At 72.2% G+C, this 56,700-nt stretch carries 53 protein-coding genes and 1 pseudogene (1 of these 54 only partly in view); 23 read left to right on the top strand and 31 right to left on the bottom strand.

Annotated features, from left to right (window positions below; genetic code table 11):
* Positions 1–906, top strand: a pseudogene (locus tag ABZ374_RS36685) (peptidase M28); the annotation flags it as partial.
* Between the two features lie 97 nt (positions 907–1,003).
* On the opposite strand, the gene ABZ374_RS36690 reads toward ABZ374_RS36685, so the two are convergent.
* The gene (locus ABZ374_RS36690; protein ID WP_360319721.1) at positions 1,004–1,471 is read right to left on the bottom strand and encodes a MarR family transcriptional regulator; all 468 of its coding nucleotides are present in this window, start codon (positions 1,469–1,471) and stop codon (positions 1,004–1,006) included.
* Positions 1,472–1,568: 97 nt separating this feature from the next.
* Between ABZ374_RS36690 and ABZ374_RS36695 the strand changes: the two genes are divergently transcribed.
* From ABZ374_RS36695 to ABZ374_RS36710, 4 genes are all read left to right on the top strand, one after another.
* The gene (locus tag ABZ374_RS36695; protein WP_360319723.1) at positions 1,569–2,135 is read left to right on the top strand and encodes a DoxX family protein; all 567 of its coding nucleotides are present in this window, start codon (positions 1,569–1,571) and stop codon (positions 2,133–2,135) included.
* 243 nt (positions 2,136–2,378) lie between these two features.
* Positions 2,379–2,654, top strand: a complete 276-nt coding sequence (locus tag ABZ374_RS36700; RefSeq protein ID WP_360319725.1) for a cation transporter — start codon at positions 2,379–2,381, stop codon at positions 2,652–2,654.
* Positions 2,655–2,743: 89 nt separating this feature from the next.
* A complete protein-coding gene (locus ABZ374_RS36705) occupies positions 2,744–3,742 on the top strand; it encodes a hypothetical protein (RefSeq protein ID WP_360319727.1) in 999 nt (332 codons plus the stop codon).
* Between the two features lie 121 nt (positions 3,743–3,863).
* Complete coding sequence (locus ABZ374_RS36710; protein WP_360319729.1) at positions 3,864–6,209, top strand: heavy metal translocating P-type ATPase; 2,346 nt, start codon at positions 3,864–3,866, stop codon at positions 6,207–6,209.
* 116 nt (positions 6,210–6,325) lie between these two features.
* Here ABZ374_RS36710 and ABZ374_RS36715 read toward each other — a convergent pair whose 3' ends face one another.
* Positions 6,326–7,114, bottom strand: coding sequence for a VOC family protein (locus ABZ374_RS36715; protein WP_360319731.1), 789 nt, complete (start codon positions 7,112–7,114; stop codon positions 6,326–6,328).
* Between the two features lie 130 nt (positions 7,115–7,244).
* A complete protein-coding gene (locus ABZ374_RS36720; protein WP_360319733.1) occupies positions 7,245–8,888 on the bottom strand; it encodes an AMP-binding protein in 1,644 nt (547 codons plus the stop codon).
* Positions 8,889–9,042: 154 nt separating this feature from the next.
* Between ABZ374_RS36720 and ABZ374_RS36725 the strand changes: the two genes are divergently transcribed.
* From ABZ374_RS36725 to ABZ374_RS36740, 4 genes are all read left to right on the top strand, one after another.
* Positions 9,043–10,440, top strand: a complete 1,398-nt coding sequence (locus ABZ374_RS36725; RefSeq protein WP_360319735.1) for a salicylate synthase — start codon at positions 9,043–9,045, stop codon at positions 10,438–10,440.
* Between the two features lie 251 nt (positions 10,441–10,691).
* Positions 10,692–11,477 (top strand): hypothetical protein, encoded by a 786-nt coding sequence (locus tag ABZ374_RS36730; protein WP_360319737.1) that lies wholly within the window; start codon positions 10,692–10,694, stop codon positions 11,475–11,477.
* A gap of 217 nt (positions 11,478–11,694) precedes the next feature.
* Positions 11,695–12,564 carry a hypothetical protein gene (locus ABZ374_RS36735; RefSeq protein ID WP_360319739.1) on the top strand — a complete coding sequence of 290 codons (870 nt, stop codon included), beginning with the start codon at positions 11,695–11,697 and terminating at the stop codon, positions 12,562–12,564.
* A 160-nt stretch (positions 12,565–12,724) separates the two neighbouring features.
* Positions 12,725–13,534 (top strand): SAM-dependent methyltransferase, encoded by an 810-nt coding sequence (locus tag ABZ374_RS36740; RefSeq protein WP_360319841.1) that lies wholly within the window; start codon positions 12,725–12,727, stop codon positions 13,532–13,534.
* A 158-nt stretch (positions 13,535–13,692) separates the two neighbouring features.
* Here ABZ374_RS36740 and ABZ374_RS36745 read toward each other — a convergent pair whose 3' ends face one another.
* A complete protein-coding gene (locus ABZ374_RS36745) occupies positions 13,693–14,019 on the bottom strand; it encodes a chaplin (RefSeq protein ID WP_360319741.1) in 327 nt (108 codons plus the stop codon).
* 245 nt (positions 14,020–14,264) lie between these two features.
* On the opposite strand from ABZ374_RS36745, the gene ABZ374_RS36750 reads away from it, so the two are divergent.
* Entirely contained in the window at positions 14,265–15,743 is a 1,479-nt protein-coding gene (locus tag ABZ374_RS36750) for a multicopper oxidase family protein (RefSeq protein WP_360319743.1), read from the top strand.
* 46 nt (positions 15,744–15,789) lie between these two features.
* On the opposite strand, the gene ABZ374_RS36755 is transcribed toward ABZ374_RS36750, so the two are convergent.
* The 11 genes from ABZ374_RS36755 to ABZ374_RS36805 all read right to left on the bottom strand — a co-directional run bounded on the left by ABZ374_RS36755 (position 15,790) and on the right by ABZ374_RS36805 (position 26,229).
* Positions 15,790–16,827 carry a right-handed parallel beta-helix repeat-containing protein gene (locus ABZ374_RS36755; RefSeq protein ID WP_360319745.1) on the bottom strand — a complete coding sequence of 346 codons (1,038 nt, stop codon included), beginning with the start codon at positions 16,825–16,827 and terminating at the stop codon, positions 15,790–15,792.
* A gap of 66 nt (positions 16,828–16,893) precedes the next feature.
* Entirely contained in the window at positions 16,894–18,285 is a 1,392-nt protein-coding gene (locus ABZ374_RS36760) for an acetyl-CoA carboxylase biotin carboxylase subunit (protein ID WP_360319747.1), read from the bottom strand.
* Positions 18,286–18,305: 20 nt separating this feature from the next.
* Complete coding sequence (gene accB, locus ABZ374_RS36765; RefSeq protein WP_360319749.1) at positions 18,306–18,956, bottom strand: acetyl-CoA carboxylase biotin carboxyl carrier protein; 651 nt, start codon at positions 18,954–18,956, stop codon at positions 18,306–18,308.
* A complete protein-coding gene (gene accD / locus ABZ374_RS36770) occupies positions 18,956–20,689 on the bottom strand; it encodes an acetyl-CoA carboxylase, carboxyltransferase subunit beta (protein WP_360319751.1) in 1,734 nt (577 codons plus the stop codon). Before accD ends, accB begins: the two co-directional genes overlap by 1 nt.
* Positions 20,690–20,782: 93 nt before the next feature.
* Positions 20,783–21,115 carry a TcmI family type II polyketide cyclase gene (locus tag ABZ374_RS36775; protein WP_360319753.1) on the bottom strand — a complete coding sequence of 111 codons (333 nt, stop codon included), beginning with the start codon at positions 21,113–21,115 and terminating at the stop codon, positions 20,783–20,785.
* A 107-nt stretch (positions 21,116–21,222) separates the two neighbouring features.
* A complete protein-coding gene (locus tag ABZ374_RS36780) occupies positions 21,223–21,705 on the bottom strand; it encodes an SRPBCC family protein (RefSeq protein ID WP_360319755.1) in 483 nt (160 codons plus the stop codon).
* Between the two features lies 1 nt (position 21,706).
* Positions 21,707–21,961 carry an acyl carrier protein gene (locus ABZ374_RS36785; protein ID WP_360319757.1) on the bottom strand — a complete coding sequence of 85 codons (255 nt, stop codon included), beginning with the start codon at positions 21,959–21,961 and terminating at the stop codon, positions 21,707–21,709.
* 50 nt (positions 21,962–22,011) lie between these two features.
* Positions 22,012–23,256 carry a beta-ketoacyl synthase N-terminal-like domain-containing protein gene (locus tag ABZ374_RS36790; protein ID WP_360319759.1) on the bottom strand — a complete coding sequence of 415 codons (1,245 nt, stop codon included), beginning with the start codon at positions 23,254–23,256 and terminating at the stop codon, positions 22,012–22,014.
* On the bottom strand, positions 23,253–24,521 hold the full coding sequence (locus ABZ374_RS36795) for a beta-ketoacyl-[acyl-carrier-protein] synthase family protein (RefSeq protein WP_360319761.1): 1,269 nt from the start codon (positions 24,519–24,521) through the stop codon (positions 23,253–23,255). The genes ABZ374_RS36790 and ABZ374_RS36795 overlap by 4 nt, the downstream gene beginning before the upstream one ends.
* On the bottom strand, positions 24,518–24,934 hold the full coding sequence (locus ABZ374_RS36800) for a cupin domain-containing protein (RefSeq protein WP_360319763.1): 417 nt from the start codon (positions 24,932–24,934) through the stop codon (positions 24,518–24,520). The genes ABZ374_RS36795 and ABZ374_RS36800 overlap by 4 nt, the downstream gene beginning before the upstream one ends.
* 50 nt (positions 24,935–24,984) lie before the next feature.
* Positions 24,985–26,229 carry a SchA/CurD-like domain-containing protein gene (locus ABZ374_RS36805; protein ID WP_360319765.1) on the bottom strand — a complete coding sequence of 415 codons (1,245 nt, stop codon included), beginning with the start codon at positions 26,227–26,229 and terminating at the stop codon, positions 24,985–24,987.
* Between the two features lie 264 nt (positions 26,230–26,493).
* On the opposite strand from ABZ374_RS36805, the gene ABZ374_RS36810 reads away from it, so the two are divergent.
* Positions 26,494–28,215 carry an FAD-dependent monooxygenase gene (locus ABZ374_RS36810; protein WP_360319767.1) on the top strand — a complete coding sequence of 574 codons (1,722 nt, stop codon included), beginning with the start codon at positions 26,494–26,496 and terminating at the stop codon, positions 28,213–28,215.
* Positions 28,216–28,281: 66 nt separating this feature from the next.
* Here ABZ374_RS36810 and ABZ374_RS36815 read toward each other — a convergent pair whose 3' ends face one another.
* From ABZ374_RS36815 to ABZ374_RS36830, 4 genes are all read right to left on the bottom strand, one after another.
* Positions 28,282–28,986 carry a class F sortase gene (locus ABZ374_RS36815; RefSeq protein WP_360319769.1) on the bottom strand — a complete coding sequence of 235 codons (705 nt, stop codon included), beginning with the start codon at positions 28,984–28,986 and terminating at the stop codon, positions 28,282–28,284.
* 134 nt (positions 28,987–29,120) lie between these two features.
* Entirely contained in the window at positions 29,121–29,573 is a 453-nt protein-coding gene (locus tag ABZ374_RS36820) for a hypothetical protein (RefSeq protein ID WP_360319771.1), read from the bottom strand.
* A 259-nt stretch (positions 29,574–29,832) separates the two neighbouring features.
* The gene (locus ABZ374_RS36825; RefSeq protein ID WP_360319773.1) at positions 29,833–30,867 is read right to left on the bottom strand and encodes a methyltransferase; all 1,035 of its coding nucleotides are present in this window, start codon (positions 30,865–30,867) and stop codon (positions 29,833–29,835) included.
* A 260-nt stretch (positions 30,868–31,127) separates the two neighbouring features.
* A complete protein-coding gene (locus ABZ374_RS36830) occupies positions 31,128–32,288 on the bottom strand; it encodes a helix-turn-helix domain-containing protein (RefSeq protein ID WP_360319775.1) in 1,161 nt (386 codons plus the stop codon).
* A gap of 92 nt (positions 32,289–32,380) precedes the next feature.
* Here ABZ374_RS36830 and ABZ374_RS36835 point away from each other — a divergent pair, with 92 nt between their 5' ends.
* Positions 32,381–33,571: a M20 family metallopeptidase gene (locus ABZ374_RS36835; protein WP_360319777.1), complete on the top strand. Its 1,191-nt coding sequence runs from the start codon at positions 32,381–32,383 to the stop codon at positions 33,569–33,571.
* A gap of 66 nt (positions 33,572–33,637) precedes the next feature.
* On the opposite strand, the gene aroC is transcribed toward ABZ374_RS36835, so the two are convergent.
* The 11 genes from aroC to ABZ374_RS36890 all read right to left on the bottom strand — a co-directional run bounded on the left by aroC (position 33,638) and on the right by ABZ374_RS36890 (position 45,284).
* Positions 33,638–34,870, bottom strand: a complete 1,233-nt coding sequence (aroC, locus tag ABZ374_RS36840; protein ID WP_360319779.1) for a chorismate synthase — start codon at positions 34,868–34,870, stop codon at positions 33,638–33,640.
* A gap of 228 nt (positions 34,871–35,098) precedes the next feature.
* On the bottom strand, positions 35,099–35,869 hold the full coding sequence (locus tag ABZ374_RS36845; RefSeq protein WP_360319781.1) for a sulfite exporter TauE/SafE family protein: 771 nt from the start codon (positions 35,867–35,869) through the stop codon (positions 35,099–35,101).
* Positions 35,866–36,909, bottom strand: coding sequence for a zinc-binding dehydrogenase (locus ABZ374_RS36850; protein WP_360319783.1), 1,044 nt, complete (start codon positions 36,907–36,909; stop codon positions 35,866–35,868). Before ABZ374_RS36850 ends, ABZ374_RS36845 begins: the two co-directional genes overlap by 4 nt.
* Positions 36,906–37,814: an ABC transporter permease gene (locus ABZ374_RS36855; protein ID WP_360319785.1), complete on the bottom strand. Its 909-nt coding sequence runs from the start codon at positions 37,812–37,814 to the stop codon at positions 36,906–36,908. The genes ABZ374_RS36850 and ABZ374_RS36855 overlap by 4 nt, the downstream gene beginning before the upstream one ends.
* A 15-nt stretch (positions 37,815–37,829) precedes the next feature.
* A complete protein-coding gene (locus ABZ374_RS36860) occupies positions 37,830–38,954 on the bottom strand; it encodes an ABC transporter permease (protein ID WP_360319787.1) in 1,125 nt (374 codons plus the stop codon).
* A complete protein-coding gene (locus tag ABZ374_RS36865; protein ID WP_360319789.1) occupies positions 38,951–40,648 on the bottom strand; it encodes an ABC transporter ATP-binding protein in 1,698 nt (565 codons plus the stop codon). Before ABZ374_RS36865 ends, ABZ374_RS36860 begins: the two co-directional genes overlap by 4 nt.
* Positions 40,623–41,702: a BMP family ABC transporter substrate-binding protein gene (locus tag ABZ374_RS36870; RefSeq protein WP_360319791.1), complete on the bottom strand. Its 1,080-nt coding sequence runs from the start codon at positions 41,700–41,702 to the stop codon at positions 40,623–40,625. The genes ABZ374_RS36865 and ABZ374_RS36870 overlap by 26 nt, the downstream gene beginning before the upstream one ends.
* A 294-nt stretch (positions 41,703–41,996) precedes the next feature.
* A complete protein-coding gene (locus ABZ374_RS36875) occupies positions 41,997–42,362 on the bottom strand; it encodes a cupin domain-containing protein (RefSeq protein ID WP_360319793.1) in 366 nt (121 codons plus the stop codon).
* Positions 42,363–42,449: 87 nt separating this feature from the next.
* On the bottom strand, positions 42,450–43,181 hold the full coding sequence (locus ABZ374_RS36880) for an FCD domain-containing protein (protein WP_360319795.1): 732 nt from the start codon (positions 43,179–43,181) through the stop codon (positions 42,450–42,452).
* Positions 43,181–43,666, bottom strand: a complete 486-nt coding sequence (locus ABZ374_RS36885) for a VOC family protein (protein ID WP_360319797.1) — start codon at positions 43,664–43,666, stop codon at positions 43,181–43,183. Before ABZ374_RS36885 ends, ABZ374_RS36880 begins: the two co-directional genes overlap by 1 nt.
* A gap of 103 nt (positions 43,667–43,769) precedes the next feature.
* Positions 43,770–45,284 (bottom strand): aldehyde dehydrogenase family protein, encoded by a 1,515-nt coding sequence (locus ABZ374_RS36890; RefSeq protein ID WP_360319799.1) that lies wholly within the window; start codon positions 45,282–45,284, stop codon positions 43,770–43,772.
* 235 nt (positions 45,285–45,519) lie between these two features.
* Here ABZ374_RS36890 and ABZ374_RS36895 point away from each other — a divergent pair, with 235 nt between their 5' ends.
* The 7 genes from ABZ374_RS36895 to ABZ374_RS36925 all read left to right on the top strand — a co-directional run bounded on the left by ABZ374_RS36895 (position 45,520) and on the right by ABZ374_RS36925 (position 52,562).
* Positions 45,520–46,917, top strand: coding sequence for an amidohydrolase family protein (locus ABZ374_RS36895; protein WP_360319801.1), 1,398 nt, complete (start codon positions 45,520–45,522; stop codon positions 46,915–46,917).
* A 72-nt stretch (positions 46,918–46,989) separates the two neighbouring features.
* Positions 46,990–48,009: an alcohol dehydrogenase catalytic domain-containing protein gene (locus ABZ374_RS36900; RefSeq protein ID WP_360319803.1), complete on the top strand. Its 1,020-nt coding sequence runs from the start codon at positions 46,990–46,992 to the stop codon at positions 48,007–48,009.
* Positions 48,010–48,011: 2 nt separating this feature from the next.
* The gene (locus ABZ374_RS36905) at positions 48,012–49,469 is read left to right on the top strand and encodes an FGGY-family carbohydrate kinase (protein WP_360319843.1); all 1,458 of its coding nucleotides are present in this window, start codon (positions 48,012–48,014) and stop codon (positions 49,467–49,469) included.
* Positions 49,454–49,843 carry a VOC family protein gene (locus ABZ374_RS36910; RefSeq protein ID WP_360319805.1) on the top strand — a complete coding sequence of 130 codons (390 nt, stop codon included), beginning with the start codon at positions 49,454–49,456 and terminating at the stop codon, positions 49,841–49,843. Before ABZ374_RS36905 ends, ABZ374_RS36910 begins: the two co-directional genes overlap by 16 nt.
* A gap of 135 nt (positions 49,844–49,978) precedes the next feature.
* Positions 49,979–50,365: a VOC family protein gene (locus ABZ374_RS36915; protein ID WP_360319807.1), complete on the top strand. Its 387-nt coding sequence runs from the start codon at positions 49,979–49,981 to the stop codon at positions 50,363–50,365.
* A 143-nt stretch (positions 50,366–50,508) separates the two neighbouring features.
* Positions 50,509–51,411 (top strand): helix-turn-helix transcriptional regulator, encoded by a 903-nt coding sequence (locus ABZ374_RS36920; protein ID WP_360319809.1) that lies wholly within the window; start codon positions 50,509–50,511, stop codon positions 51,409–51,411.
* Between the two features lie 152 nt (positions 51,412–51,563).
* Positions 51,564–52,562, top strand: a complete 999-nt coding sequence (locus ABZ374_RS36925) for a hypothetical protein (RefSeq protein ID WP_360319811.1) — start codon at positions 51,564–51,566, stop codon at positions 52,560–52,562.
* 119 nt (positions 52,563–52,681) lie between these two features.
* Here ABZ374_RS36925 and ABZ374_RS36930 read toward each other — a convergent pair whose 3' ends face one another.
* Positions 52,682–53,695, bottom strand: coding sequence for an aldo/keto reductase (locus ABZ374_RS36930; RefSeq protein ID WP_360319813.1), 1,014 nt, complete (start codon positions 53,693–53,695; stop codon positions 52,682–52,684).
* A gap of 185 nt (positions 53,696–53,880) precedes the next feature.
* On the opposite strand from ABZ374_RS36930, the gene ABZ374_RS36935 reads away from it, so the two are divergent.
* From ABZ374_RS36935 to ABZ374_RS36950, 4 genes are all read left to right on the top strand, one after another.
* Positions 53,881–55,080: an aromatic ring-hydroxylating dioxygenase subunit alpha gene (locus tag ABZ374_RS36935; RefSeq protein ID WP_360319815.1), complete on the top strand. Its 1,200-nt coding sequence runs from the start codon at positions 53,881–53,883 to the stop codon at positions 55,078–55,080.
* Between the two features lie 86 nt (positions 55,081–55,166).
* Positions 55,167–55,628 carry a VOC family protein gene (locus tag ABZ374_RS36940; protein ID WP_360319817.1) on the top strand — a complete coding sequence of 154 codons (462 nt, stop codon included), beginning with the start codon at positions 55,167–55,169 and terminating at the stop codon, positions 55,626–55,628.
* Positions 55,625–56,053 carry a nuclear transport factor 2 family protein gene (locus ABZ374_RS36945; RefSeq protein ID WP_360319819.1) on the top strand — a complete coding sequence of 143 codons (429 nt, stop codon included), beginning with the start codon at positions 55,625–55,627 and terminating at the stop codon, positions 56,051–56,053. The genes ABZ374_RS36940 and ABZ374_RS36945 overlap by 4 nt, the downstream gene beginning before the upstream one ends.
* A gap of 21 nt (positions 56,054–56,074) precedes the next feature.
* Positions 56,075–56,700: the 5' portion of a hypothetical protein gene (locus tag ABZ374_RS36950; RefSeq protein ID WP_360319821.1), read on the top strand. The gene runs 157 nt beyond the window's last position; 626 of the gene's 783 nt are visible here — the first part of the coding sequence; it begins with the start codon at positions 56,075–56,077; its stop codon lies beyond the right edge, outside the window.

Here is a 56,700-nt window from a genome sequence, read left to right on the forward strand (position 1 = left end):
GCACAGGCCACCAAGTGGGGCGGCCAGGCCAACGCCTCGTACGACTCCTGCTACCACTCCGCGTGCGACACCACCGCCAACATCAGCGCCACGGTCCTGGACCGCAGCGCCGACGGTGTCGCCTACACCATCTGGAAGACCGCGGTCGGCGGCACCACCCCCGGCCCGGACTTCTCGATCTCGGTCGCGCCCGGCGCGGGTAACGTCCCCTCCACCGGCGGCACCGTCTCCACGACGGTGAACACCTCCACCGTGAGCGGCGCGGCGCAGACCGTGGCGCTCAGCTCCAGTGGCGCGCCGAACGGCGTCGGGGTGACCTTCAACCCGACGTCCGTCCAGTCCGGGGCGTCCTCGACCGCCACCATCACGGTCGCGGCCAACACCACTCCCGGCACCTACCAGATCTCCGTCATCGGCACCGGTTCGGTCACCCACACGACCACGTACACCCTGACCGTGGGCAACTCCAACCCGGGCAACGCGCTCCAGAACGGCGGCTTCGAGCAGGGCACCGCCAACTGGACGCAGAGCGCCAACGACATCACCAACAGCACCCAGGCCACCCCGCACAGCGGTGGCTGGTACGCCTGGATGATGGGTTACGGCAGCACCGCCACCGAAACCCTGAGCCAGTCCAACATCTCGGTCCCGGCCAACGGCCAACTCCGCGTGTGGGTCAAGATCACCACCGAGGAAGTCGGCAACACGGTCTACGACACACTCAACGTCCAGGTCAACGGCACGACCCTGGCCACCTACTCCAACGCCAACGCCACCGGCACCTACGTACAGAAGACCATCGACCTGAGCTCCTACGCGGGCCAGACGGTGACTCTCCAGTTCGCCGGCGCCGAGGACGAGTCCGCCACGACCACCTTCTTCGTGGACGACGTCAGCATCTCCTGACCCGTCCCCGATCGGGCGACCGACGATCGGCGCCCCGCTCCCGACGCATCGTCCGGGAGCGGGGCGCCTCGTCGTTCGGGCTCGGCACGGGTGCCAATCAGGGCCGGTCGTGCGCCCGCAGCCGGCGGCCGACCGTGCCCAACGCCTCGGCCAGGACCGCGAGTTGCTCGCGGTCCAGGACGTCGATCAATACTTCGCGAACCCGCTCGACATGCGCCGGGGCGGCGCCGCGCAACCGCTGCTCGCCCTGTTCGGTGAGCACCGCGTAGACGCCGCGCGGCTGTTCGGGGCACGCGCGTCGGCGCACCAGTCCCAGCTTCTCCAGTTGGGCGACCTGGTAGGTGATCCCGCTCTTGGACGTGATCAGTTCCTCGGCCAGTTCGGCCATCCGCAGTTCGCCGCCCGGCGCCGCGGACAGGTGCACGAGGATCTCGTACTGCGGATGCGAGAGACCGGCCTCGTCCTTGAGCTGTCGCTCCAGCGCTCGGTCCACGCGGTGGCCGGCCTCGACGAAGCTCTGCCACGCGGCCATCTCGAGGTCGTCCAGCCAACGCGGTTCGCTCATGCGCCCCAGCCTACTGAGCTTGTCGAAGCCGAAGTCGGCCTGTAGCGTCGAAGTGGTTCAAATTTGAACTGCCCTCGCATCGACAGGAGACACCCGCATGGCCTCCCCCGCCGAGACGACCCTCCGCAGCCCCGACCGGCCCACCGGCCCCGCGTCGCCGACCGCGCCCGGCCCGTCCCTGCACGGCTACGACCTGGGGCTGGTCCTGCTGCGAGTGGTGGTCGGCCTGACCATGGCCGCACACGGCAGCCAGAAGTTGTTCGGCTGGTTCGACGGCGCCGGCCTGGACGACACCGGCCAGTTCTTCACCATGAGCGGCTACCCGTCCGGCAAGGCGATGGCCACGGTGGCCGGCCTGACCGAGACCTTCGGCGGCCTGGCCCTGGTGATCGGCCTGTGCACACCCCTGGCCGCCGCCGCGATCGTGGGCACCATGATCAACGCCGTCGCGGTCAAGTGGGACGGCGGCTTCTTCGCGCCCAACGGCGTGGAGTACGAACTGTTGCTGACCTCGGCCGCCGCCGCACTCGCGCTGACCGGCCCCGGTCGACTTGCCGTCGACCGCTTCCTGCCGGTTCTGCGGGCCCACCGCCTCGCCTATGGCATCGCCGCCGTCGCGATCGGAGTGGTCACCGCCGGCGTCATCCTGATGCTGCGCGACTGACCCGACCCGGGGTGCGCGCACCCCACCCCGCGGCGAACCGCCGCCGGCCCCGACCCGGACTCCCGGGCCGGGGCCGAGCCATGTGCGGCCCGTGCACCGCGAGCCGCCGGACCTCGGCGGCAATCAGCACTCCCGATCGACTCGAACGGGCTTGACTACATACCTAGGGGGGGTATGTTGTAACCGTACTCGCCGACCGGGCCACCTCCGGTGCGGCGAAACCGAGCATCAGGAGGCTTCGCCATGAGCACGTCCACTTCCGCCGTCGCCACCACCTACACCGTCACCGGCATGACCTGTGGCCACTGCGTCTCGTCGGTGCGGGCCCAAGTCGGCCTGCTCGACGGCGTCACCGACGTCGCGGTCGACCTCGCGAGCGGCCGGGTCACCGTGACCTCCGACACCGCCCTGGCCGAGACCGCCGTCGCGGCGGCGATCGACGAGGCCGGCTACGCCCTCGTCCCGACCCCGGACGAGGCGCCGGCGGCGGGCGCGAGCTGCTGCGGCACCTGCCACTGACCACCTCGGGAGGGCGGCGGTCGGCCCCGACGCCCTCCCGGCGGCCCCACCGCCGGCCGACACCCCGACGCATCGATCACGGAGAGACCATGAACACGGCAGTCAAGGTCGGCGCGTTCGGCGCCGGCATCGTCCTGGCCTTCGGCGCCGCGTTCGGCGTGGGCCACGCGGTCGGCCCGGTCGGCTCCGACCCGGCGCCCGCACACGGCGGGCACGGCGGCGCCGCCGGCCCGTCGACCGGCACCGGCGCTCCCACCGGCCCGACCGGTGCCGTGCCCGCCGCCGCACCCGCCGCCGAGATGCCCGGTGGCCTACAGGTCGCCGAACGCGGCTACACCCTGGTACCGCCCGCCGAACCGCTGCCGGCCGGCACCTCGACCGAATTCCGCTTCCGCGTGCTCGGCCCGGACGGGCAACCATGGACCCGCTACGACCGTGCCCACGACAAGGACCTGCACCTGATCGTGGCCCGGCGCGACCTGTCCGGCTTCCAACACGTACACCCCGTGCTCGGCGCGGACGGGACCTGGAGCGTGCCGCTGACCTTCGCGAACGCCGGCACCTACCGGATGTTCGCCGACTTCACCCCCACCGGCGACCCGGCCGGGCCGCTCACCCTCGGCGCCGACGTGATCGTCGCCGGCGCCTACGAACCGGCCGCGCTGCCGGCCCCGACCCGCACCGCGACCGTCGACGGCTACACCGTGACCCTGACCGGCGACCTGTCCGCGGCCCAGTCGGGCCTGCTGACCCTGAACGTGAGCCGGGACGGCCGCCCGGTCACCGACCTCCAGCCCTACCTCGGCGCGTACGGCCACCTGGTCGCACTCCGCCAGGGCGACCTCGGCTACCTGCACGTCCACCCGCAGGGCGCGCCCGGCGACGGCAAGACCCCCGCGGGACCCGGCATCGCCTTCCACGCCCAGGCGCCCAGCGCGGGCAACTACCGCCTGTACCTGGACTTCCGGCACGGCGACACGGTCCGCACCGCGGAGTTCACCGTCGCCGTCGGCGCCCCGAACACACCCGCGGCGCAGGCCGCCACACCGCCCGCCGGCACCCCGGAACACGGCGAGCACGGACACTAGCAACACCCGTCAAGATCGAAACAAAGGCCGACCGCTGTCCTCTTGATACCCCCCTAGGGTATAGTTCAATGTGATCGTGGGACGGCCACACCAGTACGAGCGAGATGCGAAGGAGCAGGCGATGGGTTCGACCACCGAGACCTCGGCGCCACCGAACAGCGGGGAGATCGAACTCTCGATCGGCGGCATGACCTGCGCCTCGTGCGCGATGCGCATCGAGAAGCGGCTCAACAAGCTCGACGGTGTGACCGCGACGGTCAACTACGCCACCGAGAAGGCCAAGGTCAGCTACGCCGCCGACATCGCCCCCGCCGACCTGGTCGCCCAGGTCGAGGCCGCCGGCTACACCGCCGAGCTCCCCGCCCCGCCCGAGACCGCCGGAGCCGCCGGCGAGCCGGCGCCGGGCGCGGACGCGGACGGGGGTCGGGTGCGCGCTCTGCGCGACCGGCTGCTCATCTCGGCCGTGCTGACCGTGCCGGTGATCGCGATGGCGATGGTGCCCGCCCTTCAGTTCACCAACTGGCAGTGGCTCTCCCTCGCCCTGGCCTGGCCGGTCGTCGCGTACGGCGCCTGGCCGTTCCACAAGGCCGCGTGGACCAACCTGCGGCACGGCACCTCGACCATGGACACCCTCGTGTCGATGGGCACCCTCGCCGCGCTCGCCTGGTCCGTCTACGCCCTCTTCTGGGGCTCCGCCGGCGAGCCCGGCATGACCCACGCGTTCTCCTTCGCCATCGAACGCGGCGACGGAGCGGGCAACATCTACCTCGAAGCCGCCGCCGGCGTGACCACCTTCATCCTGGCCGGCCGCTACTTCGAGGCCCGCGCCAAGCGCCGCTCCGGCGCCGCGCTCAAGGCCCTGCTCGAACTCGGCGCCCGCGACGTGGCGGTGCTGCGGGACGGTCGCGAGGAGCGCATCCCGGTCGAGCAGTTGGCCGTCGGGGACCTGTTCGTGGTCCGCCCCGGCGAGAAGATCGCCACCGACGGCGTGATCGAGCAGGGCACCTCCGCCGTGGACGCCTCGATGCTGACCGGCGAGTCGGTCCCCGTCGAGGTCGGCCCCGGCGACACCGTCACCGGCGCCACCGTCAACGCCGGCGGCCGACTGGTGGTCCGGGCCACCCGGATCGGCGCCGACACCCAGCTCGCCCGGATGGCCCGCCTGGTCGAGGACGCCCAGAACGGCAAGGCCCAGGTGCAGCGCCTGGCCGACAAGGTCTCCGGCATCTTCGTACCCATCGTGATCGCGCTGGCCGCCGCCACCCTCGGCTTCTGGTGGGGCACCGGACAGGGCATCGCCGGCGCGTTCACCGCCGCCGTCGCCGTGCTGATCATCGCCTGCCCGTGCGCCCTGGGCCTGGCCACGCCCACCGCGCTGATGGTCGGCACCGGGCGCGGCGCACAACTGGGCATCCTGATCAAGGGCCCCGAGGTGCTGGAATCCACCCGCCGCGTCGACACGATCGTCCTGGACAAGACCGGCACCGTCACCACCGGCCGGATGACCCTGCTCGACACCCACCTGGCCGTCGGCGAGGACGCGGACGAGGTGCTGCGGCTCGCGGGTGCCCTGGAGAACGCCTCCGAGCACCCGATCGCCCAGGCGATCGCCGCCGGCGCCGCCGAGCGGGTCGGCGACCTGCCCGACCCCGAGGACTTCGCCAACGTCGAGGGGCTCGGCGTGCAGGGCATCGTCGAGGGCCACGCCGTGCTGGTCGGCCGCACCCGGCTGCTGGCCGAATGGGCCCTGGAGTTGCCGGTCGAGCTGGAACGGGCGATGGCCGACGCCGAGGCCCTGGGGCGTACCGCCGTCGCGGTGGCCTGGGACGGCCGGGCCCGCGCCGTCCTGGTGGTCGCGGACGCGGTCAAGCCCACCTCCGCCGAGGCCATCCGGCGCTTCCGCGAGCTGGGGCTCACCCCGATCCTGCTCACCGGCGACAACGCCACGGTGGCACACACCGTCGCCGCACAGGTCGGCATCGACCCGGAGCACGTGCACGCCGAGGTGATGCCCAAGGACAAGGTCGACGTGGTCACCCGGCTCCAGGCCGAGGGCCGGATCGTGGCGATGGTCGGCGACGGCGTCAACGACGCGGCGGCCCTGGCCACCGCCGATCTGGGCCTGGCCATGGGCACCGGCACCGACGTCGCGATCGAGGCGTCCGACCTGACCCTGGTCCGCGGCGACCTGCGCGCCGCCGCCGATGCGATCCGGCTGGCCCGCAAGACCCTGGGCACGATCAAGTCCAACCTGTTCTGGGCCTTCGCTTACAACGTCGCCGCCCTGCCGCTCGCCGCGGCCGGACTGCTCAACCCGATGCTCGCCGGCGCCGCGATGGCCTTCAGCTCGGTCTTCGTGATCAGCAACAGCCTGCGCCTGCGCGGCTTCAAGGCTCTCGCCGACGAAACCCACCCGACCACGACCGACCGGACCGACCCGGCCGTGCCCGCCCCGATCGCCGGCTGACCCGCCGCGCCCGACCACGATCGCCGAAGCCCGCTCGATGCCATCGCATCGAGCGGGCTTCGGCCGTTCGGGGGATCGCCCCGGCAGGTGTTCGCGACGCCGGGCGCGGATCGGGCTCAGGCCGGCGCCGGACCCACCGCCTGGATCACCGCGAACGCGCCGCCCTGCGGATCCTGGACCACGGCCATCCGGCCCGCCATCATGTCGAACGGCGGCTTGAGCACGTTGCCGCCGGCCTTGACCAGCGCGTCGACGGTGCTGTCCGTGTCGTCCACCGAGAAGTAGGTCAGCCAGTGCGCGGGCGTGCCGGGCGGCAACTGGGTCAAATCCTGCATCCCGGCGACCACCCGGTCGCCCGCGCTCAGCGCGTAGTAGCCCTCGGCGCCCTCCATCGCCGCGGCCTCCAGACCCAGCGCGGTCGAGCAGAACGCGCTCGTGGCGGCGACGTCGCCGGTGTTCAGCTCGTTCCAGATCACCGCGCCGGGCTCGTTGACCACCTCCGAGCCACCGAAGTCCCGCGCCTGCCACAGACCGAACACCGCGCCCCCGGGCTCGGCGACCACACCCATCCGGCCGAGCGTCATCACGTCCATCGCCGGCATGATCACCCGGCCGCCTGCCTTCTTGATCGCCTCCTGGGTGGCGTCCGCGTCGATGGCGGCCAGGTAGGTGGTCCACGCGGTCGGCGGCGGCGGCCCGCCGTCCGGGGACATCGCGGCCATGATGCCCGCGACGGCCTTCCCGTTCAGCGAGCAAACGGCGTAACCACCGGTCTCCGGCGGCCCGACCTCGCCCTGCCAGCCGAACAGGTCGCGGTAGAAGTCCAGGGCGGCCTGCTGGTCGGGAACCATCAGGTCGACCCAACACGGTGTGCCGGGCACGTAGGGGTTGGTGACCACGGGCATGACGAGAACCTCCAGAGAAGCCGACGAAGAACGACCCCCGTGCTCTTCATCGTCGGCGCCCACCCCACCGCCCGCCACCCCGGTCACGTGCGGTGGTGCGCGGGCCCGGGGTCCGTCCGTCCGGCGTCGATCAGTGCGTCGCCGGCCGCGACAACGTGTCGACCAACGCGCGCTTGTCGATCTTGCCGATCGCGGTGAGCGGGAACTCGGTGACGACGGCGATGTGATCCGGCAGCTTGAACGCCGCGACGCCGCGTTCGATCAGGAAGGCGCGCAGCTGCGCCGGCGTGGGCGCCTCGACGCCGGCCACCGGGATCACCACCGCACAGATGCGTTCGCCGCGGTCGGCGTCGGACAGCCCGATCGCGGCGCAGTGTTCGATGCTCGGGTGGGCTCGGACGTGGGTCTCGACCTCCTCGGCGGAGACGCTCTCGCCGTTGCGGTCGATGGTGTCCTTCACCCGCCCCTCGACCACCAGGTATCCGGAGGGCAGGCGCCGGACCAGGTCGCCGGAGCAGTAGTACCCGTCGGCGGTGAAGGCCGTGGCGTTCACCTCGGGCGCCCGGTAGTAACCGCGCAGCGTGTACGGCCCGCGAACCAGGAGTTCGCCGATCTCGCCGGGGGCCACGTCGCGCCCTTCCGCGTCCACGACGCGCAGTTCGTCGTCGGGGCTCAGCGGTCGGCCCTGGGTGCCGGTGACGATCTCCTCGTCGTCGCCCGCGTGGGTGTAGTTGAGCAGGCCCTCGGCCATGCCGAAGACCTGTTGTACGGCGCAGCCCAGTCCATCGGGCACCGTCCGGGCCACCTCGGCGGACAACTTCGAGCCGCCGGCCTGGAGCAGTCGCAGGCTGGACAGGTCGCTGTCGTCCCATTCGGCGGTACCCAGCCACAGCGGGATCAGCGGCGGGACCAGCGCGGTGTGCGTGACCCCCTCGGCCTGGATCAGCGGGAACGCGGCGTCGGGTGCCGGTGACGGGCAGAGCACCACGGTGCCGCCCACGGACAACGTGCCGAGCAGACCCGGGCAGGCCAGCGGGAAGTTGTGCGCGACCGGCAGGCACGCGAGGTAGACGGTGTCCGCGTCGAGGTCGCAGGCGCGCGCGCTCTCCCGGGCGTTGTACCCGTAGTCGTCGTGCGTGCGCGGGATGAGTTTGGGCACGCCGGTGGTGCCGCCGGACACCAACAGCAGTGCCAGGTCTCCCGGATCGGGCTCGGCGTGCGGGCGCGGTTCGCCGTCGACGGTGTCCAGGGCCCGATGCGGTCCGGGGTCGCCGGCGACCAGGACGTGCCGCACCGAGGGCGCCTCGGCGAGCACTCGGGTCGCCAGGTCGCGGTAGTCGAAGCCGGCGAACTCGTCGGCCACCACGTAGGCGACGGCCTCGCTCAGCCGGGCCAAGTGGCCGATCTCGGTGATGCGGTGCGCGGGCAGCGTCAACACCGGGATCGCGCCGAGTCGGGCCAGGGCGAAGAACAACACCGGGAACGCGGCGACGTTGGGCAGTTGCACCACGACCCGGTCGCCGGCACGCAGCCCGAGATCGGCGAGCCCCCCGGCCATCCGGTCGGCCCGAGCGTCGAGTTGACGATACGTCAGGCGCTGTTCGCCGGCCACGACCGCGAGGTCGTCGCCGTACGCGGCGGTCCAGTCGCGCAACAGCCCGCCCAGCGTGCGGCCGTCCCAGTATCCGGCCGCGCGGTAGGCGGCGGCCGTCTCTTCCGGCCACGGCGTCAGGCCCGAAGCACGGGGCGGCACCGGCGAGTTGGCTTGGCTCATCGGGTGGTCGACCTCCGGAACGATCACTGTTCGAGATGCGAGACTTTGGTTAGGCTAACCTGAATACGTCGCCGTGTCCTCGCCCACCGGGAACCTGAATTTCGCTTCGCTCGGTCTCTTGAACGCTGGCCCCTTCTTGAAAGCGAGAAGAGCTGTGACCTCCCCCTCGGTCTTCCACGAGCGGCCGGTGGCCTGCGCCGCCGACCCCGTCGCCGTCGCCGCCGCCCTCGCCGCCTCCACCACGGACGAGTTCGTCGTCTACGAGAACGAAGGCGAAGTCGGTTGGGGGGAGTCGCCGTACGCACTCGTGTCCGCGGGTGTCGGCGCGACCACGCTGACCGTGGCCGGCGCGACCCGCACCGTCGCCACCGGGGCGCGCCCACTGGACGCGGTGGCCCGCGCCCTGGCCGAGGTCGACGTCACGGGGTGGCGGGCGTACGGCTGGCTGGCCTTCGAGCTGAGCCACGCGTTGCACGGCGGCGGCCCGGCCCGGGCCGCCGGCACGGACGATCCGCCGATCGCCCGGGTCGCCGTGCCGCGCCGGGAGATCCGGCTGACCGAGGGGGCGGCGCTGCTGCGCGCCCTGGACCCGGACGATCTCGACCACCTCGAAGTGCGGCTCGCCGCCGCCGTTTCGGCGGCCGAGGCGCCCGTGCGTGCGGCCCGGATCCGAGCCGATGTGCGCGATCACGGCGCCGACGACTATCGCGCGGCCGTCACCGCGTCGGTCGCCGCCATCCGGGCCGGGCAGTTGGACAAGGTCATCGTCTCCCGACGCGTGCCCGTGCCCGAGCCGATCGATCTGCCCGCCACCTATCTCGCCGGCCGTCGGGGCAACGACCCGGCCCGGTCGTTCCTGCTGAGGCTGGGCGGGTGGCAGGCGACCGGCTTCAGTCCGGAAATCGTCGCCCGGGTCACCCGGGACCGCACCGTGACCACCCAACCACTGGCGGGCACCCGGGCGTTCGCCGGCGACCCCACGGCGGACCGGTCCCGGCGCGAGGAGTTGTACCGCGACGCCAAGGAGGTCTTCGAGCACGCCATATCCGTGCGCCTGGCCCGCGAGGAGTTGGCCACTGTCTGCGCCGAAGGCAGCGTGCACATCGACGACTTCATGAGCGTCAAGGAACGCGGCAGCGTGCAACACCTGGCCTCACGGTTGTCCGGCCGACTGGCCGAGGGGCGCACCGCGTGGGACGCGGTGGCCGCGCTCTTCCCCGCGGTCACCGCGTCCGGCATTCCCAAGGCCGAGGCATGCGGGCTGATCCACCGTCTGGAGAGCGGGCCCCGGGGCCTGTACAGCGGATCGGTGCTCACCGTCGACGCCGACGGCACCCTGGACGCGGCCCTGGTGCTGCGCAGCGTCTTCCGCCACGACGGGCACACCTGGCTGCGGGCCGGCGCGGGCGTCGTCGCGCACTCCACCCCCGAGCGCGAGTTGGAGGAGACCCGGGAGAAGTTGTACAGCGTCTCGCGCTTCCTCGTTCCCGAACACGTCGACCCGACCGGCGACACCGGGGACCCGCACCCCGCCGTGCTGACCGCCGGCTGACCACCGTTCCGGCCCGCCTCGACCGGGGCCCGGCGGGCCGGAACGGTACCCGGCGGCCGGCGGCTTCCCTACACCATTACGGCCTTCCCTTCATCACACTTGCATACCGCCGCCCCGCGGAAAGGGGTTTCGGTGGATCATGGGCGCAGTGCGGGTGGGAAGTTCCCACCCGCCGGGAGGGGAATCGTCGGCCCATCGGTGGGTTGCGTTCACCCTTTCACTGTCCCAGTGGCATGAGAAGGAGTCGCCGGATGGTCGCATCGTCTGTGGACGAACTGCGGATTTCGTTGGAGAGGGAGGCTACCGAACTGACCGCGCAGCGAGACCGACTGCGCGATGAACTGGCAGATGTGGAACGGCAGTTGGCGGCCCGGATCAGCGCGGTGGAGCACCTCGCGCTGATCCGTCCGCTCGTGCCGCTGCCGCGGGTCGAGGTCGAGCCCGTCGCACCGGTCGAGGTCGTGCCGGTCGAGGTCGAAACCCCGGCCGAGGCGCCGGTCGAGGTCGTGCCGGTCGAGGAGGCGCCGGTCGAGGCGGACGTGGTCGAAGAGGCCGCGGTCGAAGCAGCGCCGGTCGAAGAGGTCGTCGTCGCCACTCCGGCCCCGAGCCGGAAGCGCAAGGCGGTCGCCGCCACGAAGGAAAAGACGCGGATACAGTCCGCGTCGACGCGTAAGACCCCGGCGGCCAAGCCCGCCGGCAAGCCGGCCGCGAAGCCGGCGAGCAAGTCCGCTGCCAAGCCCGCCGCCAAGAGGAAGACCACGCGGGCGAAGGCCGCTCCCGTCGAGTCGGTCGCACCCGAGCCGGTCGCACCCGAACCGGTGGCCGCTCGCCCGGTCCGCTCCCACCTGCGCGACGAGATCGCCGCGTTGTTGGAAGGCACCGGCGAACCCATGAACGTCCGCCAACTCACCGAGGCCCTGGGCGAGACCGCCACCAAGAGCCGGATGGAGAGCGTGCGCACGTCCACGGAGGGCCTGGTCAAGGCCGGTCGCGCGATCAAGGCCGGCCGCGGCCTGTTCACCGGCCCCGGCGCCTGAACCACCCCGGGCACGCCCGGACGCGCCACCCACCGCCGGCCCGACGGCACGCCTCACGGCTGCGTCGGGCCGGCGGTGTCGTCCCGGACCGCTGCCCTTCGCCCGTTCGGACCGACCCGAGGTGACCGCGTACCACCCGTCGGGCACGGGAACCCTAGGCTGGGCGAACTCGCGCCGACCGGCGCGGTTCCTGTTTCGCCCCGATGCGGAGGTTCGCATGTCCGACGCGATCCGGGTGGCACTGGCCACCTCGACCCCGGGGCTCGCCCTGGACCGGGACCTGCCGGCGATGCTCGCCGCGCTGCGCGCCCGCGGGCTCGACGCCGTGGCGGTGTGCTGGGACGCGGAGGGGTTCGACTGGTCGGCCTGCGCCGCCGTGGTGATCAGATCCACGTGGGACTACGCCGAGCGCCGAACGCACTACCTGGCCTGGGCGGAGGCGGTCGCGGCGGTGACCCGGCTGGACAATCCGATCGCCCTGCTGCGGTGGAACACCGACAAGCGATACCTGCACGAACTCGCCGCCCGGGGTGTCCCGGTCGTGCCCACCCGGTTCGTCGCCCCGGGCGAGCCGCCGATCCTGCCCGAGCACGGCGAGTTCGTGGTCAAGCCCGCCGTCTCGGCCGGCGCCCGCGACACCGCCCGCTACGCGCAGCGGCATCGCGACGCCGCCCGTCGACACGTCGCCGCGCTGCACGCGGGTGGGGCGACCGCGATGGTGCAGCCCTACCTGTCCCGGATCGACGAGGGCGAACGGGCGTTGGTCTTCCTCGGCGGCGCGTTCAGCCACGCGATGCGCAAGGGGCCGGTGCTGACCGAGCCGGGCGTCCTGGACAACGATCGCGAAGCGCATCCGGGCCTGCTCCCGCACCAACCCTCGGCCGCCGAACTGGACCTGGCCGCAGCCGCGTTGGCTGCCGTGCCCGGCTCGCACACACCGTTGTACGCCCGGGTGGACCTGGCCCTGGCCGACGACGGATCCCCGGTCCTGATGGAACTGGAACTGGTGGAGCCCAACCTGTTCATCATCGACGACGACACCGCCTTGCGGCGCTTCACCGACCTCGTGCACGAACGCGCCCGATAGCGCCGCGGCCCGGCGGCCGGCATGGCCGGCAGGGCCGGAAATGTTTGCCGAACGTGATGGAACGTTCACCGGGATGCCTGTCGGCCGGGTGTACCGGGCGCCTAGATTGGCCTGGACCACCCCACACGGCATCCGGAGATGAGAGTTCGTGGCCGAGTCCATGCTCGACGCAGAATCGGCTTTACCAGAGCGGAAGATCGACACCGAGGTGGCACATACCGCCCGGGTGTGGAACTACTGGCTGGGCGGCAAGGACAACTATCCCGTGGACCGCGAGACCGGTGATCAGATCGCCGCGATCCACCCGGGAACGCGCGATTACGCGCTCGCCGACCGGCAGTTCCTGGGCCGAGCGATCCGCCATCTCGCCGGCGACCTGGGTATCCGCCAATTCCTCGACATCGGCACGGGACTGCCGACCGCCGGGAACACCCACGAGATCGCCCAGGGCGTGGCCCCGGAATCGCGGATCGTCTACGTCGACAACGACCCCCTGGTGCTCGTGCACGCCCGGGCCCTGCTGACCAGCAGTCCGGAGGGGGCGACCCGCTACATCGACGCCGATCTGCGCGACGTCGACGAGATTTTGGCCCGCGCGGCCAAGACACTGGACTTCAGCCGGCCCATCGCGCTGGTCCTGCTCGGCGTGATCATCTTCGTCAACGACGACGACGAGGCGTACGGGACGGTCCGCCGACTGCTGGACGCGCTTCCCTCGGGCAGTCACCTGGCCTTGTCCCACACGGTGACCAGCCCCCCGGCGCCACCGGACGTGGACGACGCCGTGGCCTTTTGGAACGCGCACGGCACGCCCCGGCTCAAGCAGCGCTCGCCCGAGGGCATCGCGCGCTTCTTCGACGGTCTGGAACTGCTCGAACCCGGCGTCGTCTCGTGTTCGCGCTGGCGGCCCGAGGCCGGCGACCGGACCCCGGACGTGGCCATGTACGGCGCGGTGGGCCGCAAACCGTAGCCGGCCGGAGCCGGACGTGGGCCCGAGACACCCGCCGCGCCGCCGAAGACACGCCCCGACCGCCCGGCATGGCGGCCCCTCGGATCCGTCCGTATCGGAGGGGCCGCCGGTTCAGCGGTGTCGAGCGCTATCGCCGGAGGACGAGCGGCATCGACAGGTCAGCCCTGGTGGCCGCCACCGTGGTGCTGCGGGGCCTCACCCTTGCCGTGCCCGTTCGAGTGGTGCTCACCCTTGTCGTGGTCGCCGTCGACGTTCGCGCACACGTTGCCGATCGTCGGGTTGAGCGCACCCAGCAGGTTGAGGCTGTTGCCGCAGATGTTGATCGGCACGTGGATCGGGACCTGGAGGTTGTTGCCGGACAGGACGCCGGGCGAACCGACCGCCGCACCCTGGGCGTCCGCACCGGCGTTGGCGACACCGGCACCCGACATGACGAGCGCGGCGATGCCGACGGTGAGGGCCGCGGACTTCTTGATCGTGTTCATCTGAGCTCCGTTTCGGATGGCGCCGTGAATGGGCGCGACCGACCGGTGCAACGACCCGAATCCCGGCAGGCAACTGCTCTTTCGCGGTGTTCACCCGGGTGGCGGCACCCGCCGGGCGGGAGGCGATGCCGGGCCGGAACGGCGTGTTCGGCGGGTCGGCGCGGGGTACTGGCCGCCGAACCGCGCCGGTGCCCCCGGCGGGCGAAGCCCGATCGCAAGCCGACCCCAGGAAGCAGGGCCGCATCGTGCCTGTCCCCTCCCACCCGACCCGCCGCGCCCTGCTGTTCGGTACGGCCGGCACCGCCGCCCTGCTCGCCGGCGGCCCTCGGGCACTGCTCGGCACCGGCCCCGCCGCCCCACGATCGGTGCTCCCCGTCGCGGACACCGCCGTGTTGCTCGACGCGGCGCCGGTCACCGTCGACCTGGGTTCACGCACCGTGCCCACGTGGGGCTACGGCGACCGGGTGCCCGGTCCGGAGATCCGGGTCACCGCCGGCGGCACGGTGTCCGCGCGGTTGCGCAACAACCTGCCGCAGGACACCACGGTGCACTGGCACGGCGTGCGGATCGATCCGGCGATGGACGGCGCCCCCGGACTCAGCCAGGTCCCGGTGCCTCCGGGCGGCGTCTTCGACTACCGCTTCACCGCGCCCGATCCGGGCACGTACTTCTACCACTCGCACGTGGGCACCCAACTCGACCGCGCGGCCTACGGGGCGTTCGTGGTGGAGGACCCGGCCGAGCCGCTCGGCTACGACGCGGAGTGGACCGTCGTCCTCGACGACTGGCTCGACGGCACCGGCACCGACCCGGACGCGGCGTTGGCCGACATCCGCGATCGACCCCGACCGGTGCGGACCATGCTGAGCACGCTGCTGGGCGGGGTCGCCGGTCACCTCGCCTACCCGCACTACCTCGTCAACGGCCGCACCCCGCAGGCCCCCGAGGAGTTCGGCGCCGCGCCCGGTGACCGCGTGCGGCTGCGGTTGATCAACGCCGGGGCGGACACCGCCTTCCGGGTCGCCCTGGGCGGACACGAGCTGACGGTCACCCACACCGACGGATACCCGGTGTTGCCGGTCACCGTGGACACGCTGCTGATCGGGATGGGCGAGCGCTACGACGTACTGGTCACGCTGGCCGACGGGGTGTTCCCGCTGGTGGCCCTCGCCGAGGGCAAGGGCGACCGGGCGTTCGCGGTGGTGCGCACCTCGGGCGGCGAGGCGCCCTCGGCCTCGGTCGACGTGCCCGAGTCGGACGGCCGTCTGCTCACCCTGGCGGACCTGGTCGCCGACCCCTCGGTGGATCTGGGCGACGCGCCGGCTCGCGGCGTGGATCTCGTGCTGGGTCGAGGACCCGACGGAACCGGGTGGAGACTGGGCACCACCGCCACGTTCGACACGCCCCCGCTGCGGGTGCCGGTCGCCGTCGGCGAGCGCGTCCGGTTGTCCTTCACCAACACCACCCGCATGTGGCACCCGATCCACCTGCACGGACACACCTTCCAGGTGCGGGGCGCCGCCGGGGGCGGGCCGCGCAAGGACACCGTGGTGGTGCGTCCGCGGGAGAGCGTCACCGTGGACGTGCTCGCCGAGAATCCCGGCGAATGGATGTTGCACTGCCACAACCTCTACCACAGCGAGTTGGGCATGATGGCGACCCTGGGCTACGGCGACACCCCACCCGCCGGCCCCGACATGCCGGGCATGTCGGGGCCGGGCTGAATCCGACTGCGTGGGGCGGGCGTTGCCGCCCGCCAGGCACCGCAGGTCAGCAGTGGCCGGCCGGTTCCGACCGGCCGCAGACGTTCGCCGTGAACGTGTTGTCCGCTGCGGCGTCCCGATTCGCCAGGTCCGCCGGTTCGTTGCGCTGCACGACGTTGTCCGAGATCACGTTGTTCGTGGTCGGCCCGCCGGCGAAGCTGGGCACCATCACGATGCCACCCGACATCGGCGACTCGCCCCGGTTGTCCCGGACCTGATTGTCGCTCACCTGCGTCTCCTGGGCGCCGGTGAGCACAATGCCCGACCCCTGGATGTAGGCCAGCCGCGAATTCGCCTCGCAGTACTTGTTGTTCTCGTCGATGCGATTGTGGCGGATCGCCAACGCCCCGGCCACCGGCTGGGTTTCGTCACCCACGATGAACACGCCGGCGCAGTTCCCGGTTAGTTCGTTGTACTCGATCGCCAACATGCGTCCGCGCCGGATCAACACGCCGAGCCGATTGCCCGAGGCGTGGTTGCGGGCGATGCTCGCGCCCATCGCATCGGCGGTATCGGCCAGGAACAGCCCCGCCTGGGCGTTGTCGTCGGCGGTGTTGTCGGTGAACTCGGCGCGGGTGGACTTCTCCTGACCGATCCCGTGCTCCCCGTTGTCGTGCGCGAACACGCGCCGCACCACCATGTGTTCGGTGCCGCTGCCCATCACTCCGGTCTTGCCGAAGCCGGTGACCGTCAACGACTGGATCCGTACCTCGGACACCGGATCCTCCTCCGTGCCGGTCACACAGATCCCGTGACCCGCCGCCGCGCACACGTTCGCCGCGTCCACTTCCCCCGGGGTGATCACGGTGCGCTCGCCCCTCCCGCGGATCGTCACGCCGTCCGTGGCGATCGTCACGCTGCCGGGATAGGTGCCGGGCAGCACGTCGACGATGTCCCCGGGCGCGGCGGCGTCCACCGCCGCCTGGATCGATTCGCCGGGATGGACCACATGCCGGGTGTCGGCGTGCGCGGCCGGGGCCAGGACGGAGCCCAGCGCGGTCAGGACGGTGGCGCAGGCGAGAGGAAGCAGCCGTTGTGCGTGCATGAGCGAAGTTCTGCCTTCGGGAGAGAGGGAGTGGCGAAGAGCAAGAGGGTGGCGCGCGGGCGCGGTTCAGGAAACGGGCTCGGGCAGTGCGGCCGGCGCGACCTCGGCGGGATCCGAGGTCATCGTGTCGACCAGGGCGGTGGAATGTCTCCCGGCGCGGAACACCGGGTGGGCGAGCAGTCGGCGCAGGAAGCCCGCGGTGGTGTGCACGCCGCCGCCGGCCACCCGGAACTCGCCCAGCGCCCGCTCGGCGCGCGCGATGGCCCGGTCCCGATCGGGCGCCCAGACGATCACCTTGGCGAGCAGCGAGTCGTAGTCGGGGCCCACGGTCCACCCCGGGTAGGCGTGTGTGTCGATCCGTACGCACGGCCCGCCGGGCGGCACGAACTCGGTGAGCCGACCGGGGGTCGGCGCGAACCCCCGGTCCGGGTCCTCCGCGTTGATCCGGCACTCGATCGCCACCCCCTGTGGCACCACGTCCTGCTGACCGAACGTCAGCGGTGCGCCGGCGGCGATGCCGAGCTGTTCGCGCACGATGTCGACGCCGGTGACCATCTCGGTCACCGGGTGTTCCACCTGGATCCGGCAGTTGATCTCCAGCAGGTGGAACCGGTGTTCCGGGGTGACCACGAACTCGAAGGTGCCGGCGCCCACATAGCCGACGGCGCTCGCGCCGCGCAGCGCCGCCGCGCACATCGCGTCGCGTACCTCCGCCGGGAGGTGCGGGGCCGGGGACTCCTCGACCAGCTTCTGGTGCCGACGCTGCACCGAGCAGTCCCGCTCGCCGAGGTGCACCGCGCCGCCGTGGCCGTCGCACAACACCTGCACCTCGACATGCCGCGCGTCGTCGATGTAGCGCTCCAGGTAGAGCCGTTCGTCGCCGAACACGGCACGGGCGTGCGCCCGGGTGTCCTGGTACGCCCAGGCCAGTTCGTCGGGGTCGCGCACCACGCTCATGCCGCGACCGCCGCCGCCCGCGACCGCCTTGAGGATCACCGGGTAGCCGACCCGGGCGGCGACCTCGGCCGCCTCGGCCGGCGAGGCCAACGCGGCGTCGCTGCCCGGCAGGACCGGCAGCCCGGCGGCGGCCATCACCGCGCGCGCCTCGCTCTTGTCGCCCAGTTGCTGCATCACGTGCGGCGGCGGTCCGATGAAGGTGATCCCGTGCGCTTCGCAGATCTCCGCGAAGTCGGGGTCCTCGGACAGGAATCCGTAGCCCGGGTGGATCGCCTGCGCACCGGTGCGTCGGGCCGCCTCGATGATCGCCGGCATGTTGAGATAGCTGGATCTGGCGGATGGCGGGCCGATGTGCACGGCCTCGTCGGCAAACCGCACCACGGCGGAATCACGGTCCGCGGTCGAGTACACGGCGACGCTGCGAATACCGAGTTCGCGGCAGGTGCGGGCCACCCGCAGGGCGATTTCCCCGCGGTTGGCGATGAGCACGGTCGAGAACACCTGGACCCCCTCGGTCGTTGTCAGTGCCGCCCGGCCGGGCCGTCGTGGCCCGTACCGGGACGGTCGTCGGGCCCGCCGTCGTGCTCGGCGTTCGCGTCCCGGCCGGTCGCGCGTGGCTCGATCGCGAGCAACGGCTCGTGGTATTCCACCGGTTGCGCGTCCGCCACCAGCACCTCCACCACCTGTCCGGACACCTCGGCGGTGATGGTGTTCATCATCTTCATGATCTCCAGGATGCCCACCGTCTGACCGGCGCGGACGGTGTCGCCGAGGCTGACGAAGGGCTTCGCACCCACCTCGGGCGCGTGGTAGAAGGTGCCGACCATCGGCGCGCGGACGAACCGCCGGGTGCCCTCCGGCGCGGCCGATTGCTCGCTCCGCGGCGCGGCGGCGGGTGCGTCGAGGGCGACGGCGGCCGGGCCGGGCGCGGGGGTTTCCGGCCACTCGATCTCGATGCTGGTGTCGCCGCAGCGCAACCGGATCAACCGCGGCGGAACCGGGGCGGAGGGTGCCGGCTGCGGCCGGTCGGCCGGGTGCGGGTGGGTGTGCGGCTGCGCGGCGGAGGCGGGGGTGAGCGGCTTGACCCACCGCTCGTCCGCATAGCCGGAGTGGTTGACGTGGTTGTCGGCGTGCGCGTCGTGCGCGTCCGGAGCTCCGTGGGGTGGGGTCATCACGCACTTCCTTCGACACGGGCAGCCGGCGCGACGCCGAAGCCCCGGAATCGGTCCCCGCGTTCGCGCAGGAGCCGGGTCTGGTCCAGCGCGCGCAACTCGTGCACGACCGGGATCAGTGCGGCGCGCAGCAGTGCGGCGGCCTTGCCCGGGTCGGTGTGCGCGCCACCGGGCGGCTCGGGCACGATCCGGTCGACCACGCCCAGGCGCAGCAGTTCGCGTGGACGCATGCGCAGCGCCGCGGCGGCCGCGGGCGCGGCTGCGGCGTCCTTCCACAGGATGGCCGCGCACCCTTCCGGGCTGATCACCGAATACACACCGTGCTCGCCGATCATCACCCGATCGGCGACCGCGAGCGCGAGGGCGCCGCCGCTGCCGCCCTCGCCGGTGATCACCGTGACGATCGGGGTGGGCAGTCGGGACATCAGGCGCAGGTTCTCCGCGATCGCCACGGCCTGGCCGTCCCGCTCCGCGTCCGGTCCGGGGTTGGCGCCGGGCGTGTCCACCAGGGTGATCACCGGCAGGCCGAGCTTGGCGGCCAACCGCATCAGCCGGGCGGCCTTGCGAAAACCCGCCGGGGTGGCCATGCCGAACTTGCGGTGTTGACGTTCGGCGAGGTTGTCACCCCCCTTGTGATGTCCGATCAGCATCACCGGCAGGTCGTCCAGCCGGCCGATGCCGCCGATCACCGCGGGGCAGTCCGCGCCGATCCGGTCGCCGTGCAACTCGTGGAAGTCGTCCAGGATTCGCCCGGCGTAGTCGAGGGCGGTGGGTCGCGCGGGGTGCCGGGCCAGCCGGACCGCCTCCCACGGATCGCCCTGGTCCGCCGCCCCGTTCGCCGTCGACGCGTTCGCCGCCGGTCCGGGCGCGGGCGGTTGCGTGGTCGGCTCGCCCGGTGCCTCCTCGGGACGCACCTCGCGCGCATCGCCCGCTGCGAGGAGGTGGCGGATGGTCGCGCGCAACGCCGGTCGGGGTGTGATCGCGTCGACCATCCCGTGTTCCAGCAGGAATTCGGCGGTCTGGAAGCCGGTGGGCAGCCGTTCGCGGATGGTGTGCTCGATCACCCGGGGGCCGGCGAAGCCCAGTCGGGCGCCGGGTTCGATCAGGATGACGTCGGCCAGCGTGGCGAACGAGGCGGCCACCCCGCCGTAGGTGGGGTCGGTGATCAGCGACACCACCAGGACGCCGGCCTCGTGCAACTCCGCCAGGGCGTGGGCGGTCTTGGCCATCTGCATGAGCGAGAGCACCCCCTCCTGCATGCGGGCCCCGCCCGAGGCGGTGACCAGCAGCAGTGGAGTACGGCTGCGCAGGCTCTCGTTCGCGGCCTCGGTGACCAACGCGCCCACCGCGCAGCCGAGACTGCCGCCCAGGAAGCGGAAGTCCATCGCGGCCACCACGACCGGCCGGTCGTGGACGGTGCCCCGCGCGCACAGCACCGCCTCGTCCATGCCGGTGGCGGCGCGCGCCTGGGCCAGGCGCTCCGCGTAGGGGCGCGAGTCCACGAAGTCCAGCGGGTCGTGGGGGGTGGGCCCGGCGGTCAGCGGAGTCTCCGAGCCGGGATCCAGTAGTTGATCCAGTCGTTGCCGCGCCGTGAGCCGGGCGTGATCACCGCAGTCGGGGCACACCTGTAGGTCCCGGGCGAAGCGTTTGCCGTATACGAGTTCGGCGCAGCGCCCGCACTTGACCCAGTCGGGTCGGGCGTGGACGGTGAGCCCGAGGTCGGTCTCGATCATGGCTTCAGGGTCCTTGGACGAAGGGGCCTGGGACGAAGGGGCCCAAGAAGAAGGGGCGTTGGCCGACAGCGACGTACACGACGGCCGTACGCGCTATACCTGCGCGTCCCGCTCCCAGCGGTAGAACTCCCGGGCCATCGCGTCCTGCGGCGACCGCCAGGTCTCCGGGTCGTACGCGCCCACGTGCACGGCCAGTCGCTCGCTGATGTCGCGGAACTGGGGGTGTCCGGCCACCTTGGCGACGGCGGGCCCCGGTGGCCGATCGGCCTCGATCAGATGCAGGTACAGGTCGCCGAACTGGAACAGACTGCGGCCGGTGACCCCTACCAGGTGCGGGAGTTCGCCGGTGTCGGAGGAAGCGAAGATGTCCGCGATTCGGGGGGCCGAATCGGGCTTCATCCGGGCCACGATCAGGGTGCGGTGCATGTGCGATGGTCCTTTCCGGTCGATCGGTGGGAGGTCGGCGGGACCGCGCGGGGCGGACCCGCCGACCGGGCGCGTCGGCGCCGGGCGAACCGGCACCGACGCGGGTGTCACCAGGTGCGCGCGGTGGGCGCCACGTCCAGTTCCCGGGCGCGTTGCTGGATCCGGTCCCGGATCAGCTCCAGTTGCACGCGAGAGTTGCGGTTGATGTTGTCCGTCATCCACGCGTCGTCGACCGGCGCGGTCTCCTTCATCGCGAAGTCCTGCACCCAGCGCATCCGCACGCCGTCGGGGACCTCCTGGTACTCCCAGCGGATGTGCATGTGCGCGAACGGCCCGGTCTCCACCCGGCGGGCCCACACCGTCCGCGCCTCGCGGTCGGCCTCGCGCTCGGAGACCCAGCTCCAGATCTTGCCGTCCTTGTCCGGGTGCATGGTCAGCCGGAAGGTGACCTTGTTGTCCTCGCGCGCGAGGATCTCCACCGACGCGTATTCGCTGAACAGGTCGGTCCAGTGCTCCACGTCGTTGGTCATGTCCCAGATCAGGTCGAACGGGGCCGAGATGACGATGTCGTTGTCGGTATGGCCTGCCATGTCACACTCCGGAGGTGAGTTGGGAGTTGGTGGTTTCCAGGAACTCGCGCGGGGTCTTGCACTGGTCCACGTCCGCGCCGAGCGGGAATTGGTAGCGCCGCTCCAGTTCGGAGACGATCCCGAGCAGGCCGAGCGAGTCGAGTCCGAATTCCTCGAACGTCGACCCCGGCAGGCTCATCCGTTGCGGATCGGCGGTGACGCCGGCGCAGGTCTTCATCAGCGCGGCGAGTTCTTCGTAACTGAAGGGTCCGTTCATCGCAGGCTTCCTTCTTCCGTGCTTCCTTGCGGAGACCGCTACGCGGTCGGTTAGGGCGTCCCGGGCCGGCCGTCGCCGCGGCGCAACACCAGGGCCGCGTTGTGACCCATTAGGCCCCGACTGAGCACCAGGGCGGTGCGCAGTTCGGCGCTCCGGGCCCGGCCGGTGACCAGGTCCAGGTCGTGGCAGACGTCGAAGACGCCCGGCGTGGGCGGCAGTACGCCGTGTTCCATCGCCAGGATCGCGGCGGCGCAGTCCAACACCGGCGCGCCGCAGTAGGCGCGGCCGATGCCCGTCTTGGGGGCGGTCACCGGCACCCGGGCCGCGTGCCCGCCCAACGCGTCACTCAGGGCCAGTACTTCGGCCTGGTCGGCCTCGCGCACCCCGAGCGCGTCCGCGAAGACCACGTCGATGTCCTGCGGGGCACATTCGGCCTCGGCCAGCGCGTCGCGGATCGCCCGAGCCAGACCGTGCCGGGAAGGTCCCCAGCCCGAGGTCCCGGTGAACGTCGCGCCGTGTCCGACCACTTCGGCCCGGATCCGGGCGCCTCGTCGGTGCGCCGCCGCCGCCTCCTCGACGACGAACATCGCACCGCCCTCGGCGGGGGCGAACCCACACGCGTTCGCGGTGAACGGGAGGTACGCCTGCCCGGGTTCGCGAGCCAGGCTGAGCGCGTCGTAGCCGAGCTGGCAGACCATCGAGTACGGCGCCAGCGGGGCCTCCGCCGCGCCGACCACGACGGCGTCGGTGCCGCGTCGGATGGTGCGGGCCGCGTGCGCGAGCGCGTCCAGCCCACCCGCCTCGTCGTTGGCCAGCACCGCGCACGGCCCCTTGAAACCGCCGCGGATGGAGATCTGGCCGGTGGTGGCGGCGTAGAACCAGGCGATCGACTGGTAGGGCCCGACGAAGCCGGGGCCTTGACCCCACAGGTTCTGCAGCTCGCGCTGGCCGAATTCGCCGCCGCCGGAGCAGCTCGCGGTGGTCACCCCGACGCCGAAGGTGGGCATCGGGCCGAGCGCGGCGTCGGCCAGTGCCTGATCCGCGGCGACCATCGCGAAGTGCGTGAAGCGGTCGGTCTGGACCAGGAAGCGCTCCTCGACCACGGCGGCGGGGTCGAACTCGCGCACTTCGCCGGCGACCGCCAACGGCAGGTCCGCGCACCCTTCGCGGGTGATCCGGTCCAGCACGCACCGGCCCTCGCGGGTGGCCTTCCAGAACACGTCGGGGCCGATGCCGTTGGGCGCGACGACGCCGACACCCGTCACCACCGTGCGTCTGGGTGCGGAGTTTTTCACCGGGGTCTCCTTTCCCGGCGGTCCAGCACCACGGCGGACTGGAAGCCGCCGAACCCGCTGCCCACCGACAGCACCGTCTTCAGTGCCATCGGCCGGGCCGTCCCCGGCACGTAGTCGAGGTCGCACTCCGGGTCCGGGGTCTGGTAGTTCGCCGTGGGCGGCACCGCCTTGTGTTCCATCGCCAGGGCGCACGCCGCCAGTTCGATCGCACCGATCGCGCCGAGCGAGTGGCCCACCATGGACTTGATCGAACTCATCGGCGTCCGGTACGCGTGCTCGCCCAGCGAACGCTTGACCGCCGCCGTCTCGTGGCGGTCGTTCTGCTTGGTGCCCGAGCCGTGCGCGTTGACGTAGTCGATCCCGGTCGGGTCGACCTGTGCGTCGGCCAGTGCACGGTCGATCGCCTCGGACATCTCCAAGCCCTCCCGGGTCAGGCCGGTCATGTGGTGCGCGTTGCCCCGGGTGGCGAAGCCGCCGACCTCGCAGTAGACATGGGCACCGCGGCGCCGGGCGTGTTCGAGTTCCTCCAGCACGAGCACGGCGGCGCCCTCGCCCAACACGAAGCCGTCCCGGTCCGCGTCGAACGGCCGGGACGCGTGCGCCGGGTCGTCGTTGCGGGTCGAGGTCGCCTTGATCGCGTCGAAGCAGGCGACCGTGATCGGCGAGATCGGCGAGTCCGAGGCACCGGCCAGGTAGACGTCCGCCCGACCCTCCTCGATCGCGTGTGCGGCATACCCGATCGCGTCGAGGCCGGACGTACAACCGGTGGACACCGTCTGCACCGGGCCGCGCGCGTCGAACTCCTCGGCCACCTCGGAGGCCAGCGTGCTCGGGGAGAACGCCCGGTGCAGGAACGGGTCGGCCCGCTTGGGGTCCACCGCCCAGTCGCGGCCCCGGTCGCTGACCGCGATGTAGTCGTGTTCGAGCCGGGTGGTGCCACCCACGGCGGTACCGAGCGAGACGCCGATCCGCCAGGGATCCTCCGCGTCCCGGTCCAGACCGCAGTCGCCGATCGCCTCGGCCGCCGCCGCGAGCGCGAACTGCACGTAGCGGTCCGCGCGTTCGGCCCGGGCCCGGTCTACACCGCACGCGATCGGGTCGAAATCGCATTCGGCGGCGATCCGGGAACGGAAGCCGGTGGGGTCGAAGAAGGTGATGCCTCGGGTCGCCGTACGGCCGGCCATCAGCATGTCCCAGAACGCGGTGACACCCACGCCGCCGGGCGCCACGACGCCGACGCCGGTGACCGCCACCCGGCGCCTCAAGAGTCGACGCCCACGGTCTCGGCGGGCTCGATCCCCTCGGTGTCGACGTGCCCCAGTTCCGGCCGGGGCGCCAACGGGGCGATTTGGAAGACCATCCGCGCCTGCGCCCGACCGACGTTGCGGAATCGGTGCCGCATGTTCTTGGGCACCATCAGGCCCTGGTCGGGCCGGAGTTCGTAGGTGACGCCGTCCAGGTCGACTTCCAGCTCCCCGGTGACGACGTGGATGAACTCCTCGGAGTACGGGTGGTAGTGCTCGGTGATCATCTCGCCGGGCTCGATGATCGCCAGGCCCATGAAGCCGCTGGTGCATCCCACCGTCGCCGGGCCGAGCGTGACGCGCAGTTCACCGCCCCGACGCCGATTGGGCTCGACCTCGTCGACGTTGACGATGCGTACGGTCTGCGTGGTCATGTGTGCCACCTCCAAGTGGCGGGCGGCGCCCGCAGGCGCCGCCCGTGGGATCAGGCGTCGCGGTCGGCGCGACGGTCGGTGACGAGGGTGGTCTCGGCGGAGGCCAGCAGGTGCCGCAGGCCCTCGTCGGTATCCAGCGCACCGTCCTCGCCCACCGCTAGGAGCCGGCTCAACCGGGCCGCGGACTCCTTGCGGTCGATGCCCAGGATCAGCGCCGGGTCGTCCGGGTCGCCGCGCAGGTCGAGCACCCGGACCAGGATCTCGCCGCGCAGGAACACCGAACTGCTCGCGATCGGTCCGGATCCGGACCCGATCACCCGCTCGTCGTGGCGCTGGAGCACGGTGGCGGCGGATTCGCCACAACCGTGCCGGACCGGGTACAGCAGCGCGCGGCGCTGGGTCGACGCCTTCGCCGACTTTCCGGCCGGGGCCTCCAGGTGGTACGCCTCGGCCAGCGAGGAGCGCATGAAGAACGCCCGGGCGGCCTCCGAGTCGTTGAGGTCGCGGGCCTCCTCCAGGTGCGGGTTCAGCAGTTCCTCGGCGGCGCGTACCTGCGGCTGTTCGGCCACGTGCCGCAGCGCGGCCCGCAGGTCGCCCTCCACCTCGATCGCGCGCACCACCCGGTTGCCGAGCATGAACACCGACGTCCGGCGCAGCGACGTGGTGGCGTTCACCCGGGCCGCCGGGGACTTGTAGCCGGCCAGAATCCTGGCCACCTCGGCCTCGCTGCCCGGCTTGACGGTGAAGGTGAGCGCGCAGCGCACCACGCCGGGCGCCGCCGAGGCCCCGGCCCGCGCCTTCTCGCCCACGCCGGCCTTGGCCCGGTCGCCCACACCGGCCTTGACCTTGTCGCTCGTCCCGGACTTGGCCTTGGCCTTGCCGGGCGCACCCGCCTTCGCCTTCCCGCCCGCGCCCCCCTTGGTGATCACCGAGCCCGCCGCGTCCGCGCGCAGGTCGGTCTCCCGGGCCACCGCGAAGCGCAACGACCGGGTGCCGCGCACACAACCGTGCAGCGGCTGCACCATCACCTGATGCTCGGGGCTGTCCACCCAGGCCAGATATTGCGAACTGCCCTCCCACTCGCTGGTGATCAGCCACTGGGTCGGGTCCTCGATCGACTGGCACAACTGGTCGCGCAGGTGGCCCGGTACGGCGGCGACCTGGTGCCGGATGCGTTCGTAGGCTTCGAGGAAGCGCTGCTCCGACCCCTCGTGCAGCTCCAGCATGAGCAGTACCCGGAGCTTGGACGTGGTGTCGGCGGTGGGATTCGCCGAGGAGTGGACGAGGGTGTCCATGTCATTCCTTTGGTCTTGGGAATCGGCCTGTGTGGTGCCATCCGGCGTGGGCAACCCCGGGGGACCGGGCCACGCCGAAGCCGCCCGGCCTCGACTTCGAGCGTGGCGGCGAATCATCACTCTCTGCATCTTTTGAGGGCATATGAGTGACATTCGCCACGGCGAACGGCTCAGCGGAACTCAGCGGGAACAGGAGCACACCGACGGACAGGGCCCGCACCGCGAGCTCACAGGTCCGTAGTACTCGCCAATGCAGGAGAACTGATGAATCCCGAGATCGAACACCGGGTACCGGTCCTGGTCGTGGGCGGCTCGCTGGTCGGGCTGTCCACGTCCGTCTTCCTGGGCCGGCTGGGCGTGCCGCACCTGGTGGTGGAACGGCACGCCGACACCTCGAGACACCCCCGCGGGCGTGGGAACAACGTGCGCACGATGGAGGTGTTCCGGACCGCGGGGGTCGAGGAACGAGTGCGTGCCGCGTCCGCCGTACTGGCCGACAACCACGGCATCCTGCAGGCGGACACGATCGCCGGGGACCGTCAGGAGTGGCTGTTCAAGGAGATCGACCCCGGTGGTGGTCTGGCCAGGTTCAGTCCGAGTTCGTGGTGCCTGTGCAGCCAGAACGATCTGGAGCCGGTGCTGGCCGACTATGCCCGCGAACTCGGCGGCGACCTGCGTTTCGGCACCGAACTCGTGTCCTTCGAGCAGGACGACGACGGCATCACCGCGATCGTTCGGACCAGGGCGAACGGGCGGCAACAGACCGTACGGGCGGACTACCTGGTCGCCGCGGACGGGCCGCGCAGTCCGGTGCGCGAGCGACTGGGCATCGCGGTGTCCGGTCCGGGCGACCTCTTCCACAACGTGAGCGTCACCTTCACCTCCCGCCGGTTGGCCGAGTTCGTCGGCGAACGGCGGTTCATCGTCTGCTATCTGACGAACTCCCAGGGCGAGGGCGCGCTGTTGCCGGTGGACAACCGGGATCACTGGGTCTTCCACCTGCCATGGCACCCCGAACGGGGCGAGCCGATCGAGGCGTTCACCGATGAGCGCTGTGTCGAGCACATCCGGGCCGCCGCGGGTGTCCCGGATCTGGATGTGGAGATCACCGGAAAGGCGCCGTGGCACGCAGCCGAGCGGGTCGCCGAACGCTACCGCGTCGGCCGGGTGTTCCTGGCGGGCGACTCCGCGCACGAGATGTCGCCGACCGGGGCGTTCGGCTCCAACACCGGTATCCAGGACGCGCACAATCTGGCCTGGAAGCTCGCCGCCGTGCTGAACGGGCATGCGGGCACCGACCTGTTGCACACCTACGAGGCCGAGCGCCGACCGGTGGCCCGCGCCACCGCCGCGCGTGCGTCCTCCCGATCCGCCGAGCACAGCCACCCGGGGTACGCCGCTCCCCCGGTGGCCGGCGGCCGGCAACCCGGCGTGCTGGGAGTGGTGCTCGGCTACCGCTACGCGTCCGCGGCGGTGCTCGGCGTCGACCCGGAAGTGCCGGTGTTGCCCGAGCGGTTCCGCCCGCCCGCCGGCGAACCCGGCACCCGGGCCCCGCACCTGTGGTTGCACCGGGACGGCGTTCGGCTGTCCACCCTGGATCTGTACGAGACCTCACCGGTGTTGCTGGTCGGTGCCGGTGCGGCGGGCGAGGCGTGGCAGCGGGCCGCGCGGGCGGCGAGCCGGCTGCTCGAGGTGCCCCTGACGATCCACCGGGTGGGCACCGAGGCGGAGTCGGCCTCGGTGGACCTGGTCACCGCGTCGGACGTGGACTGGGCGGAGTTGCACGGGGTCACCGACGAGGGGGCGGTGCTGATCCGTCCGGACGGGTTCGTCGCGTGGCGGGTGCCGGCCGTCGAGCTGGATCCGGAGCAGGCGATGCTGATCGTGCTGCGTACGGTGGCGTGCCGGGCCGAGTCGGACGCCGAGGTGGACGCCGCGATCGACGCCGAAGTGGACGCCGGGGTGGGTGTCGAAGTCGACCGCTGAGCACCGGAACGAACGGCCGGCCCCGGAGCGGACTCCGGGGCCGGCCGTTCGGTGTGCGTGTGCGGTCTACGTCGGCGGCAACAGGTGTGCGAACACCACCACGTTGTCCTTGTAGTCCTTGGCCTTCTTGTCGTAGACGCCACCGCAGGTGATCAGGCGAAGCTGGGCGTCCGTCGTCTTGCCGTAGACCCGCTCGTCGGGGAACGCGTCCTTGGGGAACGCCTCGACGGAGTCCACCGCGAACCGAGCCACGCTGCCGTCCGCCCGGGCGATCTCCACCGTGTCGCCGGGCTTGAGGCTGCCGAGCCCCCAGAACACCGCCGGGCCCATCATCGTGTCCACGTGGCCGAGCACGATCGCGTTGCCGCGAGCGCCCGGGGTGACCCCGTCCGCGTACCAGCCGGCCAGATTGCGATCCGCCGCCGGCGGCACCTCCAGCACGCCGGAGCCGTTCAGGTTCAACCCGATGAACGGCGCGTCCACCTTGATGGTGGGAATCTTGATCCGCACCGGTGGCGAGCGCCGCATCGCCGGCGACCCGGCGGAGCTCGCGCTCGGGCTCGCCGAGGACGCGGCGGTCGGCGGGGCGCTCGGTTGGGCGGCGGCGGGCATCGGTTGGGGTGGTGGCCCGGAGTCGGTGGTCAGGTCGTGCTTGATCATCAGGACGCCCAGCAGGACGGCCGTGGCCGCGATCAGCATCAGCTTGCCCGCGCTGACGCGGCGCGGCGCGGGGGGCTCGGACTTGTCCGTGGGCGGTGCCGGGTCTTGCAAGGCGGTGCCTTTCTCCTGGGCTGCGGACGCTCCTGGGCTGCGGCTCGCGATGCCGCGCCGACAACGACGTCGCCGTGGCCACCGCCCCGGTGAAGGGCGGTGGCCACGGCTCGTGTTGCCTGGGCGAGGACGGATCAGGCCGTGGCCGCCGCACCGGGGCGACGACGCAGGGCGTATACGCCCAGGCCGATGCCGCCGGCGATCAGGGCCGCGCCGGTGCCGAGCGCCGCGCCGTCGTCGAGGAAGGCGCCACCGATGCCGGTGTGCACGCCGCCGTGCGGGCTCTTGTGGTCCTTCCAGGACTTCTCGTGCGAGGAACCTTCGTTACCCTTGCTCTCGGTGCTCTTGCCTTCCTTGCCCTTGCTTTCGCCACCCTTGTCCGAGCTCTCGCTGTGCTCGGAATCCTTCTCGGGCGTCCACTTCGACTCGCCGGACCAGGACTTCTCCGACGCACCGTTTTCCGGAGCCGCCGGCCCGGAATCCGGCTTCACCGGCGCCGGAGCGTCGGCGTAGGCGGACGGAACCGCCAGGGTCAGGGCGGCGAAGCCGAGGGCGGTACCGGCGACAAGAGCGCGTGCACGACGCATCGTGATATTCCTTCCGGACGCTTCGCGAACTGCCGACGGACGTCGGCACACGGGGATCGGCGAGGCGCCTTAATCACCATCGAACGGCCCGTGCCGACCCGCGACCGGCATGACTGCATTCGAGGTCCGCCCATGGGCCTGTCGGATGGAAATCGCGGCGTGCTTCACTCGCCGGGAGCAGCCCGATGTTTGGCACAGGGTCATGGAATGTCACTTTAAGTAGCTTTGCCGACGCCGGCGGGGCTCCCGAGTGGGGGTGCTAGGCCGGAACCGTGCACTCGAACATGTGCAGCGACGGGTTCACCGCGCGCACGTCCCGGCCGCGCAGGCCCGCCTGTTCGATCAGGGTCAGCAGGCTGTCCGTGGTGTGCTTGCGGCCGCCGACGTTGAGCAGCAACAGCAGGTCCATCGCGGCGGTGAATCGCATCGAGGCCGTCTCGTCGACCAGGTTCTCGATGATCACGACCCGGGCGCCCGGCGCGGCCGTCGCCACGATGTTGCGCAGGGTGCGCAGGGTGCTGTCGTCGTCCCATTCCAGGATGTTCTTGACGATGTACAGGTCGGCTCGGACCGGGATGTCCACCCGGCAGTCGCCGCCCACCAGGGTCGCCCTGGGCGCGAGTTCGCCGCCGTCGCGCAGTCTGGGGTCGGCCGCGGCGACCACGCCGGGCAGGTCGAGCAGGGTGCCGCGCAGGGTCGGGTTGCGCTCCAGCAGGGTGGCCAGCACCAGTCCCTGGCCGCCGCCGATGTCGGCGACGCTGTCGATGCCGGTCAGGTCGAGCACCGCGGTGACGTCCTGCGCGGACTGCCGGCTGGACTGGGTCATCGCCCGGTCGAAGGCGGCGGCCGATTCCGGCGCGTCCTCGTGCAGGTAGTCGAAGAACTGCTTGCCGTGCAGGCCCGGGAAGACACTCTTGCCGGTCCGCACCGCCTCGTCCAGGCGCGGCCACACCTCCCACGTCCACGGCTCGGTCGTCCACAGCGCGACGTCGCGCATGCTGCGCGGCGCGTCGGCCCGCAGCAGTCGGGACTCCTCGGTGTGCGTGTACCGGCCGTCCGGCTCCTCGGCGAAGATGCCCTGGCAGGCCAACGCGCGCAGCAGTCGGTGCAGCGCGCCGGGGTGGGCGGACACCGCCCTCGCCAACTCGTCCACGGTCGCCGGGCCCTCGCCCAGCGCGTCCGGAAGCCCCAGGCGCAGGGCGGCGCGCACCGCGGCGGCGGACATCGCGCTGAACGCGAGTTCGCGCAGCCGGGTGGCCGCCTGCGGGGCACGGGTGACGTCGGTATCGGTCATGCTGATCGCCTCTCAACCGGTGGACCATCCGGGGCCGGGCCGGCGGAACTCGACCGCAACGACCCGCGCACCGACGTCCCGGCGGTCCGCGCCGGGGCTGGAACGACTGTGACCCACAGTCGCCGACCCACCGCCGAGGCGCGGCCGGTTCGGACGAAGACGCGCCCACGACTCATCCGAATGGCCGCAGACCCACACCCCGGGCGTCCGCTACGAGGCGCTGCCCCGCCCGGGCCGTGGTCGGGCCCGCTCGGCCGGGCTCAGGGCACTTCCTTGAGGGCCAGGAGGAGTTCGCGGGCGGTGAGGGCGGCCTGGAGTTGCAGGGTGACCTCGGGGTCGAGGGGGTTGGCGCCGAGGAGTTCGCGGATCTGGCCGATCCGGTAGCCGACCGAGTTGCGGTGCAGGTGCAACAGTTCGGCGACCGCGGCGCGGCTGCCGTTGGTGGCCAGCCACGCGCTGAGGGTGGCCACCCATTCCTCGCGTTCCAGGATCGGCCCCAGGTGCTGGTCCACGAACGCCTGGAGTCGGGCCGGCGGCACACCGAACAACAACTGGGCCAGGCCCAGCGAGGAGAACATCAACTGCACCTCGCCGGGTCGCCGGCGCAGCAGGCCGAGCACCGTCTCGGCGTCGTGGAACGAGCGTGCGGTGCCGCGCGGGTCGCTGACCGTGGGCCCGGCGGCGGCCAGCACCGGAACGTCGCCGACCATGCCCTGAAGGCGGATCCGGATCCGGCTGATCTCCCGCTCGACGTTGCCGGAGAGCACCGCGAGGCCCAATTCGCCCTCCTGGCGCACCGGCATCTCCAGCCAGGACAGCGCGGTGGTCCAGGTGCGCTGGTTGGGCCCGGCGTAGGCGAACACCACGGCGGAGTGCGGGCGGTCCAGGTACAGTCCGAAGCGCGCGGCGGTCCGGGTCACGTCGGCGAGGTTGCGCAGCGCGCCGTAGCGCAGTTCGTCGATCAGCCGGCCGGCCGTCTCGGCGGTCGCGGTGGCCACCGCGTCCCGCCGGATCGCCTCGATCGCCACCGCCGTGACCGCGGCCCGCAGCAGCGGTTCGTCGTCGGCGGCGCCGTCCGGTTCGCCCAACAGCAGCAGTCCGACCCGGCGTTGCGCCACCCGGACGGCCAGTGCCGAGGCCGGCCAGCCCTCGTCGCAGGTGACCTCGACCACCTTGTCCTCGACGAACACGTGGGCGACGGCGACCGGGGTCATCGACTCGGTGCCGTCGTCGGTGGCGGCGAGCACTCCGCCGTGCACGCCCACCAGTCGGGCGGTCCTACCGGTGCGTTGGGCCAGGGCGCGCAGGATGGCGAGCCAGCCGTCGCCGGACAGGGCCAGCACGTTCAGCTCCCGCTCGAACGCCTCTGCCCGGTCCGCCACGGGGGTCCGGTGTGCCGTGACTTCTGCCTTGTCGATCATGGATTTCCGCACCTTAGCCGGTCGTTGTTACGCGGAACAGATACTTCGATCGGTCACTTCCCGTTACGTCTTTCGTGGGGCAGGATGCGCCCATGCGAGCCTTCGACCTCGCGGCCGGTGCAAAGGCCGCTGCCCAGGCGGCGGTGCACGCCGCCGCCCCGGATCTGGTTGCACTCAGTCACCGCCTGCACGCCCACCCCGAGCTCGGCTTCGCCGAGGAAAGGGCCTGCGGTTGGCTGGGCGAACAGTTGACCGAACACGGCTTCACCGTCACCCCCGGGGTCTGTGAGCTGCCGACCGCCTTCGTCGCCGAACGCGGCAGCGGACCGCTGGTGCTCGGGATCTGCGCGGAGTACGACGCGCTGCCGGGCATCGGGCACGCGTGTGGGCACAACGTGATCGCCTCCGCCGCGACCACCGCCGCGCTCGCGCTCGGCGCGCTGGCCGACGACCTCGGCATCACCGTACGCGTGCTGGGCACGCCCGCCGAGGAGAACGGCGGCGGCAAGGTGTTGATGCTGGAGCGCGGCGCGTTCGCCGGGGTGCACGCGGCGATGATGGTGCATCCCTCGCCGCGCGAGCGGCTGGACCCGACGTGCCTGGCCCGCGCGCAACTGCACGTCGAGTACGACGGGCGGGCCGCGCACGCCTCCGCGTGTCCCGAGGACGGCGTCAACGCCGCCGACGCGCTGACCGTGGCCCAGGTGGCGATCGGGCTGCTGCGCCAGCACATGACGCCGGATCAGCGGGTGCACGGGATCACCACGACCGGCGGGCAGGTGCCGAACGTGATCCCCGAGCACACCGAGGCCGCCTATTACGTACGGGCCGCGACGCTTGCCGGGCTGACCGACCTGGAGGCGCGGGTGCGCGAGTGTTTCCAGGCGGGCGCGGTGGCCACCCGGTCGCGGTTGACCATCTCCTCGACCTCGCCCGCGTACTCGGAGTTCCGGCACGACGGCGACCTGCTGGCCGCGTACGAGCGCAATGCGCTGACTGTCGGGCGGGAGTTCCCGCCGGTGACCGCGGCCGACGATCGGCAGGCGGGCTCGACCGACATGGCGAACGTGTCGCTGGCGATTCCGTCCATCCAGCCGCTGGTGTCGATCGACTCGGGCAGTGCCGGGCTCCATCAGGCCGAGTTCGCCGCCTACGCGGTGCGGCCGGCGGCGGATCGGGCGCTGCTGGACGGTGGGCTGGCGATGGCCTGGACGGCTGTGGACGCGGCGCTGGACCAGGGCCTGCGCGAGCGGCTGTTGGCGGGCGCGCCGGCCGGGGGCTGACCCGCCGATGGGCTCCGGGGCGATCGCCCCGGAGCCCATCGGTCCGCTTCGGCTCGGCACCCGCGCTCACGCGTCGGCGACGGTCACCGGCAGGGCCTCGAGGTACGCCTCGGCGTTGCGGCGGGTCTCGGCCACGCTGTCCCCGCCGAACTTCTCCAGTACCGCGTCGGCGAGGACCAGCGCCACCATCGCCTCGGCGACCACGCCGGTCGCGGGCACCGAGCACACGTCGCTGCGTTGCGCGATCGCCTTGGCCGGATCGCCGGTGCGCACGTCGAAGGTGGCCAGTGCCCGGGACAGGGTGGAGATCGGCTTCATCGCGGCGCGCACCCGCAGGAGTTCGCCGGAGGTCATGCCGCCCTCGATGCCGCCCGCGCGACCGGTCTCGCGGCGCACCCGGGCGGGACCGGGCCGGCCGGGGGCGACCGGGGTGATCTCGTCGTGGGCGACCGAGCCGCGTCGGGTCGCGGTGGTGAAGCCGTCGCCGACCTCGACCCCCTTGATCGCCTGGATGCCCATCAGCGCGGCGGCCAGGCGGGCGTCCAGACGTCGGTCCCAGTGCACGTGGCTGCCCAGGCCCGGCGGCAGTCCGTAGACCACCACCTCGACCACGCCGCCGAGTGTGTCGGCGTCCTTGTGCGCGGCCTCGATCTCGGCGTTCATCGCGGCAGCGGTGTCCGGGTCGACGCAGCGCACCGGGTCGGCGTCGATCGCGTCCCCGCTGCCGGGTTCGGGGACCAGGGCCTCGGGCAGCGCGACCGCGCCGATCCGGACCACGTGGCTGAGGATCTCCACGCCCAGCGTCTGGGCCAGGAACGCGCGGGCGACCTCGCCGATGGCCACCCGGGCCGCCGTCTCGCGGGCGCTGGCGCGCTCCAGCACGGGGCGGATGTCGTCGAAGCCGTACTTCTGCATGCCGGCCAGGTCCGCGTGGCCGGGCCTGGGTCGGGTCAGCGCGGCGCCGCGGCCGCGGTCGGGGAGCCGGCCCGGTTCGTCGTAGCGCCGGCCGTCGGCGTCGGTGGGATCGGGGGCCATCACCTCGGCCCATTTGGCCCATTCGGTGTTGGCCACCCGCAGCGCGACCGGGCCACCCTGGGTCAGCCCGTGTCGCACCCCGCCGTTGAACTCGACCTCGTCGCGCTCGAAGCGCATCCGCGCCCCCCGACCGTTGCCGAGCCGGCGCCGAGCCAACGCGCGCGCCAGGTCGGCGGAGGACACCTCCACGCCGGCGGGCAGCCCCTCCAGGACGGCGGTGAGCGCGGGACCATGCGATTCACCTGCGGTGAGCCAACGCAACATGGGGGTCCTTCTTTCACGGATACGGATACGGATACGGATCGGTCGGGCGGGGCGGGCAGGTCGGGCGGCTCGGGCGGCGCGGGCAGGGCGGGTGGGGAGGCGGGCGGGGCGGGTCGCTCGGGCCTGAGCGGATGTTTCGACGGACCGGTGGGGAAACGGGCGGGCGGGACGGGTGACTCGGGCTGGGCGGGTGGCTCGACGGGCCGGTGGGGAGGCGGGTGGGTGGGGTCAGGTGAGGAGGAGGGCCAGGCCGACTGTGGTGCCGATCGCGACCACCAGGGTGCGGAGGGCCGGGGCCGGGATGTTGCGGCCGAGGAGGGCGCCGAGGCGGCCGCCGGCCACCGAGCCGAGGGCGAGCAACAGCACCGGGTACCAGGCGACTTCGGCGGTGATGGTGAACAGCACCGCGGCCACCAGGTTGACCAGGGCCTGGAGGAGGTTCTTGAGGCCGTTGAGCCGGTTCAGGTCCTCGTCCAGGAGCGTGGCGAGAAGGGCGAGCAGGAGTACGCCCTGTGCGGCGCCGAAGTAGCCGCCGTACACGCTGACCGTGAACACCGCCGAGAGCAGCGCCGCGCCGACACCGGTGCCGCCCTCGGGCGTCGCGCGTCGTTCGCGCCGTGCGCGCAGTCGTCGGGACAACCACGGTTGCGCCGCCATCAGGAGTGCGGCGAGCAGTACCAGTGCCGGGACCACGGCGCGGAACGCACCCGGCGGCAGGCCCAGCAGGAGCAGCCCGCCGCTCACCCCGCCGAGTACGGCGGCGACCGACAGCGGAAGCAACCGGGCGGACTGCGCGGCCAGTTCGCGTCGATAGCCGAGTGCACCGCTGATCGAGCCGGGGGTGAGCCCGATCGTGTTGGAGACGTTGGCCACCACCGGCGGATAACCCAGCGCGAGCAACACCGGAAAGGTCAGCAACGAGCCGGAGCCCACCACCGTGTTGACCGTGCCCGCGCCGAGGCCCGCCACGAGCACGAGCAGAGCCTCGGCGGGGTTCATGCCGAACTTCCGGGCAACAGCGTCACCTTGCCGAACGCGGCGCCGCTCGCCACCCGGCGGTGTGCGTGCGCGGCGTCCGCGAGCGGGTAGCTCGTGTCCGGGACCGGGATCAGCGCGCGATCGAGGCAGAAGTCGACCATCGTGGCGAAGTCCGCCGCCCCGCAGGAGCCCGCGCCCAGCAGGGTGACCCCGGTGTGGAAGGCGTGCGGCAGGTCGAAGGTCGCCGAAGTGCCGGTGGTGTCACCGCAGAAGACCAACCGGCCGCGCGGCCGCAACGCGTGCAGCGACGCCTGGAACAACGCCGGACCGACATGATCGAACACCAGGTCGACGCCGGCCCCGCCGGTCGCCGCCCGGGCCCGGGTCACCAGGTCCGAGGTGGCGGTGTCGATCAGCACGTCGGCACCCAGCTCGGCCATCCGGTCGAGTTTGGCCCGCGAACCGGAGGTGACCAGCACCCGTGCGCCCAGTGCCCGGGCCAGTTGCACCGCCGCGATGGTGATCCCGCTGCCCGCGCCGTGCACCATCAACGTCTCGCCGGCCCGCAACCCGCCGCGCACCACCAGGCCCTGCCAGGCCATGCCGTACGCGGTGGGCAGGCTCGCGGCAGCCACATGGTCCAGGGTCGCCGGGATCGCATGCGTGCGGTCGGCCGGTACCACCGTCAACTCGGCGTAGCCGCCCGGCCGGTTGCCGCCGACCACGCGCAACCCCGCGCACCACGCGTCGTCCCCCGACCGGCACCCGGCACAATGCCCGCAGTGCAGTGCCGGGTTGACCAACACCCGGTCGCCGACCCGACGTTGGTGCACTCCCGCACCCAGCGCGACGACGTCGCCCGCGACGTCCATGCCGGGCACGTGCGGGAGGCTGAAGTGGGGCAGCAGGCCGGGGCCGCGCCGCTGGAGCAGGTCGAGTCGGTTCACCGCCGCGGCGCGCACCGCGATCAGCACCTCGCCGGGGCCCGGTTCGGGATCGGGCAGGGACACCGGTTCCAGGATCTCGGGCCCGCCGTGGCCCCGGTGCAGGACGGCCCTCATACGATCCCCCGGACGAACGGCGCGCCCAGGGCCGCCGGTTGGCGGTGTGTCTTGGCCAGGAACATCATCGCGAGCAGCGCCAGCAGGTAGGGGGCGGCGATCAGCAGTTGGGAGTTCAGGTGCACGCCCAGCGCGGGCAGCGCGAGCCGCATCGCGTCGGCCGCGCCGAACACCAGACAACCGGCCATCGTGCCGCGCAGGGTCCAGCCGCCGAAGATCACCGCGGCGATCACCACGAAGCCTCGACCGGCGGTCATGTTCTGGTTGAACGCGCCGACTTCGCCGACCGCCAGGTAGGCGCCGCCGAGTCCGGCCAGCACACCGCACAAGAGCACGCTCTGCCGACGCCGGCGGCGTACGTCGATGCCGGTCACGTCGGCCGACTGGGGATTCTCCCCGGCGGCGCGCAGTTCCAGGCCGAACCGGCTGCGCTGGACCAGCCACCACACCAGCGGGATCAGCCCGACCAGCAGATAGGCCGGCCAGCGGTGGGCGAACAACACCGGGCCCAGCAGCGGCAGATCGGACAGTACGGGGATGTTCAGCGCGTCGACCTGGTGCCCGGTCAGGTCGACCGAGTCGAGCAGGAAGCTGGTCAGGCCGAGCACGAGCGCGTTCAGGGCCAACCCGACCACGTAGGTGTTGACCGACAGACGGTGGCTGAACTCGGCGTGCACGAACCCGATGACCAGCCCGGCGAGCATGCCGAAGACCAGGCCGAAGGACGCCGATCCGGTCAACGAGGCGCCCCACACGGCGTTGAACGCGCCACCGAGCATCATCGCCTCGACCGAGATGTTGATCGTGCCGGCCCGTTCGGCGATGTACTCGCCGCAGGCCGCGAAGGCCAGCGGCACGGTGAGTCGGACCGAACTGGCCAGGACCATGGCAAGGTCGTCGATCATGTCAACCTCCTGGTCTCAGGCGCCTGCGGTGCGCCGGCGGCGCACCTCGGCGTAGGCGGCGGGAAAGACCGTGGCCAGCACCAGGAGCGCGGTGACCACGGCGACGATGTAGCGCGGCACGCCGGTCGCGGACAGGAATCCGCCGCCCGCGCGCAGCGCCCCGAAGAACAGCGCGACGGGCACGGCCAGCATCGGCTTGTCCCGGGCCACCAGTGCCACCAACAGGCCGTCGAAGCCGACGTTGTCGGCGAAGCCGTCCTGCATGCGGTGGCCGCTGCCGGTGAGCATCACGCCGCCCGCGAGGCCGGCGAACGCGCCGGAGGCGAGCAGCGCGCCGCCGCCGATCAGCACCGCGCCGACGCCCGCCCGGTGTGCGGCCTTGGGGTTGAGGCCGAGCATCCGTATCCGGAAGCCGAGTCGGCTGCGGACCAGTACCACCGAGGTGCCCGCGGCGAGCGCGAGCGCGATGAAGATGCCCGCGCCGATGTTGAAGTCGGGGTATTCGCCGATCCGGGGCAGCCAGACCGACTCGGCCAGCATGTCCGTCTGCGACGTGGTGACCTGGCCGGCCACCGCCTTCTCGCGCAGCAGCGACGGCGAGTTGACCGCGTACGAGACGGCCTGGTTGGCGACGAAGATCAGCAGCAGGGTGCTGATCACCACCGCGACACCGCGCCAGTAGAAGAGCACGGCCGCGATCGCCGCCCACAGGGCGCCGCCGACGGCGGCGCCGAGCAGGGCCAGGATCAGCACCAGCGCGCCGGGGCCCGGGGTGAACAGGGCGATCGCGGCGCCCACGCTCGCGCCGACCAGGAGTTGGCCCTCCTGGCCGATGTTGAAGATGCCGGCGCGGGCGGCGATCACCGAACCGATCGCGACCAGGAGCAGCGGTGCGGCCTGGTCGATGCTCTGCCCGATGGCCGCGCCGTCGGCCAGGCTGCCGTCGTACATCGCGCGGGCCGCGTCCCAGGGGGACAGGCCGACCAGCGCGATCAGCAGACCGGCCAGGACCAGTGCGGTGGACAACGAGGCCGCGTACAGCAACGGGGTGCCCAGGTCGGCGACCCGGGGTCGGCGGCGCGGGTCGGCCGGCGGCACGGCGAGGGCCGGGGCGGGTTCGGATATCAGGGTCGGGGTCATGCCGCCTGACCTCCCATCAGCAGGCCCAGTCGTTCGGTGTCGACGTCGGCGCGGTCCATCTCGCCGACGACGGCGCCGCGGTGGATCACCGCGACACGGTGCGAGAGGGTGAGGATCTCGCCCAGTTCGGTGGACAGGAGCAGCACCGCGATGCCGGATCGGGCCGCGGCGTGCAATCGCTCGGTCATGTACTCGATCGCACCGATGTCCAGCCCCCGGGTGGGCTGCGCGGCGACCAGTACCTGCGGTTGGGCCGCCAGTTCGCGGGCCAACACCACCTTTTGCTGGTTGCCGCCGGACAGTTGCCGCATCGGGGTGTCCGGCGAGGGTGTGGCGATCTCGAATTCCTCGATCAACTGCCGTGCCCGGGCCGCCATCCGGCGCCGGCTGAGCAGTCCTCGGCTGGTCACCGAGGACAGGTCCGCGAGGAGCAGGTTCTCCGCGACGCTCATGTCCAGGACGCACCCGGACACGTGTCGGTCCTCGGGCACGATGCCGACCCCGGCGGCGTGCATCGCGCCGGGTCGTCCGGTGGCCACCGGCACGCCGCACACCTCGACCCGGCCGGTGCCGAGCGGGAGCAGGCTGGAGAGCAGATCGCCCAGCGCCGCCTGACCGTTGCCCTCGACGCCGGCCAGGCCCAGGATCTCGCCGGCGCGCACCTCCAGGGTCAGGCCGCGCAGCAGCGGGCGCCGGTCGAGGGTGCTCGCGTGCGCGTCGCTGATCCGCAGCCGGACCTCGCCGGCCGGCGGCCTGGGGTCCGGTGCGGGTGCGGCGGCCGGTTCGCGTACGTCCAGCAGCGCGGTGCCGCCGGTCGGTTCGCCGGTGCCGGGTTCGATCAGCGCGTCCAGTGCGCCGACCGCCGACGCGGCGGTCCACTTGGACAGTTCGCGGCCGACCATCTCCCGGGCCAGCGAGCGCACATCGGTGTCGGCGGTGGCCCGGCGGGCCACCACGCGCCCCTGGCGCATGATGGTGACCCGGTCGGTGGCGTGCACGATCTCGTCCAGCTTGTGGCTGATCAGGATCACCGCCCTGCCCTCGTCGGCGACCACCCGGCGCAGCACGGTGAACAGTTCGCGCGACTCCTCCAGGGTGAGCACCGAGGTGGGCTCGTCGAGGATGAGCACGCCGGGGTCCCGACGCAGGCACTTGACGATCTCCACGCGTTGGCGCTGGCCGGTGGACAGGTCCTCGACGCACGCGTCGGGGTCCACCTCCAGGCCGTAGCGCGCGCCGACCTCGCGGACCAGGGTCCGGGCCCGGTCCCGGTCCACCCGGCCCCGGTCGCCGAGCACCACGTTCTCCCACACGCTGAGCCGGTCCACCAGGCTGAAGTGCTGGTGCACCATCGAGATTCCGTGTGCGGCGGCGGCCGACGGGTCGGTGATCACGGCCGGTTCGCCGTGCAGCAGGATCCGCCCGGTGTCCGGCACGACCAGGCCGAGCAGGATCTTCATCAGGGTGCTCTTGCCCGCGCCGTTCTCGCCGAGCAGGCCGTGGATCTCGCCGGCCTGTACCCGCAGCGAGACGTCCTCGCAGGCCCGGACCGCGCCGAACCGCTTTCCGATGCCGAGCAGTTGCACGACGGGGACGGGGAGTACCGAGGGTGCGGGCGGGTGTTCGTCGCCCGTTCGAGGTCGCGCGGCGGGTGGGGTCACGGCGGTGTCACTTGCCTGCGGCGACGGCCTCATCGACCTTCACCTTCCCGCTGCCGATGTCCTGGATCAGTGCCTTGAGTTGCTGCTCCTGGTCGCCGGTGGGCTTGCAGAGCTTGACCGTGGGCACCGGGTCCTTGCCCAGGTGCCATTCGCGGGCCACGCCCATCCGCAGGGTGCCCTTCTTGAAGTCCTCCAGGGCGCCGGCGAAGTAGGCGCCGGGGCTGAAGATCACCGACACCGCGTACTGCGCGCCGGGCGTCGAGCAGCGGTCGGTGCCGGGGGTGAGCGCCGGGACGCCCTTCTCGTTGGCGAGTTGGGTGACCACGTCGGTGGCGCCGCCGAGGTAGGGGTAGATCACCTTGACGCCCTGGCTGATCTGCGCCTGGGCGGCCTCCTTGGCCTTGCCGGAGTCGTTGAAGTCGCCGGTGTAGGTCTGCACCATCTCGGCGTCCGGGACGACCTTCTTGATGCCGGCCTCGAACGCCTTGGCCACGTCCCGGGCGAACTGGAGGTCGGGGCCGGTGATGTAGCCGGCCTTCTTGCCGCCGTTCTCCTTGAGGATCAGGCCGGCCGCGTAACCGGCCACGTACAGCGACTCGTTGATGTAGTCGAGGGACTGGGTGAACTCGGGGGTCTGGGTCACGCCCTGGCCGCCGCTGATGTACCAGGCGATACCCTTGCACTGCGGTTCCTTGGCCGCGCTGAGCGCGTCCTTGAGCTCGCTGGCGCCGATCGCGATCATGTCGACCTTCTGCCGACACAGGTTGCGGGCCTGCTGGACGGCGTTGGCCGGGTTGATCTTGTCGACCACGACGAGCTTCCAGCCGTTGGCGTCGGCATAGCCGTTCGCCTCGTCGACGAAGCTTTGGTAGTAGCCCTTGTCCTTGGTGTCGCCGGGGCTCATCACCCCGATGACGACCTTGTTGTCCTTGTTGACGTCGGGCTCGTTGGCGGGGAGGGTGCCGGCGCCGGGCGCACCGGCCGAGGCGGGCGCCGCGGCGGGGCTCGACGAGGAGGAGGAGCCACCGCCACAGGCGGTGACCAGCAGTCCCGGTATGATGACCGAGGCCGCGATGACTCGAACCATGTTCTTCATCGGAAGGTCTCCAGACGAATCAGGGCGCGTTGGTTCGACACGGACCGACGGGTGCGCGGCACCCCGGACGGGCACGGTGGGCGTGCCGGGTTCGGGGGTGAAGTGTCGCGGCCGGGGTGGGAGTCGGTCCGGCGGTGGGACCCGTTCCGGTGGCGCGGGAATGTCCGGCCCGGAAGCGGATGGGGGTCGGTGCGCGACGCCTGCGGCGCGCGCGACCGTCCGACAGTGGTGCGGAGTTGCCCGGGTGCGACCCCCGGGTGAGGCGGGTCGCGGGTGGTGCGTGGGTCAGCCGTTGCGGTATTCGTCGCGCGGCGGGGTGAAGATGTCCAGAATCCAGGTCTCGCCGTGCTCGGGGTCGCCGATGAACAGGCTGTCCCCGTGGTCGCAGCCCTTGGGCGCCCAGTAGACGTCACCCGGGCCGAGCACCCGGCGTTCGTCCGAGTCGATGCGAAAGTCCAGCTTGCCCTTGAGCACCATGCCGTACTGCTCGTGCTCGGGATGGTCGTCGTAGGGAGTGGGGCCGCAACCCTCGCGGATCCGCCACAGGGTCAACATCATCTCGTCGCCGGTGTAGACGCGGCGCCGAAATCCCGGCTTGACCTCGACGAACTCGCTGTCGTCGAAGGTCCATACGCGTTGTATGTCGCTCATGTCACGGCCGTCCTCTCCGGTTGATGCGCGCAGTGCGGGCGGGTCGGCCCCGGGCCGACCACGCCGGGGTGTGGCCGGGGACACGCCCTAGAACATCCGGGCGGTCATCTGCCGCTCCACTTCGCCGAGATGGTCGGCGGCGGCGTGCGCGGCGGCGTCGGGGATGCCCGCCGCGACCGCCTCGGCGATGCCGCGATGCGAGCGGCAGGATTCGGCGATCACCTGGCGGACCGCCTCGGCGTTGCCCTCGGCGTCGAGCAGCGAGGCGAAGTCGCCGGACGCGAATACCGCGTCGAGCACCTTCGCGTACAACTCGCGCAGTGTGGTGTTGCCACACGCGCGGGCCAGTGCCGCGTGGAAGCGGCGGTCCTGGCGGCGAAACGCCTCCAGGGTCATCTGTGGATCGAAGCCGGCCGCGAGTTCGCTGATCTCGGCCCGCTCGTCGGGTGCGGCCCGCAGAGCGGCCAGGCGGGCGATGGCCACCTCGGTGACCTGGCGCACCTCGAACAGTTCCGAGACGCGCAGTTTGCGGCCGTCGTCCGCGTCGAAGGACACCCCGGGCAGTCGCTCGGCGACGTAGAACCGGTTGCCGCGCTTGACCAGGCAGCCGAGCGAGACCAGTCCCTGGATCGCCTCGCGCACCGAGGTGCGGGCCACCCCGAACTGTTCGCACAGGGTGCGTTCCGGGGGAAGTTGGGCGCCCGGGCGCAGTTCGCCCTCACGCACGCTCGTCAGGAGCGCGTCGCGGACCTCTTCGGAGATCGTGCGTCGCGCGACCTTGGCGAACCGGATCCGGTCCCCCGGTGCCCGCAAGGGCACTACGCGTCCGCCAGGGACGCGAACCGCTCGCGTTCCGCGTCCAGGTCCAGCGGCCGGATGATCGCCTCGTGTTCCTCGTCGCCCCAATGGGCGGGCGGGACCAGCCACATCACCTCGAATTCGAGGCCGTCGGGGTCCTTGGCGTACAGGCTCTTGTTCGCGCCGTGGTCGCTCGCGCCGATCAACGCGCCCGCCGCCACCAGGCGTTCGCGGGCCTCGGCCAGTGCGTCGAGGGTGGGCACCTCCCACGCGACGTGGTACATGCCCACGGTGCGCCGGCCGGCCTGCGAGTCGCCCGCCTCGGCACCGATCGTGAAGAACGCGATGTCGTGGTGGTTCGCGGAGGCCGGCGCCCGCATGAAGACGTAGCTGCCGGGCGGGCCGTCGATGACGGTGATGAAGTCCAGCACCTCGTTGTAGAACCGGGCGGTCCGGTGTGCGTCGCGCACGTACAGCACCGCGTGGTTCATCCCGGTAACGGCCACGATCGGGCCTCCTCAGGGTGTGGGTCAGGCTGTTGGTCTGACAATCAGAAGGTATGAAGCTCGGTCAGGTGTGGTCATTGGTCCCGCAGCACAACCCCACGCTTCACCCGCTGTGCACCTGGACGTTCACGGCCTTGGTCCGGGTGTACGCGTCCACGCCGGTCCGGGCGAACCCACTGGCGCGACGCGGCTCGCCGCGCCCACCGTTCATGTCCGGCGCGAAATGGCAGTTCACGTTGACCTCGCCGCAGTCCAGTCCGTCCGAGAAGCGGAACGCCCGCTCGATGTCGCGGGTGAACACGGTGCCGTTGAGCCCGTACTGGGTCCCGTTCGCCAACGCCAGCGCCTCGGCCTCGTCCCGGAAGGGCATCGCGGCCAGCACCGGCCCGAACACCTCCTGCTGTTCCACCTCACAACCGCGACGCACCCGGCCCAGCACGGTCGGCGCGACATAGGTCGGCAGTAGGCCGTCCGGAAGGCCCGGCTTGCCCACCTCGGTGGCGTCGCCCGCGTCCAGTGCCCGGCGCACGAAGCCGCGGACCCGGTCCGCGTGCCGTTCGTTGATCAAGGGTCCGATGAAGGTGTCCGGGTGCAGCGCGTCGCCCACCGGCAGGCCGGCCGCCGCCGCCGCGACCGCCTCCACCACCTGGTCGTACACCGACTCCTCGACCAGCAGTCGACTGCCCGCGACGCACACCTCGCCCATGTTCACGAACGCGGCCATCATCGCCCAGCCCACCGCCTGGTCCAGGTCGGCGTCCGCGAACACCACGACCGGGGATTTGCCGCCCAGTTCCAGATGTACGGGGGTCAGGTTGCGCGCGGCGGCGGCCAGCACGTGTCGGCCGGTCTCGGTGCCGCCGGTCAGGCTGATCAGATCGATGCGCCGGTCGGTGATCAGTCGCTCGCCGACCGTGGAGCCGGGGCCCAGCACGATGTTCAACACGCCCGCTGGCAACCCGGCGGCGGTCAGGATCCGGCCCAGCTCGACCAGCGTCAGCACCGCGTCCACCGGCGGCTTGGCCACGATCGAGCAGCCGGCCGCGAGCGCCGAGGCGATCCGCTGGCTGCCCGTCATCAGCGGCCCGTTCCACGGCAACAACTCGGCCACCACACCGGCCGGTTCGCCCAGCCGCAGGGTCAGCAGGTCCGGACCGCCCCCGGGCAGCAGCTCCGGCGGGAAGGACGAGCGGCGCACGTCGCCGTGCGTGGTGCGGCAGATCGCGGCGGCGTAGGAGAAGGCGTTGGCCGCCTCGTACACGTCGTTCGTCAGGGCCCCGGAGATCGCCTTCCCGGTGTCCAGCGCCTCCAGCGCGGCCAGCCGGCCGGCGTCCGCCCGAATCGCCGCGGCGGCGGCTTCCAGCACCTCGGCCTTGCGCGGGCCGGGCATGCGCCGCCACACCCTGCTGTCGAAGCTGGTGCGCGCGGCGGAGATCGCGGCCTCGACCTCGGCGTCGCTCGCCGCCAGCCAGGAGGCGGGCCGCCCGCCGGTCGAGGGGTCGAACACCGGGCGCGGCTCGCCGTCGAAGGACTCGCGCCCGTCGATCAACTGCGGGTACGGGTCCGGACGCAGCCACTCGGCGCGGATGCGCGGCTCGCTGCTGGTGGTGTCGGACATGCGGCAACTCCCTGGACGCGGCGGACGGACCTTCGAGCCGTACGCCGTGCCGGACGCCGCAACCTGGAAGCCTCGCCCGACACGGCACCGGTTCAGGTTTGCCCTCGTCGCCCTGTGCTCGCATTGTGTCCCCGGCATGTACTGGGCCCACTTGATTGTGCTCCCGGCCACGATGCCGGCGGACGGCGCCGGGCCTAGTGTCCCCAGACATGGCGAGTTCGCAGGTGAGAGCAACGTGAGCGGCACCGGGCCGACGCGGCCCGACCTGTTGGTCGTGGGCGGTGACGTGGTCACCATGAACGCGCGCCGCGAGGTGCTGCTGGGCGGCACGGTCGCGGTGGCGGGCGAGCGCATCGTGGCCGTCGGCGCCACCGGCGAGCTGCGCGAACGCTGGCCGGGCACGCCGGAGTGGGACGCGAGCGACTGCGTGGTCACCCCGGGCATGGTCAACGCGCACCTGCACCAGACCGGCGATCCACTGGCCCGCGCCCGGATCCCGGACGACCTGCCGCCGGGCGCCTCGGTCGACACCTGGGCGGTGCCGCTGCACGCGGCGCACCGACCGGGCGACGACGAACTCTCCGCGCTGCTCGCCGGCGTGGAGAGCGTACGCAACGGCGTCACCACCATCATCGAGGCCGGCACCGTGGCCCATCCGCACCGGGTGGCCGCCGCGATGACCGAGGTCGGCGTGCGCGGCGGGATCGGCACGTGGGGCTGGGACGTGCCCGGCGCGCCGTTCGCCGCACCGGCCGCCGAGGTGGTGGACCGGCTCGCCGAACTGGTCGCCGCCTACCCGGCCGGCGGGCCGGTCGAGGGCTGGGTCACCCTGGTCGGGCACGGCCTGGCCTCCGACGAACTGCTGCGCGGCGCAGCCGACTTGGCCCGGAGCACCGGGGCCCGGATGACGATGCACCTGTCGCCGTCGGGCGCCGACCCCGACGACTACCTGCGTCGCACCGGGCGTCGACCCGTGTTGCACCTGGCCGACCTGGGGGTGCTCGGCCCGCACCTGCTGCTCGCGCACGCGGTGTGGCTCGACGACGCCGAGGTCGAGGCGTTGTTGGCGGACCGTACCGCGGTCGCCTACTGTCCGTGGGCATATCTGCGGCTGGGCCAGGGCGTCACACACGCCGGGCGGCACGCCGAGTTGTTGCGCCGCGGCGGCCGGCTCGCGCTGGGCACCGACGCGGGCAACGCCGCCGACTCGGCCGACCTGCTGCGCACCGCGGCGCTCGCGGTGGGCCTGGCCAAGGACATGACGGTCGACCCCACCGGCCCCGGCGCAGCCGAGGCATTGGAATTGGCCACCATCGGCGGCGCCGAGGCGGTCGGCATGGCCGATCGCATCGGCTCGTTGGAACCCGGCAAGTACGCCGACCTGGTGGTACACGACGCCACCGGCCCGCAGTGGACCCCGCGCGGCGACATCGCCCAGCAGTTGGTGTGGTCCTCGGACGGCCGCTCGGTGCGCGACGTGCTGATCGGCGGACGGGTCGTGGTCCGCGACCACACCTGCACGACCGTCGACGAGCGGGCCCTGCGCACCTTCGCCGGCCGCGCGTCGACGGCCCTGCTCGCCCGGGCCGGCGTACCGCTGCGCTCGCGCTGGCCGACGCTGCCCGCGCACTGATCCGCGCCCGGCGCGCCGCGCCGGCCATCGCGTACCCGCATTCCACAGATTTCGCCAACCGAGGAGTCCCACATGCGAGTTGCCGTAGTCACCGCCCCCGAACAGGTCGATCTGCGCGAGGAGCCGGTCCCCGAGGTCGGGCCCGAGGACGTGCTGATCCGGGTCGGCCTCGCGGGCCTGTGCACCATGGAGCGCCGGCTCTACCTGGGCACCAAGCCGATCTACCCGGTGGCCCCCGGGCACGAGGTCGCCGGCGAGGTGGTCGCGGTCGGCAGCGCGGTCGCCGGGCTGCCCGGGGTCGCGGCCGTCGGCGACACGGTCACCGTCGACCTGCTCACCCGCTGTGGCACCTGCACCTCGTGTCGGCGCGGGCGCAGCGCGCTGTGCAAGCGACCGCAGGGCGGCGCGCTGGCCGACGGCACCATCTCGATGGGCGCCGGGTTCGCCGAGTTCGTCAGGGTCAAGGCGTTGCAGGCGTTCCGCACCGGCGACGCGCCGATCGCGCACGCCGCGATGGGCGAGCCGTTGGCGTGCGTCGCGCACTCGGCCCGACTCGGCGGGCTGCGGGCCGGCGACCGGGTCGCGGTGATCGGCGCCGGTTACATGGGCCGACTGCATCTGGCCCTGGCCCGGTTCAAGGGCGCCGCGTCGGTCGGCCTGATCGACATCAGCGACGAACGGCTCGCCGAGGCCCGCGCGGCCGGCGCCGACTGGACGAGCACCCCCCAGGAGGCCGCCGACACCGGCGGGAAACAGGACGTCGTCTTCGTCACCGCCGGTGCCCCCGGCGCCCTGGAGAGCGCCCTGGCCCTGTGTGACGACGGCGGCACCGTGGTGCTGTTCGGCGCCTTCCCCAAGGACGTCCTGGCCGGGGTCGGTCCGGACCTGGTGCACCATCACGAACTGAGCATCGTGGGTGTGTACAGCCAGGAACCGCAGGACTGGACCGAGGCCGCCGCGATCATCGCCTCCGGGCGCCTGGCCGCCGAACTGGACGCGCTGGTCACCGCGACCTACTCGCTCGCCGAGGTCGACGACGCCTTCCGGCTGGCCGCGAAGTCGCCGGTCTATCGCGTCCTCGTGGGCGGTTGAGCGTGCCCGGCTCGCCCGCGGTCGTCGTCGGCGTCGACGTCGGGAGCAACTCGGTACGCGCGCTCGCGCTCGATCCGGACGGCGCCGTCCTGGGCGCGGCCACCGCCGGCTATCCCGGCGCGGCGACCTGGGAGCCCGGCCGCGCCGATCCGTACGCCTGGTTCGCCGCCACCGCGCAGGCGCTCGCCGAACTGCGCGCGCTGGTGCCCGGTGCGGCCCGTCCCGCCGCACTGTGCCTGGGCGGGCAGAGCCCGACCACGGTGCCCGACGCGGTGCCCCGACCGGGCACCGCGTCGGCGCTGACCTGCCGGCATCCGGCGGGCGCGACCGGCTCGCCGGTCGAGCAACACCACGCGCAGCACGACGCGTTGCGCGCCGAGCACGGCAGTGACGTGCGGGCGTGGCAGCTCTACGACTGGCTGGCCGCGCGGTTCGGCGCGGAGCGGGCGCAGGCCCGCTGGCCGGGGGATCCGCCGCTGACCGGGTACGGGCCGATCGTGCCGACCGGGTCGGTGCTGGGCACGGTCGGCACCGGGCACGACATCGCGGCGGGCACGCCGCTGGTGGCCGGCGCGCAGGACGCGTATCTGGCGTTCTGGGCGGGTGGCCTGGACCGGCCCGGCCGGGCGATGGATCCCGGCGGGCGCACCGGTGGGCTCGCCGTCGCGGTGGCCGCGGGCTCGCCGGCCGCCGACGCGTACGCGCTGCCCTCGGCGGTGCCCGGGATCGACATAGTCGGCGGCCCGGTGGCCGCGCACGGGCTGATCCTGGAGTGGCTGCGCGATCTCACCGGGCGCGACGTGCGCGACCTGCTCGGGTTGGCCGCGCACGTGCCGCCGGGCGCCCGCGGCGTAATGGTGTTGCCGTATCTGGAGGGCGAGCGCGCACCGCGCTGGAACCGGGAGTTGCGCGGCGAGGTCTTCGGCCTGAGCGCGGGCGCCGGGCCCGGCGAACTGGCCCGCGCGGTCCTTGAAGGCGCCGCGTACGGGCTCGCGCACATCGCCCTGGAACTGAGCGCGCGCGGCGCCCGCCCGACCACCCTGGTCTGCGCCGGATCGCCCGCGCGCAGCCCGCTGTGGTGCTCGATCAAGGCCGCCGTGCTCGGCGTGCCGGTCGAGGTGCCCGCGGAGACCGACCTGGCCGCCTACGGCGCGGCGCTCGCCGCCGGGGCCGGGGCGGGCTGGTGGCCCGTGCCCGGCGCCGGGCGGGCCGGCGACTGGCCGCGCCCGGCGATGACCGTGTTCGAGCCCGAACCGCACCCCGAGTACGCGACCGGCCTGCGCCGCTTCCTCGAACTCGGCGACGCCGCACAGGCGCGGGTGTCCGTACCCGCGGGGGCCGGCGTTGCCGCCCGCGCCGAAGCGACGCCCGCCGCGGCGACGCCTGCCGAACCGGTGTGCGCCGAACCCATCCGATCCGAACCGATTCGCTCCGAGGAGCCGACGTGCCCAATCCGGTGATCTTCATGGACCTGCCGACCCCCGACGTGGAGGCCACCTCGGCCTTCTACGCGGCGCTGTTCGACTGGGACTTCAAGCGGCGACCCGCCGGCGAGTTCAGCGAGGTGCTCCCGGGCGTCAAGCCCAACCTCGGGATCCGCCGCGAGGCAAGCCCGGCGGTGGGTCCGGTGCCGCGCATCTACGTGATGGTCGACGAGCCGCCCGTCTACCTCGACAAGGCGGTCGCCGCCGGCGCGAGCGTGTTGTGGGAGGAGAAGCCGTGGGCCGAGTTCGAGGCCCGCTACGCGGCGTTCCGCGACCCGTGGGGCAACGAGGTCGTGCTGTGGCGCGACAAGGGCACGTACTTCACCCACGGCCACGCCCACCAGGTCTGACCCCGGCGGTCCCCGAGTCCGACGCCTGTCGGTTCCGTCCGTCCCGTCCCTCCCGCCCGTCCCGCCCGTCCCCGAGTCCGACGCCGCGTCGGATCCCGTTCGGTGCACCCGAGTTCCCCCCGGAAAGGACCCCGCATGACCAACACCCTGGTCTTCGTCGACATGCCCACGCCCGACATCGACGCGACCACCGAGTTCTACCGCGAACTGTTCGGCTGGACCATCAACCCACGCCCGCAGGGCGTCTTCCACCAGATCGTGCCGGGCGAGGGGCTGCACCTGGGCCTGTACGACGAGGTCGCCCAGGTGCCCGACCCGGCGCCGCTGCCCCAGCAGACCCGCGCGGGACTGCACGCCCGGGTGTACATCCTGGTCGACGCGGCACCCAGCGAATACCTGAACAAGGCCGTGCTGCTGGGTGCGACCGCGCTGTGGGAGCAGTGCTTCTGGGAGGAGTTCGGCGGACAACACGCCTCGTTCCTGGACCCGTGGGGCAACCAGATCGTGATGTGGGAGAAGTGAGGTAGCGCCTCGCACCGAGGCGGCCGTGCGCACCCGTACCCGCGATCCGCACCGGATCGCGGGTACGGGCGTATCGGCGCCGCGCGGATCCGTACCCCGGCAGGGTGCGGCGCCCGGCGCCGATGGTTCGCATACTCGACTGCATGAACACGAACGGGCATCTCGCCGACTTCCTCCGCGCCCGCCGGGGCCGGCTGCGCCCCGCGGACGTCGGGCTGCGCACCTACGGTGAGCGGCGTCGGGTACCGGGCCTGCGACGCGAGGAGTTGGCGCTGCTCGCGGGCATCAGCGCGCCCTACTACGCCCGCCTGGAGCGCGGCGAATCCCGCAACGCGTCGCGGGAGGTGCTCGACGCCATCGCGAACGCCCTGCGCCTGAACGACTCCGAGCGGGCCCACCTGCACCTCCTGGCCACCGCCCCGAGTCGCGGCGGCACCGCCGGTCGGCCACGCCCGGAACGCGTCACCGCGTCCACCACCGCCCTGCTGACCGCCCTGGACGGCACGCCCGCCGTCGCGATCGGTCGCAGTGGCGACGTGCTGGCCTGGAATCGGCAGGGTCACGCGCTGTTCGCGGGCCATCTCGACCCGGGCGGTCCGAGCGAGCCGGGTCGGCGGCCGAACCTGACCGCGATGGTGTTCCTCGACCCGCACACCCGCGACCTGTACGCCGACTGGCAGGCCAAGGCCAGAACCGTGGTCGGCAACCTGCGACTGACCGCCGGGCGCCATCCCGAAGACGCCGCGCTGGCCCGGTTGATCGGCGAACTGACGATGCGCAGCCGGGAGTTCGCCGCGATGTGGGCCGACCATCGGATCGTCGCCTGCCATGTCGCCGACTACGAGATGCGCCATCCCCTGGTCGGCACGCTGACCGTCACCCAGCAGACGTTGCAGAGCCCGCAGGGAACCGGCCCGGCGCTGGTGGTGGCCACGGCCGCGCCCGACTCCCCGTCGGCGACCGCGCTGGCCCTGCTCGCGCACGCCACCGAATCCCACGAGGCGACCTCACCGCGCCCGGGCGTGGACCCGGCCCGCACCGGCTGAACCGTACGCTCCCCGGCGCCCGCGGCGGTGCCGCGCCGGTACGCCGGCGATCCCGCGCGCCCTGCCGCCGCCCTCCCCTGCCATCCCCCATGTCGTGCCCGACCACGGCGCCGTACCTCGGCCGCCGCATGCCCGAAAACAGTGAAGGAACCATGTCCCAGCGCAAGCTCAAGCTCACCGTCGCAGCCGTCGCACTGGCCGCGACCACCTTCGTCACGACCGCCCCGGCCGGTGCCGCGCCGGCGACCGGCGGGCCGCTGACCGATGTCCGGATCGCCGCGCACTTCGACCTGGCCGCCGGGCAACAGGCGGAGAACATCGACCTGTTGCCCGACGGCTCGGCGTACGTCGTGTTCGCCCGCAGCCGCCAGGTGGCCCGGGTCGACGCACTCGGCAGGACGCACATCCTGGCGACCCTGCCCGCCCCCGCCGACGCCGGAGCGCACCCGCCGGCTCTCGACGCGCCGATGACCACCGGCATCGTGCGCACGGCGGACGGCATGGTGTACGTGTTGTACGCGGCCGGCACCGCCGACCTGACCGGGCTCTGGCGCGTCCGTCCCGGCCGGGCCCCGCAGCGCATCGCCGCGTTGCCCGCCGACGGCGTACCCAACGGGCTGGCCCTGGATCGGCGCGGCGGCCACTTCTACATCGCCGACTCGGTGCTCGGCACGGTCTGGACCGTCCCGGTCGCCGGCGGCACCCCGACCGCGTGGTCCACCGCCCCCGAACTCGCCGCTTCCGGCTTCCTCGGGGCCGACGGCGCGAAGGTGCACGACGGCGCGCTGTGGGTGACCAACCTGGACCGGGGCACGCTGCTGCGCATGCCGATCCGCGCCGGCAACCGGGCCGGAACACCCCAGGTCAGGGCGTCGGGCCTGATCGGCATCGACGACATCGCGTTCACCGGGCGCGGCGACGAGCTGCTCGCCGCGATCAACGCCCCGAACCGGGTCGTGCGGGTGACCTCGGACGGTGCGGTGAGTACCGTCCTGGACGCCGGTGACGGGCTGCAGAACCCCACGTCCGTGGCGGTGCGCGGGCGCGAGGTGTATGTCCTCAGCGCGGCCTTCTTCACCGCCACCGATCCCAATCTGCTGCGTGCCCGTCTGGGTGGCGGCGGGAGTACGGCAACGGGAGGGCGGCGGTAGCGGTTCTCAGCGGTGGGAATCGGGTGGTAGGAGAGCGGCGGTAGCAGTCCGGCGGACCGGCCGCAGCAGGAGTCCGGCGGGCCGGCGAAGGCATTCCCCCTGCCCCGGCGCGGTGGCACTCAGCTCCGGTGCAGGATCGGGCGTGGGTAGGGCGAATCCGCCGGGTTGACGTCGGTGCCGGGGGCGACCAGGGCGTCCAGGCGGGTGAGGATCTCCGGGGACAACTCGACCGCACAGGCGCCGAGTTGCGACTCCAGTTGGGTCTCGGTGCGGGGGCCGATGATCGCCGACGTGACGTTGGGATGGGCCAGCGCGAAGGCCAGTGCCAGTTCCGGCAGCGAGCAGCCCGCGTCCTCGGCGATGGCGGCGAATTCCTCGACCAGCGCGGTCTTCGCGGCCCGCACGGCGGCGTCCGCGTGGTCGAAGTGCTCGGCGTTGCGCACCGCCCGCGAGTCCGCCGAAACACTCTGGCCCGCGCGGTACTTGCCGGTCAGCCAGCCGCCGTTGAGCGGACTGAAGACCAACACGCCCAGGCCGTACCGCCCACATGTGGGCAGTGCGGCCGTCTCCGCGTGGCGGGCGAACGCCGAATAGGCCAACTGCTCGACCGCGAAGGGCTCGTGGCCGCGTCGCTCGGCGATCCACCGGGCCTCGACGATGCCCTCCGCGGGCAGCGCGGAGGAACCGATCGCGCGCACCTTGCCCTGGCGGACCAGGTCGGTCAGGGCGCCGAGCGTCTCGTCCGGGTCGGTGTTCGGGTCGGGGCGGTGCATTTGGTAGAGGTCGAGGTGGTCGGTCTCCAGGCGGCGCAGGCTGTCCTCCACGGCGCGGAAGATCCAGCGCCGGGAGGCCCCGCGGCGCAGCGGCGCGTCGGGGTCCATCGCCTCGCCGAACTTGGTCGCCAGCACCACGTCGTCCCGCCGGCCCTTGAGTGCCTTGGCCAGGATCGCCTCGCTCTCGCCGAACGCGTACACGTCGGCGGTGTCCACCAGGTTGATCCCGGCGTCGAGCGCGCGATGCACCATCCGTACGCACGCGTCGTGATCCGGGTTGCCCCACGCGCCGAACATCATCGTGCCCAGGCACAACCGGCTGACCTGGATGCCGGTGCGACCTAGCGGGGTGTACTCCACGGGTGCCCTCCAAAGGTGATCCACGCACGTCCTCCCCCGAGGCTGGCACGACCGCGCGTGTGCACCGATGTGGTCCCGGCGCAGCGCACGGGCCGTTTGTTCGTGCCTGAAGCACATATCGGGGCCGTTTCCCGGCGCCTACCTTCGGCTGTATCGCAAACATCCCAGGTGACGGGGAGGAAGCTGTGCCGACTGACCAGCTTGGGGCTGCCGAACGTGCCCTGGACGAGCGGGTGGCGGAACTTCGCCGGACCGCGGCGACGCGAGAGGGCGACGGGCTCGTGGTCGCTCCCCTGCCGAGCGAGATGTTGCAGCCGTGGGAGGTCTGGGACCGGGATCTGTTCGATCTGGAGATGATCCGGGTCTTCGCCCGCTCGTGGGTGTGGCTGGGCGACACGGAGGATCTGCGCCGCCCCGGCGACTTCATCACCGGGCGGATCGGCAGCCAGTCGGTGCTGGTGGTCAAGCAGCGGGACGGCTCGATCAAGGGTTTCCTGAACAACTGCCGGCACCGGGCCTCGGGCGTCGCCTTCGATCCGGCGGGCAACTGCGGCAAGGCGTTCGCGTGCCCGTACCACGCCTGGACCTACGGTCTCGACGGCAGGCTGCTGTCGATTCCGGACATGAACCGGATGTACGGTCCGGACTTCCCGATGCAGCAGTACGGCCTGGTGCCCATTCGGGTGCATGTGGCCTTCGACAAGCTCGTCTTCGCGTGCCTGTCGCACAAGGCGCCGACGTTCGAGGAGTGGATCGCGCCGCTGTTGCCGCGCTACCAGGCGTACAAGATCGGCGAGTACCACCGCTATCACCGCGAGTTGGACGAGGAGTACCCGTTCAACTGGAAGGCGTTCGTGGAGAACTCCAACGACGACTACCACGTGCGGTTCGTGCACCGGCGGCTGAACAAGGTGCGCAAGCAGATGGACACCATCGTGCGCTTCGAGGGTCGGACCACCAGCGGTTACAAGCCGCACAGCGACGCGTACGACATGTCGCTCGGGCGTACCGACCTGGGCGAGGAGGATCTGCGCGGCAGCTACGCGGAGTTCGTCTACCCCAATCTCACCCCGCTGCCCTACGCGTCCCAGTTGATCATGGTGCGCGCCGACCCGATCGCACCGGACCGGACCCGGCTGTTCTCCCGGATCTACGGGCTGACCGACGACATCGAGCTCCAGGAGCGCGAGTTGGTCAACCTGGAGCTGACCAACAAGGAGGACACGGACATGGTGACCGTGCTGATGGAGAACCTGCGTTCGCCGTTCTATCGGGTCGGGCCGCCCAGTGCCTGGGAGGGCCGCGCACAGCACATGATGCGGCTGATCCGCGAGGACGTGGCCACGCCGCTGGCGGCCGACGAGTTCACCGGCGCGATCGACTGAGCGAGCGATCGCCGCTGCCGCCGCCCTGGGCTCGTGGCAGTTCGACACCAACCCCGACACACCGGAACGTGAGAGGAGCCACCGCGATGGAACCGACGCTGACCGAGGCCCGCTGGACCCATATCGCGCTGCCGTCGTCCGACCTGGAGGCGGCGGTCGAGTTCTACACCTCGTTCACCCCGCTGGTGGTGGTCTCGCGGCACAGCGATGCCGCGGGATCCAATGCCTGGTTGTCCAACCCCAACCAGGTGCACACGCCGTTCGTGCTGGTCCTGGTCGCCTTCGACAAGGACAAGGGCAAGCCGCAGCCGCAGCTCACCCCGTTCGCGCACCTGGGCATGGAGGTGGCCGCCCGCGCGGACGTCGACGCCATCGCGGACCGGGCCCGCGCCGCCGGGTGCCTGCACTGGGAGCCGATGGATGTACCACCTCCGGTGGGCTACATCTGCGCGCTCAAGGACCCGGACGGCAACGTGGTGGAGATCTCGCACAACCAGCAGGTGTTCGCGGAGGTCCGCGAGCTGTGGGGCGACCGGGCCGACGCGTGAGCGATCCGGCGCGGACCCGACGAGCCGCCGAGGCGTATCTCGCGGCGCTCAACTCCGGTGATCCGGCGGCGATCGCGGCCCGGGTGAGTGTGGACTTCCACAACGAGCACACCTCGGCGCTGGGTCGCAGTCTGCACGGGCGGGTCGCGTATCGCGAGCGACTGCCGCAATTCCTGGCCGAGTTCGAGGAATTGCGCTACGCCGTCGAGGACCTGCTCGTGGACGGTGATCGGGCCGCGCTCGCGTACACCATGACGTTCCGTCTGCGCGGCGGTTCGGCGGGCGCCGAACCGGTGCGGATCCGTGGGGTGTTCCGGCTTCGTGTGGTGGGCGACCTGATCGCGCATCGCGTGGACTACTGGGACGGCGCCGAGTTCGAGCGGCAGACGGCGGCCTCGACGGCCGACGCCGAAAACCAACGCTGACAACCATCGAAGGGAACGACTGTGCAGACCTTTTCCGCCACCGGGGCAGGCAAGCTCCGCCGGATGCGCCGGATGTTCGGTGCGGACGGCCGCGCCGTGTTCGTCGCGATCGACCACGCCGCCTACATGGGCGAGGGGCCGCCGTTGGGTGAGCCGATGGCGCAGATCGCCGCCGGCGGGCCGGACGCGGTGCTCGCGACCTGGCATCTGGCCCGGGCCTACGCCGATACCTTCGCCGATTCGGGGCTGGTGTTGCGAATCGACGGTGGCGCCTCGGAGTTGGGCGACTTCGCCCCGGGCGATGTCACCGACATCATGCATCTGCCCGAGCAGGCGCTGAAGTTGGGTGCGGACTGTGTGGTGGTGCTGGCCTTCCCCGGCGCGCCCGACGAGCACCTGTCGCTCCAGCGCCTGGCCCGGTTGACCTCGGAGTGCGAACAGCTCGGCCTGCCGGTGATGGCCGAGATGATTCCCGGCGGATGGGGCAAGGCGGTGCCGTGGACCACGGAGACGGTGGCCCGCGCGGCGCGGATCGGCGCCGAACTGGGCGCGGACATCGTCAAGACGGTGTGCCCGGGCCGGCCCGAGGAGTTCGCCGACGTGGTCGCGGCGTGTCCGGTCCCGGTCGTGGCGCTGGGCGGCCCCAA

It is taken from the genome of Embleya sp. NPDC005971 (genome assembly GCF_040629175.1).
Lineage (GTDB): Bacteria > Actinomycetota > Actinomycetes > Streptomycetales > Streptomycetaceae > Embleya.

Excerpts from the sequence above, each read along its gene's own strand:
- ABZ374_RS36775 (WP_360319753.1), bottom strand. The coding sequence starts at position 21,115 with ATGCACCGCACCCTGATCGTGGCCCGGATGAAGCCCGATTCGGCCCCC.
- ABZ374_RS36805 (WP_360319765.1), bottom strand. The coding sequence starts at position 26,229 with ATGGACACCCTCGTCCACTCCTCGGCGAATCCCACCGCCGACACCACG.
- ABZ374_RS36735 (WP_360319739.1), top strand. The coding sequence starts at position 11,695 with ATGTCCGACGCGATCCGGGTGGCACTGGCCACCTCGACCCCGGGGCTC.
- ABZ374_RS36900 (WP_360319803.1), top strand. The coding sequence starts at position 46,990 with ATGCGAGTTGCCGTAGTCACCGCCCCCGAACAGGTCGATCTGCGCGAG.
- ABZ374_RS36755 (WP_360319745.1), bottom strand. The coding sequence starts at position 16,827 with ATGCACGCACAACGGCTGCTTCCTCTCGCCTGCGCCACCGTCCTGACC.
- ABZ374_RS36710 (WP_360319729.1), top strand. The coding sequence starts at position 3,864 with ATGGGTTCGACCACCGAGACCTCGGCGCCACCGAACAGCGGGGAGATC.
- ABZ374_RS36870 (WP_360319791.1), bottom strand. The coding sequence starts at position 41,702 with ATGGTTCGAGTCATCGCGGCCTCGGTCATCATACCGGGACTGCTGGTC.
- ABZ374_RS36925 (WP_360319811.1), top strand. The coding sequence starts at position 51,564 with ATGTCCCAGCGCAAGCTCAAGCTCACCGTCGCAGCCGTCGCACTGGCC.
- ABZ374_RS36865 (WP_360319789.1), bottom strand. The coding sequence starts at position 40,648 with ATGAGGCCGTCGCCGCAGGCAAGTGACACCGCCGTGACCCCACCCGCC.
- ABZ374_RS36855 (WP_360319785.1), bottom strand. The coding sequence starts at position 37,814 with ATGATCGACGACCTTGCCATGGTCCTGGCCAGTTCGGTCCGACTCACC.
- ABZ374_RS36835 (WP_360319777.1), top strand. The coding sequence starts at position 32,381 with ATGCGAGCCTTCGACCTCGCGGCCGGTGCAAAGGCCGCTGCCCAGGCG.
- aroC (WP_360319779.1), bottom strand. The coding sequence starts at position 34,870 with ATGTTGCGTTGGCTCACCGCAGGTGAATCGCATGGTCCCGCGCTCACC.
- ABZ374_RS36850 (WP_360319783.1), bottom strand. The coding sequence starts at position 36,909 with ATGAGGGCCGTCCTGCACCGGGGCCACGGCGGGCCCGAGATCCTGGAA.
- ABZ374_RS36875 (WP_360319793.1), bottom strand. The coding sequence starts at position 42,362 with ATGAGCGACATACAACGCGTATGGACCTTCGACGACAGCGAGTTCGTC.
- ABZ374_RS36780 (WP_360319755.1), bottom strand. The coding sequence starts at position 21,705 with ATGGCAGGCCATACCGACAACGACATCGTCATCTCGGCCCCGTTCGAC.
- ABZ374_RS36720 (WP_360319733.1), bottom strand. The coding sequence starts at position 8,888 with ATGAGCCAAGCCAACTCGCCGGTGCCGCCCCGTGCTTCGGGCCTGACG.
- ABZ374_RS36690 (WP_360319721.1), bottom strand. The coding sequence starts at position 1,471 with ATGAGCGAACCGCGTTGGCTGGACGACCTCGAGATGGCCGCGTGGCAG.
- ABZ374_RS36745 (WP_360319741.1), bottom strand. The coding sequence starts at position 14,019 with ATGAACACGATCAAGAAGTCCGCGGCCCTCACCGTCGGCATCGCCGCG.
- ABZ374_RS36730 (WP_360319737.1), top strand. The coding sequence starts at position 10,692 with ATGGTCGCATCGTCTGTGGACGAACTGCGGATTTCGTTGGAGAGGGAG.
- ABZ374_RS36800 (WP_360319763.1), bottom strand. The coding sequence starts at position 24,934 with ATGACCACGCAGACCGTACGCATCGTCAACGTCGACGAGGTCGAGCCC.
- ABZ374_RS36785 (WP_360319757.1), bottom strand. The coding sequence starts at position 21,961 with ATGAACGGACCCTTCAGTTACGAAGAACTCGCCGCGCTGATGAAGACC.
- ABZ374_RS36940 (WP_360319817.1), top strand. The coding sequence starts at position 55,167 with ATGGAACCGACGCTGACCGAGGCCCGCTGGACCCATATCGCGCTGCCG.
- ABZ374_RS36830 (WP_360319775.1), bottom strand. The coding sequence starts at position 32,288 with ATGATCGACAAGGCAGAAGTCACGGCACACCGGACCCCCGTGGCGGAC.
- ABZ374_RS36825 (WP_360319773.1), bottom strand. The coding sequence starts at position 30,867 with ATGACCGATACCGACGTCACCCGTGCCCCGCAGGCGGCCACCCGGCTG.
- ABZ374_RS36845 (WP_360319781.1), bottom strand. The coding sequence starts at position 35,869 with ATGAACCCCGCCGAGGCTCTGCTCGTGCTCGTGGCGGGCCTCGGCGCG.
- ABZ374_RS36820 (WP_360319771.1), bottom strand. The coding sequence starts at position 29,573 with ATGCGTCGTGCACGCGCTCTTGTCGCCGGTACCGCCCTCGGCTTCGCC.
- ABZ374_RS36860 (WP_360319787.1), bottom strand. The coding sequence starts at position 38,954 with ATGACCCCGACCCTGATATCCGAACCCGCCCCGGCCCTCGCCGTGCCG.
- accB (WP_360319749.1), bottom strand. The coding sequence starts at position 18,956 with ATGACCCCACCCCACGGAGCTCCGGACGCGCACGACGCGCACGCCGAC.
- accD (WP_360319751.1), bottom strand. The coding sequence starts at position 20,689 with ATGATCGAGACCGACCTCGGGCTCACCGTCCACGCCCGACCCGACTGG.
- ABZ374_RS36715 (WP_360319731.1), bottom strand. The coding sequence starts at position 7,114 with ATGCCCGTGGTCACCAACCCCTACGTGCCCGGCACACCGTGTTGGGTC.
- ABZ374_RS36915 (WP_360319807.1), top strand. The coding sequence starts at position 49,979 with ATGACCAACACCCTGGTCTTCGTCGACATGCCCACGCCCGACATCGAC.
- ABZ374_RS36920 (WP_360319809.1), top strand. The coding sequence starts at position 50,509 with ATGAACACGAACGGGCATCTCGCCGACTTCCTCCGCGCCCGCCGGGGC.
- ABZ374_RS36740 (WP_360319841.1), top strand. The coding sequence starts at position 12,725 with ATGCTCGACGCAGAATCGGCTTTACCAGAGCGGAAGATCGACACCGAG.
- ABZ374_RS36810 (WP_360319767.1), top strand. The coding sequence starts at position 26,494 with ATGAATCCCGAGATCGAACACCGGGTACCGGTCCTGGTCGTGGGCGGC.
- ABZ374_RS36705 (WP_360319727.1), top strand. The coding sequence starts at position 2,744 with ATGAACACGGCAGTCAAGGTCGGCGCGTTCGGCGCCGGCATCGTCCTG.
- ABZ374_RS36695 (WP_360319723.1), top strand. The coding sequence starts at position 1,569 with ATGGCCTCCCCCGCCGAGACGACCCTCCGCAGCCCCGACCGGCCCACC.
- ABZ374_RS36700 (WP_360319725.1), top strand. The coding sequence starts at position 2,379 with ATGAGCACGTCCACTTCCGCCGTCGCCACCACCTACACCGTCACCGGC.
- ABZ374_RS36890 (WP_360319799.1), bottom strand. The coding sequence starts at position 45,284 with ATGTCCGACACCACCAGCAGCGAGCCGCGCATCCGCGCCGAGTGGCTG.